The organism is Planococcus citreus (genome assembly GCF_003664125.1).
GTDB classification, from domain to species: Bacteria; Bacillota; Bacilli; order Bacillales_A; family Planococcaceae; genus Planococcus; species Planococcus citreus.
This window is the reverse complement of record NZ_RCCP01000001.1, coordinates 459,713-517,383: the sequence shown is the minus strand read 5'-3', so window position 1 is coordinate 517,383 and position 57,671 is coordinate 459,713. Positions and strand designations below refer to the sequence as shown.

Sequence of the window (57,671 nt, the reverse complement as noted above, 5' to 3'; positions counted from 1 at the left end):
TTTTTTCAGCACTTCCAGCATAGGAACGCCCGCCGTTCCACTTGGTTCCCCGTCGTCATTCGCTTTTTGGATGGAATCGTGTTCACCGATGATGTAAGCTGAACAATTATGGGTAGCCTGGCGATGTTTGGATTTGATGGAATCGATGAAAGCGATCGCTTCCGACTCCGTTTCTGCCCTTGCTGCATGGCCGATAAAACGGGATTTGTTTATGAGTATTTCTGCATTGGCAGAAGAACCTACTGTTATGTAATTTTCTCGCATTTTTATTCCCCCTGTTGTAAAATGAAATCAGATAATTTGTAATGTATTCTTAATATGCTGTTGCGTATATAGTGATATACTTGTTAAAGCCCGTAAGGCGAAAGAAGCAAAGAGACGGATGGTTACAGTAAGTATAGCTAAGGCGGTTTTAGAATGGCAAAGAAAAACGATGGAACTTCATTAGATTCCATCTTTGACGAGCTGGTCGCAAAGATGGACCAGTCGAAACAGGATATTTTCGCCATTAGCGAAGAAAGTCGCCGCAGCTATGAAGAGATGAAGGACGAATTGGAGAATGTCAGGGCGAATATCAGCCGCATCATCGCGGAAGGTGACGCACTTGAAGAGCGGACCCGCTCGGCACGCCGGCGACTCGCAGAACTATCGGGTTCATTCGAATCTTTCACTGAAAGCCAGGTTCGTGAAGCTTTTGAGCTGGCCAACGAACTGCAAGTGCAATTATCCTTGAACCGCGCCGAGGAAAAAAAGTTTCGGCAAAAGCGGGACCGCCTGCAGCGCAAGCTTCAGAAGTTACTTCAGACGATCGAGCGTGCAGAGCGGCTAGTCAATCAAATCAATGTGGCCACCAATTATTTAGCGTCGGATCTGGAAGATTTCGGGGACGCGGTCGACAAGTCGAAGAGCAAGCAGGATTACAGCTTAAGGATTATCGAAGCCCAGGAAGAAGAGCGCAAGAGGCTATCGCGTGAAATCCACGACGGACCAGCCCAGATGATGGCGAACGTCCTGCTGCGTTCCGATCTGATTGAAAAAACCTACCGCGAAAAAGGTGCGGATAAGGCCTTCAAGGAAATTTCTTCGTTAAAGGATATGGTAAGGCAAGCGCTTACGGAAGTCAGGCGCATCATCTATGACTTGCGACCAATGGCGCTTGATGATCTCGGGCTGGTCCCGACATTGAAAAAATATCTGGAGACGATTGAAGAATACAATCGCGGTGTCCGGCTGTCTTTCCATTCCAATGGTAACGAGGTACGGCTCCCGAATAATTTTGAAACTTCTATTTTCCGGCTCGTGCAAGAAGCGGTCTCGAATGCGATTCGCCACGGCAAATCGACAGATATCGAAGTCAAGATGGAATGGCTCACTGAACAGGTGTCCATCATCATCAAAGACAATGGTTCCGGCTTTGACCAGGAAATCGTCAAAGACCAGTCATTCGGCTTGACCGGCATGAGGGAACGGATCGAATTGATCGGCGGGGAATTCTTCATCAACTCCACGCTCGGCGAAGGAACGGTGTTAATGTTTCATATCCCGCTGAAGGCGGGTATGTAAGATATGGTATTTTGAGGAGGACGACATAATGACAAAAATTATTATTATTGATGACCACCAATTGTTCCGGGAGGGCGTTAAGCGCATCTTGGACTTCGAAGAATCGTTTGAAGTAGTCGCAGAAGGCGGCGACGGCGAGGAAGTCATCAAGCTGTACGAAGAGCATCAGCCGGATGTTGTGTTGATGGATATCAACATGCCGCAAAAAAACGGCGTCGAAGCAACGGGAGAACTAATTGAGAGATTCCCGGACGCCAAAGTCATTATGCTGTCCATTCACGATGATGAATCGTATGTGACGCATGCCCTTAAAACAGGCGCGCTCGGCTATATGCTGAAAGAAATGGACGCGGACGCCATCATCCAGGCGATCAAAGTGGTCGCAAAAGGCGGCTCTTACCTGCATCCGAAAGTGACCCGTAATTTGGTGATGGAATTCCGCCGTTTGAGCGAACGTGAAAACAAAGGTTCTTTCCATCAAACAGAGATCCGTCGCCCTTACCATTTACTGACAAAACGCGAAAGCGAAGTTTTGCAGTTATTGACGGACGGACAGAGCAACCGCGTAATCGGTGAAACTTTGTTCATCTCAGAAAAAACAGTCAAAAACCACGTCTCGAGCATCCTGCAAAAAATGCAGGTCAATGACCGTACTCAGGCTGTCGTTACAGCCATTAAAAACGGTTGGGTAGAAGTACGTTAAAAAAACATTTGGCGGCAGCGGGTTCCGATGCCGAAAATTAAAAAAAGCGCTGGAAGCAAAAGCTTCCGGCGCTTTTTTACATGCGTCCGATACAGAACTGATAGATCGATGCAGTGACCAGACAGTCCCCGAGCGCATCGTGTGCATTGTGTTCGAGCTCGAGATAGGCGGATAGTGTCGTCAATTTATGATTCGGCGTTTCGGTGATGAATTTACGTGCCAGCCTGACCGTATCGATGACTTGATAAGGCGGCACCGGCGTGATGTGCTCAAGCGCATAGAGAAATCCCATATCAAATGGTGCGTTGTGGGCGACAATCGGCAAATCGCCGATAAAGTCAATCAGTTGGGGAGCGATTTCCTCGATGACTGGCGCATCTTGGACGTCTCCGTTGCGGATGCCGGTGATGCGGGTGATCGTGCTGGAAATCGGCCGTTCCGGATTGATCAGCATGTACATCGTATCTTGTTGTTGATGCCCGATATATTTAACGGCACCGATTTGGATGATCTTATCATCGCCGGCACGCAAGCCAGTCGTTTCAAAATCCAGCACGATATAGTCGTTTGCCGGTTCCATCGTCAAATTGTATTTTTTCGCTCGTGCAGCGGTTCTTTTTTTCGGATACGTACGTGTGTCACGCATCTTTTGGTTGAGCAAGCGCTCTGCTTCCCATTTTTCCAAATGATCGTCTCCTTTCGGTTTCTTTCCATTGTACATGACAGCGGAAGGAATTGTCCTGTCGCGTATTGACACTGTTTCTTCATTGTATTCCGCGCGAGGCTATGGCAAAATGAGCGCAGGAGGAATGCATCATGAAAAAATGGATAGTTGCAACTGGGCTCATATTGGCGCTCGCAGGTTGTTCAGACGAAAACGATTCGTCGGTCAATAGCAATACTGCAGAAGACGGCAATGCCACCAATGAAAATAATGCGGTTGAACACGGCATCACAGACCAAGAAGTAGGGTTTACATTGGACGATGAGGGAGACGTCATCGCTGCGGATGTTCCAGAAGCTGAAAAGCAGGAACTCCTTGGCGCGTATGAGGAATACATCGCGGCTTTTAATGCGGAAGACATGGACCGCTATATGGCGACCATCGCGGAAAATCCCGATGGCTTTGATCGTGAAGAAGACCAGCAGGCATTGAGCGAAGCCTTCGAAAACTACGACACAACATATACGACGAGCGACGAAACAATCGTCAAATACGAAGAGGACCGGGCTGAAGTGTTTGCCACCATCGATGTGGAAATGAATGAAGCCGGCACAGAACAAGGGATGCAGCAATCCGGGCGCCAAGTGGTCGTTTTCAAGAAAGAGCAAGGCGACTGGAAAGTGACGAGCCTGCATTTCATCGGAAATCAATAATGGAAAACTAAACGAAAGGCTTTTCCTGGCAGGCAAATGGATGCTTGTAGCCGGAAAAGCTTTTTTGGATTCGCGCCAGTTTAAAAATAGTGAAAACAGACCGTCCAATGGATCGGATTTTTTGTCTATTGGCAGGCAAGTTTTGGTAAGATAGCAGTGGAGGCTGATTGAAAATGAAAACAGCAATTGTAACAGACAGCACAGCGTATATTCCGCAGCAGCAAGCAAATGATAAAGGCATACATGTGGTGCCTTTGCAGATTACATTCGGCAATGAGTCCTATGCGGAAACCGAATTGGATACTGTGGAATTTTACGAAAAAGCGCGTGAAGAGCTCCCGAAAACCTCTCAGCCGCCAGTCGGTGAGTTCATTTCATTATACGAGCAACTTTCAGGGCAACATGAGGAAGTCATAGCCATTCACCTGTCCAGCGGCATCAGCGGAACAATGGCTGGGTCGAAGCAGGCGGGAGAGATGACCGAAGGCGTGGATGTCCACGTGTTCGATTCTGAAATCGCTTGTGCCGTTCAAGGGTTCTATGCGCTAAAAGCAGCGGAACTGGCGGAGCAAGGCATGGATGCCAAAGGGATTTTGGCAGAACTTGAGGAAATGAAAAAAACGCTGCGTGCTTATTTCATGGTGGAAGACCTTCGCCATTTGCAACGCGGCGGGCGTTTATCAGGGGCCCAGGCTTTGGTCGGCAGCATGCTTCAGATCAAACCGTTGCTGCATTTCCAGGACAAGCTGATCGTCCCGTATGAAAAGATCCGCACACGAAAAAAGGCGATGAATCGCATTGCGGAAGAATTGAAAAAAGACTGCGGCAAAGAACCGCTTCAAGCGACGGTCATCCACGCCAACCGGCTCGAAGAAGCGGAAAAATGGAAAGCGGAGCTTGAACTGGCCTGCCCGGATGTGGAATTCACGATTTCTCATTTCGGCCCGGTCATCGGCACGCATTTAGGAGAAGGCGCAATGGGCCTTGGCTGGGCAAAGAAATGACCGGCCAAGGCCTTTTGGCTATAAAAAAAGGAGGAAATCCATGCAAGCAATCGAAGCATTTTTAACAGGGAGGATATGGATAAAGCCATTCATTCCGTTCCCAAAAGAAGTCATACAGGAAGCAATCGAGAAAGGCAGCGCACGCGTAGTTAGCGGTATATCGGCTGACGGCCAGTGTGCAAGATGCCTTGAGACGTCGCCCGATTATGTGATTCCATTCCAATGCGCAACGTGCGGCGAAGTTTGCCGCTATTGCCGGACATGCATCAAGATGGGGCGTATCAGCAGTTGCACGGAATTGGTTTTATGGACATCTCCCGCACTTCCAAAATCAGCCCCACGTGCCTTTGGCTGGGCCGGCAGCCTGACGCCCCAGCAGGCAAACGCATCGCAAGCCATCTCCGACAGCATCCGAAAGCAAGAAGATCACCTCTTGTATGCCGTATGCGGTGCCGGCAAAACAGAAATTCTATTTTCCCCGATCCACGAAGCGCTACAAAAAGGATTGCGCATTTGTGTGGCTGCACCGCGCACCGACGTCATCCTCGAATTGTCCCCCAGATTCAAGCAGGCATTCCCGGATGCCAACGTCCATACACTCTACGGCGATAGCCCTGAACAAGCGGGGTACGGCGAAATCATCCTGGCCACCACCCACCAATTGTATCGATTTCAGGAAGCCTTTGATTTACTATTCGTCGATGAAGCGGATGCTTTTCCATATTCGCTTGACCCATCACTTGAACGGGCCGTGAAAAAAGCCGCCAAGCCGTCCGCTCCCGTCGTCTACATTTCTGCCACTCCATCCAAAACTCTCCGAAAACAGATTGCCGGACACTCCACCATATTCAGGCGTTACCATGGCGCGCCACTGCCAGTTCCCACTTACCGATCGATGTGGAATTATGAACGCCATATCCAAAAAGGCAAAATCCCTGCTCCGTTAAAAGATTGGATAGAAGACAAGCTGCAGAAAAAACAGCCGTTCCTTTTATTCTTTCCATCTATTCAATTGATTGAGCAAGCAAGCCCGTTGCTGCACAAAATCGATTGCGCAATCGCTGCAGTCCATTCGAAAGATCCACAGCGCAAAGAAAAAGTGATGCAGTTGAGGGATGGTGGCTTATCAGGCCTTGCCACATCCACTATATTAGAACGCGGCATCACCATCCCCCATTTGCAAGTCGCCGTCATCGGGGCCGACCACTGTGTATTCGACCGGGCAGCGCTCATCCAAATTGCCGGGAGGGTCGGGCGAAGCGCGGAAGACCCTACTGGGGACGTCATCTTTTTCCACAATGGCATCACCAGGCAAATGGATGCGGCCAGGGAAGAGATTCTCTTCTATAACAAGTTGGGAAAAGCATGAACTGCTGTTTATGCGATCAAGTATTGCGCTTTGCCCCTTCGTGGCGCGGCATTTTCCTCTATGAACCTCCGGAATTGCTCTGCCAGCCGTGCCGGAATGAGTTTTCAAAAATTACCGGACAAGGCTGTAAATATTGCGGCAAAGAGGGCGAAGCTGTTTGCCGTGATTGCCATTACTGGGAAGAGCATGGCTACCGGGGCCTTATCCACTCAGGAAAAAGCCTTTACCGCTACAACGATGCCATGAAAGACTGGTTCCACCAATACAAGTTTTTAAAAGATGTCTTATTGGCACAAGTGTTTGCGAAGGATTTAAGGGAAGCCTTGGCGAACGAGCGAGCGCTAATCGTGCCGATTCCGCTGAATGCCGAGAAGCTGCGCGAACGAAGCTTTTCACAAGTGGACGAATTGCTATTGGCGGCGGGGATTCCGTACAGTCATCTGCTGGAAAAATGCGGTGAAACTTTGGGGGAGAAAACCCGCGAGGAACGGATGGCGACAAAGCAATTGTTTCGATTGAACGAGAGAGTGGTCCCGAAACAACTGGTGCTGGTGGATGATCTCTATACCACAGGCACAACGATGCGACAGGCAGCAAAAACTTTGCAGGAAGCGGGCGCAGAGTCGATCCGCATACTCACGTTGATTCGCGCGTAATTGAACAGTCAATTGACTCTTAGGCAATAAAAAAGCAGCTGCATAGCAGCCGCCTGTATTAATGTTCGTAAATCATTTTGCGTGTCATGCCGCCATCAATCGTCAAACATTCGCCGGTAATGAAAGAATTATCAGGATTCGACAAGAATAAGCACGCTCTAGCGATATCGTCTGTGGTACCGACACGCCCGCTCCAATGCTGCTCATGGTCGACTTTACGCAGTTCATCCTTATCGCCGGTATGTATCCAGCCAGGGGCAATCGAGTTAACGCGGATGCCTTTTGTATGAAGGCTTGCTGCGAGTGAATGGCTGAGCGCAAAAATCCCGCCTTTGGATGCAGAGTAGCTTTCCGTCCCTTGTTCTGACATGAACGCTCTCGTTGATGACATATTGACGATTGACCGGATGTCTTCATCCATATAACGGGCAGCTTCGCGGCTGCAGATAAAGACGCTCTTCAAATTCGTATTGAGCACGCGGTCCCAATCTTCTTCCGTCAATTCCCAAAGCGGCGTGAATTCCGAAATTCCGGCGTTGTTGATCAGCACATGGATGCTGCCATGGGATTTGTGGATGTCGGAGAAGACGCGTTCAACTTCCGAAAAACTTCCTACATCGCAGCGGCGGTATTCCACTCCGTCGATTTCGACTTTTTCAATATCCAGGCCGATGACGTTCGCGCCTTCTCTTTGGAAATAGTGTGCTACAGTTTTCCCGATGCCTTGTGCGGCACCAGTCACTACAATCGTTTTATTTGTAAACATGGGCTTCATCTCCTTGTCATATAGTTTACCTTTTTACTATAGTGCTGAAACTTTTTACGTTTCAAGAAGGATTCCGGAGGGAACAACTAGAAATAGATAGATAGCAAAACAGAAGGAGGAGTTCACATGCTGCAATTCAACATCAGAGGCGAGAATATTGAGGTAACTCCCGCAATACGCGAACACATCGAGAAGAAGGTAGAGAAAATCGAACGCTACTTCACCGATGGAGCGAATGCAACAGCGATGGTCAACTTGAAAACGTATAACCATAGCCAAACAAAAGTGGAAGTTACAATTCCGATGAAAAACTTAACATTACGTGCAGAAGAACGGCACGATGACCTCTATGCAGCGATCGATTTGATCGTTTCAAAACTGGAACGTCAAATCCGCAAGTATAAAACGAAAGTCAATCGTAAATTCCGTGACCGCGAAGGAATGGGCCTTGCGTTTGCACAAGCCGAAAGCGAAGCACAAAACAACGGTGCTGCGGAATCGGATGATGAAGAAGACTTGAAAATCGTCCGCACAAAACAATTCGATTTGAAACCGATGGACGAGGAAGAAGCGGTTCTTCAGATGAATATGCTCGGGCATAGTTTCTTCGTCTTCACAGACGCTGAATCAAATGGCACGAACATCGTCTACAAACGTAAAGACGGTTCATACGGATTGATTGAAACAACTTCATAATAGTGGAAGCCTCCTGTAACGGGAGGCTTTTGTTATGCAGTTATTTACATATACGTGTCTTGTTTTTTCTTGATTGTAGATGTATCAGCAATCGGTTCTTTTTGACATAAATTTGCGCATGGGTGAAAAATGCATTGTTTGCACGCTTTATAGTGCAGTGTTAAAATGAATGGTGAGATTTTTTTTTTGAAAATGCTGCATATGATTAAGATAAACCCAAAGAATGAAAATATGAGCAATCGCGGTTTCTATGCTGTCTTCAGCCGGAATCGCCATGCAGGGAGCGGTTAAACATGCTTGGAGTATTGAATAAAGTATTTGACCCGAACAAACGGGATTTAAAACGATTGGAAAAAGTGTCAGATCAGGTGGAAGCGCTGGCCGATGAGTATACGGCTAAGACAGACGAAGCCTTAAAAGCAAAAACAGTCGAATTCACAGCGCGTTTCGAACAAGGCGAGTCACTCGACGACATGCTGCCTGAGGCATTCGCGACAGTGCGCGAGGCATCGAAGCGCGTACTGGGAATGTATCCATTCCGTGTCCAGATCATGGGGGCCGCATCGCTTCATCAAGGGAATATTTCCGAGATGAAGACCGGTGAAGGTAAAACTTTGACTTCGACGATGGCCGTCTATTTGAATGCCATCACGAAAAAAGGCGTCCATGTCGTGACCGTCAACGAATACTTGGCGAGCCGCGATGCGGAAGAAATGGGCCAACTTTATAACTGGCTCGGTTTGACGGTCGGACTCAACGTCAACAGCCTGACAAAAGAACAAAAACGTGAAGCTTATCAAGCGGACATTACGTACAGCACAAATAATGAGCTTGGCTTTGATTATTTGCGCGATAATATGGTGCTATATAAAGAAGACATGGTCCAGCGCCCGCTTCATTTTGCCGTCATCGATGAAGTCGATTCAATCTTGATCGATGAAGCGCGGACGCCATTGATCATTTCAGGGCAAGCGGCGAAGTCTGCACAGCTTTATATGCAGGCAAACGCGTTCGGCCGCCTGCTGCAGAAAGATACGGATTACGCTTATGATGAAACAACAAAAGGTGTCGTGTTGACGGAAGAAGGTATTGAAAAAGTCGAGAAAGCCTTCAGCATCGATAATTTATTCGATTTGACCCACGTGCGTCTGAATCACGCGATCAACCAATCGCTAAAAGCGCATGTGACGATGCAAAAAGACGTCGACTATGTCGTCCAGGACGGCGAAGTGGTCATTGTTGACCAATTCACTGGCCGCCTCATGAAAGGCCGCCGCTATTCGGACGGTCTCCACCAGGCGATTGAAGCAAAAGAAGGCCTCGAAGTCCAAAACGAATCGATGACGATGGCGACAATCACGTTCCAGAACTACTTCCGCAAATATGAGAAATTGTCAGGTATGACCGGTACGGCAAAAACGGAAGAAGAAGAGTTCCGCAATATCTACAATATGAATGTCATCTCCATTCCGACGAATAAACCGATCATCCGTGATGACCGTGTCGATTTGATTTATGCGACAACGGAAGGCAAGTACAAAGCGGTTTCCGAGGACATTATTGAGCGCCATAAAAAAGGGCAGCCGGTTCTTGTCGGTACCGTTGCGATTGAAACGTCCGAAATCATTTCCGCGTATTTGACCAAAAAAGGCATCAAGCATTCGGTCTTGAATGCGAAAAACCACGCACATGAAGCTGAAATCATCCTAGATGCCGGCCAAAAAGGCGCCGTCACGATTGCCACGAATATGGCAGGGCGCGGAACGGATATCAAATTGGGTGAAGGCGTCATCGAAGCGGGCGGCCTCGCGGTCATCGGTACGGAACGCCACGAATCCCGCCGCATCGATAACCAGCTGCGCGGCCGTTCCGGACGCCAGGGAGATCCCGGCGTGACGCAATTCTATCTATCGCTTGAAGATGATTTGATGCGCCGCTTCGGTTCGGACTCCATGCGCAATATGATGGGCAAACTGGGTATGGACGACTCCCAGCCGCTGCAATCACGCATGGTGACGCGTTCTGTCGAATCCGCACAAAAACGGGTGGAAGGCAATAACTTCGATGCACGGAAACGTCTTTTGCAGTACGATGATGTGTTGCGCGAGCAGCGTGAAATCATCTATAAAGAGCGGATGGAAGTGCTCGAGACGGACAATATGCGTGAACTTGTCGACAATATGATCGATAGTTCGATCGGCCGTATGGTTGCAAGCTATACAACAGCTGAAAAGCCTGAAGAATGGCACTTGAAGTCCTTAACGGAAGTGATTTCCGCCAATCTCTTGCCGGAAGATACCATCACCGAACAAGATCTAGAAGGCAAGACGCAAGAACAGATTATCGAATTTATCCGCGAGAAAGTAACAGCGCATTATGACGAAAAAGAAGTCGAAATGACACCTACCCGCATGCGCGAATTCGAGAAAGTAGTTCTCCTGCGTTCGATCGATACGAAGTGGATCGACCACATCGATGCGATGGACCAGTTGAGACAAGGGATTCACTTGCGTGCATATGGCCAGAATGACCCGCTTCGTGAATACCAGAACGAAGGCTTTGCCATGTTCGAAGCGATGATCGAGGCGATTGAAGATGACGTGGCGAAATACGCCATGAAAGCGGAAATCAAGAACAATCTCGAGCGTGAAGAAGTGGCAAAAGGCCAAGCCGTCAACCCGAAAGAAGGCGGGGATGCACCACGCAAGAGAAAAGAGCCGGCACGCCGCGAGATGGAAGTCGGGCGCAATGATTTGTGCCCATGCGGCAGCGGCAAGAAATTCAAGAACTGCCACGGGGCAGCTTCGTAAACGATTGTTTATGGCCGAAGAGCAAAAGCTCTTCGGCATTATTATGAGGAGGAACTTTATATGATGGAATTAGCGGATATTCGCAACGAGCTTGACAAAACAGCCGAAAAACTGGCGGACTTCAGGGGGTCTCTTTGACTTAGAAAACAAAGAGGCACGTATACAGGAATTGGACGAGCGAATGATCGACCCGAATTTCTGGAATAACCAAGAAGAAGCGCAAGTGGTCATTTCCGAAGTGAATGCATTGAAAGATACAGTCAATCGTTACCGCAAGTTCGAGGAAGAGCAAGAGAATATGGAAATGACGCTTGAACTGTTGCGTGAAGAACCGGATGAGGAACTTCACGAAGAAGTAAGCGGGGAACTGAAGCAGTTTCTTAAAGACTTGAACGCGTTCGAGTTGGAGCTTCTATTAAGTGAAGAATACGATAAAAACAATGCCATATTAGAATTACACCCTGGTGCTGGTGGAACAGAATCCCAGGATTGGTGCTCGATGCTGCTGCGCATGTATACGCGCTGGGCTGAGAAACGCGGATTCAAAGTGGAAACTTTGGATTACCTGGCAGGGGATGAAGCCGGCGTCAAATCAGTGACGCTCGGCATTAAAGGGCATAATGCTTACGGCTATTTGAAAGCTGAAAAAGGCGTTCATCGCTTGGTTCGCATTTCGCCGTTTGATTCTTCGGGACGCCGCCACACATCATTTGTATCGTGTGAAGTGATGCCGGAGTTCACGGGCGAAATCGAAATCGATATCCGCACCGAAGATCTGAAAGTCGATACCTACCGTGCAAGTGGTGCGGGTGGACAGCACATCAATACGACAGACTCCGCTGTCCGGATCACCCACTTGCCAACCGGTGCTGTAGTGACTTGCCAACAAGAACGTTCACAGATCAAAAACCGCGAAAAAGCGATGCAAATGCTAAAAGCGAAGCTCTACGCATTGAAAATCGAAGAGCAGGAGCAAGAATTGCTGGAAATCCGCGGTGAGCAAAAAGAAATCGGCTGGGGCAGCCAAATCCGCTCTTACGTTTTCCACCCGTATTCCATGGTCAAAGACCACCGGACGAACTACGAAACAGGGAATTTGCAGGCTGTCATGGATGGTGACTTGGACGGATTTATCCATGCCATGCTGCGTTCAAAAATGCAATAAGCTGAAAAATCCATCTCCAATCATCGTAAATACGACTCCCAAAAGCTATTGCTCAATAGAGCGGTGGCGTTTGGGGGTTTTTTTACGCGTGAAAAGGCAATAGAAGAACAAGAAGCTTATATTTGCCAAGGAGGTTTTGGATATGATGACCCATCAATTATTGGTCTTGCTGATCATTGGCTATATCGTCTATACAATCGACATTAAAAAGAACTTTTTCCCCGTTCCCGTCGTATTGGTGGCGATCGGCTTAGGGCTTTCATTTATTCCGTATTTTGATGAATTCAATATTTCGAAGGACATCATCTTCAATGTTTTCTTGCCGGCAATGTTGTTTACCTCTGCTTATCAGTTTCCTTTGAAGCAGTTAAAACAAAACATCGGCATCATCGTCAGTTTGAGCACGATTGGGCTAATGCTCACAGTTGCTCTGCTCGGCTTGTCCATCTATTTCGCAGGCGGGATATTTACCAGCTTGACCCTCACGGCGGCTTTCTTGCTAGCGGCGATCCTGACGCCGACCGATCCGGTATCGGTGACCGCTATTTTGAAAGAAAGCAGCGGTGCAGAACAGATTGCCGATGTGGTCGAAGGGGAGTCGATGATCAACGACGGGACAAGCATCGTCTTTTTCACGATTTTCCTGACGATGTATCAAACTGGAAACGGGTTTTCATTGGGCAAATTTGTCTCGGAGTTGCTGCTCGTTTCGATTGGCGGTGTCCTTCTCGGAATCGCGGTCGGCTGGCTGATGAGCAAGACGATCCGCTTCACCCAGGATAAAAAATACCAAGTCATGTTAAGCGTGATCGGAGCTTACGGCGCTTTTTATATTGGCGAAGCCATCGGGGTATCGGGTGTGCTCGCGACAGTGGCAGCCGGCATATTCGTCGCTTATGAAATGGGCAGGGACATTAAGGAAGATACGCTCCCTCAGTCATTGGACGGTTTCTGGGATATCGTCACCCCGATTCTATTGGCAGTGTTATTTTTACTGATCGGCATACGCGGTGCAGAGTATCTGGCTTTTTCAGGCTGGTGGTTTGCAATCGTCATTTTCCTTCTGACAGTCGTTGTTCGGTTCATGGTAATTGCACTGTTTATTTACGGTGTTCCTAAATGGAGAAAAGAATTCAAGAACGATTTATCCACAATTACTTTGACAGCATGGTCTGGTATCAAGGGGGCGATGTCTGTAGCCTTGTTATTATGGTTGGAAGAAGCGGCTTCTGGAAAAGATCAGATTCTAATTGCACTGGCTTTTGCAGCGATTCTTTTATCACTTGTCATTCAAAGCATTGGCATTTACCCGCTATCAAAAGTATTAAAAAAACTTCAATAGAAGAAGAGTTGCAAAAATGTCGGAGTTTGCCGTTAGAATACAGCTAGCAGTTCTGTTGAGGAAGGGCTATTGCTTTATCCAGATGAAGTTCACAAAAAACGGGGGGTCTGCTATACTCTGACAGGGTTCAAGTGAATATAGAAGGAAGAGGAATAACAGCTTATGGGCAAACGAAATATACGAAAATCAAAAGATCCACATCCGGTTTTGACGAGCGTGATGGATTATATCTCCGTCTTGGCAGGAGCGGCGATTGTCGCCATTTCATTCAACGTGTTTCTATTACCGAATGAAGTGGCCTCAGGCGGAGTCAGCGGCATCAGTACGATTCTATTTGGCTTGTTTGAATGGAAACCGGCATTCGTCCAATGGGCATTCAATATTCCATTGTTCATCTCGGGCGTCATTTTGCTCGGGAAAAATTTCGGCATCAAGACGGCAGTCGGCACGGTGTTTTTGCCGCTAGTCGTTTTCATGACTGAAGATTGGGAAGCTTGGACGAGAGATCCACTGCTAGGCTCTTTGTTTGGCGGCATCATGGTCGGTCTCGGGCTGGGAATCGTGTTCCGTGGGAAAGCATCGACTGGCGGAACCGATCTTGCCGCGCAGATCATCACCAAATACACCGGCCTGACTCTCGGCACAAGCGTCGCGATCATCGACGGTATGATCGTATTGGCAGCTGCCATCGTTTTTGACATCGAAAAGGGATTGTATGCATTGATCGGATTGTACCTGACAACCAAAACCATCGATTTGGTGCAGGTCGGTTTCAGCCGCTCGAAGATGGTATACATCATTACGAACAAGCAAGTGGAGATCCGGGATGCTATTTACGATGAAGTCGATAGAGGCGTAACGGAATTGACAGCGACCGGTGGCTACTCCGGAAATGAAAAGCCGATTTTGATGGTCGTGATACCGCAGACAGAATTTACAAGGTTGAAACAATTGGTTAAACTGATTGACCCGCAAGCCTTCGTAATTGTTTCCGACGCTTCCGAAGTGCTCGGGGAAGGTTTCAAACGTGCCTAAATTTGGTATACTCCTATAGAAGGTAAAAATAGCAAGACAAAGAGGAGGATTTCCATGAAAAAGCAATTGATGACCGTATTGTTCGGTTCAGTTCTCGTACTTGGCGCATGTGGCGGCGGTGAAGAAACATCTCCTGAAGAGCCAGCTGATACAGGCGGCGATACAGAAACTGAAACAACGACAGTGGATGCAGAAGCAGTCATTCAGCAAAACTGTATTTCATGCCACGGTGAAAACTTAGAGGGCCAAGGCAACTTCCCAGCATTGAATGATGTAGGATCGCGCTTGTCACAAGAAGAAATCCTATCAGTCATTGAAAATGGCCAAGGTGCAATGCCTCCGAACATCATCGAGGGCGAAGAAGCACAAGCCGTAGCAGAATATCTTGCGAACCAACAATAAACCGGCATTTTGCCCGGTTTATTTTTTTTGCCATAAAACAAGGCATTATTATAGATATATGGTAAAAATAAGGTAATTAATGATGAACTAAGACCTTATATTATTAAAATTTCAGATAATTCTTTGTATCGAGACTGAGTCTGAATTGAAATGTAACTGTAACAAAAAAGGGGTTTAGGAGTGTTATAATAACCGTGCTGCAAAATTTGCTATGTACTTGGGAAATAAAATTTGGCGAAATGCCAAATGATATAGGTGGTTTATTTAATGATACAAATGAAGAATGTCTACAAAAAATATCCGAACGGCATTGTGGCACTCAACGGGTTGAATGTTGAGATTGCCCAGGGCGAATTTGTATACATCGTCGGCCCGAGCGGAGCTGGTAAATCCACGTTCATCAAAATGATGTACCGTGAAGAACGCCCGTCTTCAGGGCAAATGCTTGTCGACGGAAAAGATATCGCAAAATTGAAGAACCGGAAAGTGCCATTTCTACGGCGCGACATCGGCGTCGTGTTCCAGGATTTCAAACTATTGCCACGCCTGAACGTCTATGAAAATGTTGCGTTTGCACTCGAGGTCATCGAGGAGAAACCACAAATCATCAAAGAGCGTGTCATGGAAGTGCTGGACATGGTCGGGCTAAAGCACAAAGCGAAGATGTTTCCGCGTGAATTGTCCGGAGGCGAACAGCAACGCGTTTCAATCGCCCGTTCGATTGTCAATACGCCGAAAATCATGATCGCTGATGAGCCGACGGGTAACCTTGACCCGGATACGTCTTGGGACATCATGAATCTTTTCGAACAGATCAACTCGACAGGGACCACCATCATCATGGCAACCCATAACCGTGAGATCGTCAACAAGTTAAGACATCGCGTCATCGCTATTGAAGGCGGGCTGATTGTCCGAGACGCAGCCGGAGGTGATTACGGCTATGAAGATTAGAACATTTGGCCGCCATATCAAAGAAAGCCTCAAGAGCCTTGGCAGAAACGGCTGGATGACGTTTGCATCTGTCAGCGCCGTTACCGTAACTTTGCTGCTTGTTGGCGTGTTCGTCATGATCATGATGAACCTCAATAAAGTCGCTGATGACCTGGAAAACGATGTCGAAATCAAAGTGTTCGTGTCACTGGATGCGGAAGAAGAGGAAATTGCAGAGCTTGAAGAAGAGATATCCGGGCTTGATGGCGTTGAATCAGCCGACTTTTCAACGAAAGAAGAAGAGTTGACGGATCTTGTGCTCGACTTTGGTGAAGAGCTTAGCCTATTCGAGCAAAGCAATCCATTGTTTGACGTTTTCTATGTAAAAGCGACAGAACCTCAGCAGACAGAAACAGTAGCAACAGAAATTGCTGCCCTTGAATATATCGAAGACGTGGAATATGGGGAAGGGAAAATTGAGAAGCTTTTCAATTTCCTTAACGCAGGGCGCAATGTCGGCCTGATCCTTATTCTTGCTTTATTGTTTACGGCGATGTTCTTGATTTCAAATACGATCCGCATCACAATCGTGGCGCGCCGCACCGAAATCGAGATTATGAAGCTCGTCGGGGCGACCAATTGGTTTGTCCGTGTTCCGTTCATTTTGGAAGGCATGTGGCTTGGGATTCTCGGTTCCATTATACCGATCGGCCTCGTTGTACTTCTTTACCAGAAGATTACGGAATTTGCACAACCGCGGCTCAGCGGGGAACTCTTCCAACTACTTGAGTTTTCACCTTTCATCTACCAAGTGAGCGCGTTGATCTTGGCGATGGGTGTCTTTATCGGGATTTGGGGAAGTTTTATGTCCATTCGCAAGTTCTTACGTGTATAATCAATCAAAGGCCTATGGTCGCATCTTAACCATAGGCCTAAAGCTTACATAAATTAGGAAATAAAATACAGACATAGAAAAAGAACGTAAATCCAAGGGGGAAACGAACTTGAATTCGAAGTCTAAATGGATGTTGTCCGGCGTTTCATCAATTCTCGCATTGTCTTTGCTAATGCCTACTGCACACGCAAACACTAGCAAGCTTGATGAATTGGAACAGGAGCAACAGCAAGTCCAAAAAGAACAGCAGAAATTGGAAAAAGAACGCAAAGAATTGGAAGAAAAAGAAGAAGACCTGAGCTCAGGCATCGAGAAGAAAGAAGGCGAGATCGAGAAAACGTCTTCGAAGCTTGACCGCATCGTTTCGGAAATCCAGCAATTGGATAAGAAAATGCAGGAAACACAGTCTAAAATCGATACAGTACAAGCTGAAATCGACCAAACCAAAGAAGAAATCGATGAATTAAAAGAAGCGATCAAAGAACTCGAACGTAAAATTGACGAACGCACTGAACTATTGAAAGAACGTGCGCGCGCCATCCAGTTGAGCGGTGGGTCTGTCGATTACATAGATGTTCTACTTGGCGCCAATAGCTTTATCGATTTTATCGACCGTTTTTCGGCAGTCAACACTTTGATCGAAGCTGACCGTGAAATCATGCGTGAACAAGCAGCCGACAAAAAAGAATTGGCTGCAAAAAAAGAAGCGGTTGAAACGATTCTTGCCAATCAAGAAGAGCGCCGCGCTGAACTGGTTTCTTTGAAAGCATCATTGGATAGCCAGAAAAAAGAACAAGCTGGATTGAAAAAGCAAATGGAAGCAGAACAGAAACGTTTAGCTTCAGAGAAAAACAATTTGGAAGCACAGCATGAAGAGGCGCTTGAAGTCAGCGCTGCAGTCGAGAAGCAGATTATGGGACAGCAAGCTCGCATGGCGAAACTGGCTCAGCAAGAAGAAGCTGAACGTACGCGTATTGCAGAAGCTGAACGGAAAGCGGCAGCTGAAAAAGCCGCTGCAGAAAAGGCCGCAGCTGAGCGTGCAGCAGCAGAGAAAGCAGCAGCTGAACGGGCAGCAGCCGAAAAAGCGGCAGCTGAAAAAGCAGCAGCCGAAAAAGCAGCAACTAAATCTTCATCAGCAAGTGCCAGCACCGCAAGCCCGGCACCAGCACCAACTCCAACGCCAGCACCGGCTCCGGCGCCAGTCGTCAAACCGTCAGCAAACTTCGTGATGCCGGCATCAGGGCGCCATACATCAGGATTCGGCGGACGTGATATCGGAGACGGCGCGGAAACGCATCTTGGCTACGATATTGCCAATAGCCCAGGCACGCCGGTTGTTGCTTCAGCTGCTGGATATGTATCATTTGCAGGGTCAATGGGCGGTTACGGGAATGTCATCATCATCAACCATTCGATTAACGGGCAACCATATGCGACAGCATATGCACACTTAAGTTCGATTGGCGTATCGGTCGGCCAAAAAGTCGGCCAACGCCAGTTTATCGGCGGAATGGGCAATACCGGACGTTCGACAGGGCCACACTTACATTTTGAAATCCACGTGGGATCTTGGAATGGTTCGCGTAGCAACGCTGTGAACCCAGCCAATTATCTTTCTTATTAATCCAAAAAGCCGCCAAAGCCATTCTTTCCGCTTCATGACTAGTGAAGTTTCGGAAAGGGGCTTGGCGGTTTTTTTATGGACACAATTTGTTGCGGAACAATTCCGGCGAATTTACTGGCTACGGACAGTTCGTTTATCGTATGATGGTAACGGAATGGAGTGAAAAGAATGTCGAAAAAAGTGATCGGGCTTCTGATAGCAGCCATTTTGGTCATTATTCTAGCGGTATGGGCTGTCTTTGATAGCCAAAAAGAAGACCGCGCACTGAATAAAATGGCCCTTGGCAGCACGGTCGATTTTTTGCCGACCGATGAAGGGCTGGCAAAAGGCGAACTCGCTCCCGACTTCGAATTGACGACTTTGAAAGGCGAGGAAATGCGCTTGTCGGATTACCGGGGCAAAGCGGTCATCCTTAATTTTTGGGCGACATGGTGCCCGCCTTGCCGAGCAGAAATGCCGCATATGCAAACTTTCTATGAGAACCAACAGGATAAAGATGTCGAAGTGGTAGCTGTCAATTTGACGACAGAAGACCGCGGCATGACGGAAATTAAAAACTTTGTTGAAGAGTTCGGCTTGAGCTTTCCGATTCCGATGGATGTGGATGGAGATATTGGCGCGCTCTACCAAGCGTTTTCCATTCCGACTTCCTATATCATAGACAGAGAAGGCCGTATCTTGCATAAAATTGTCGGCCCGATGGATGAAGAAATGATGAATGGATTTATCGAAGAAATCAATGAGGGGGAATCACAATGACATCAATCGATACGAAATCTGTACACACAGCCGGCATGGAAGAGCGGACAATCCGCCCGAAAGTCATGCCAATCTACCAAACATCCGCCTTTTCTTTCTCTTCTTTAGAAGAGTTGGAAGGCTATTACGAAGGAAACGGAACTTATCTCTATACGCGGACAGCTAATCCGAACACGGATGCACTCGGCCAGACGGTCGCACAGCTAGAAGGTGCACCGAAAGGCGTTGCTGCCTCTTCCGGCATGTCAGCGATACTCGCAGGCATCCTGTCTGTTGCAGAAGCGGGAGACCATATCCTCGCCGCAGAGGATGTATACGGAGGAACTTTCCACTTGCTGAAGGAAGAATTGAGAAGGCTTGGCATTACGGTCCATTTCGCTGATTTCTCGGAAAGCGGAACGATTGAGCAGATTTTGGTCGATTTCCCGGAAGTGAAATTGATGGTGAGCGAATCGATTACCAATCCTTTTTTGCGGATCGAAGACATCGAAGGGCTCGTCCAATTGAAAAATCAATACGGCGTTAAAGTGATGATCGATAATACATTCGCGACGCCTTATACGTTTACACCTTATACACAAGGCGTGGATTTGGTCGTACATAGCGCCACCAAGTACCTTGGCGGGCATAGTGATGTCACATCAGGCGTATTGGTAGGCGATCCCGCTTTAATCGAAGAAGCCACAAAACGTGTCGTGAATCTCGGCATGAACTTAAGCCCTTTTGAAGCATGGCTAACGATACGCGGCATCAAGACCTTGGCGCTTCGTATGGAAAAGCAAAACGCCAATGCACAGGCGATTGCCGACTTCCTGCAAGACAAGGCACGGGTGTGGTATCCGGGGAAGGGCGCGATTGTTTCATTTGAACTTCCTGAAACTGCCGACGTCTCAGCCTTCTTTTCTTCACTCGGCTGGATCAAGATCGTTCCGACTTTGGCTGGTGTCGAAACGACCGTCTCTTATCCATTCGGCACGTCTCACCGTGCATTATCCGCAGAAGAAAAAGCGCGGATCGGTGTAACTGAGCGGGTTGTAAGGCTTTCCGCCGGAATCGAAGGCATTGAAGATATCCTTGGGCAGCTGCAGCAGGCGTTTAACTGATTGAAAAAGATGTAGGGCTATCCCTGCATCTTTGGTACAATGGAAGATAAGTTCATTTAGCTTAAGGATGGTGTCAGTGGAGTGTTAACGGATTTTTTGATGGCGATCGCCATGTTTTTTCTTAACCCTGTTTTTTATGTCGCATTATTTGCTGCGACGATGCTTGGATATTTTCGCGTTAAAAAAGAACGCCGCATTTTCCGCACGCGGATCGTGTATGGCGGAACAGAATTTAAACGCTTGCTGAAAGATGGCTGGTTGTATGCGTTAATCTTATCGGTCATCGTGGCTGCTGCCGGTTTGGCAGTGCCGATGGAATGGTTGATTGCACTCAGCATCGTGAGCATTATCGTCATGCTGACAGGTTTTTACCACCTGGCTTCTTTCGTCTATTTGGCGGGAGCGGCAGCGCTGGTCGTCTGGTTGTTCGAAGCCAATGATTGGGTGATCAATCTAGGGTTCGCCGAAATGACGGGCAGGGGGCTTTCGGACGGCTGGCTCATTTCAGTCGCGTTGATTGCAGGGCTTTTGCTATTCATTGAAAGCCGCATGGTCGAAAAGTCAGCTGCCGCTGCCGCTTCGCCGCGTTTGCATAAATCGGCTCGCGGATTGCGTGCCGCTGCCTATATTTCACGCCGCCTATGGCTGATACCGGCTGTTCTGGTCGTCCCTGGTGAAATGATTTCCGAATATGCACCGTACTGGCCACAGCTGCCGATCGGGGAAACGGCCTTTTCATTCATTTTGTTCCCGCTGGTATTTGGTTTCCAAGGGCGCAGCAAACGCACGCTGCCTGTTTATTTGTATCCAAAAATCGCGAAATCGGTCGCTTGGTCAGCTGTGTTGACGATCGTCCTTGCCTTATTCGGTTTTCTTTGGCAGCCGATGGCGATTATCGCGCTGGCCGCCGGAGCATTGTTCCGTTTGGGAATTAGCTTGTTTTATGCACAGAAAGAGCGCAGCGGGAATTACACCGTGACACCACAAGCGCAAGGCGTCATGATCATTGACGTTCTTCCGGGATCTCCGGCAGAGAAGATGGGGCTTGTGCGCGGGGAAATCATCCGCAAAGTAAACGGCACAACCGTAACGAATGAAACAGAACTATACGAAGCGATCCAGCTCAATGCAGCGCATTGCCGCCTGGAAGTAATCGATCATAACCTGGAAATGCGTTTGCGGCAGCATGTCGTCTTCCGCCATGACCATCACCGCCTGGGTCTCTTGATTGTCGAGTAAGGAGAGAAGAATATGGAGTCAATGGTGACTAAGTTTTTCCTATCGCTGTTTGTGCCCGGGCTTCTGGTTATCCTGTTTACGCGCGTGACGTTCAACCATTATGTCGGCCTCATATTGACCGTGGCATTGATTGCCGCGGCCGTTTATGCCGGCTTCACACATACGTGGCTATTGTTTATCGTCAACGCCGCTTCGTTAACAGCTGGTTTCTGGTATGCGAGCAATATGTATCATAAAAGAAAAAAAGCCGAAGCTCATGAAAATGAGTGACGGCTTTTTTTCTTATCCGAACCAAAGTCCATATACGGAGAGAATGGCAATGGTCCCGAGCACGACGAGGATAACGTTCGCCCCGGTAAACGCGATGGCAAATGCGGATGCGGCCCCGATCACGCCGAACCAGACGTTTTCCTGTATAAAGAACACAGCCGGGAAAATCAATGCGCCGAGCACGGCATAAGGAATATTTCGCAAAACATTCTGTACAGCTTCCGGTAATTCACGGCCTTCCAAAAAGGTTAACGGTATTGCGCGTGGAATATAAGTAACAACGGCCATTCCAAAAATCATCCACCAAAACCAAGCACCCATCAGGCGGCAACTCCTTTCCGTGAAATCAGTTCAATGATGATCGCTGAAGCAAGCGTCGACACCATGATCGCCCAGCCAGTGGACAGCCAGCCGGTGAAATAGAACAGTGAGTTGAAAAGTGCGGCGATCAACGCCAAGCTGACAACTTTCCGGTTGCCTTTCATGGACGGCACGAGCAAGCCGACGAACATCGCATACAGTGCGATCGACATGGACGCCTGCAGGAAGCCTGGGAGGCTGGCGCCGATCAAATGGCCGAGAGAAGTGAACACAACCCAGCTTCCGTAGGAAATAACGATGACGCCCGCGGCAAATGAGGTACGGATTTTGTCGCCCGGTTGAGTGGCTAGCACCGTAAACGTTTCATCGGTAATGCCGAATGCGTACAGTGCTTTTTTCCAGCGGGCATCCGGTTCCATCTTTTCATTCAATGCCGCTGTCATCAAAAAGTGGCGGATGTTGACGATGAACGTATTGACGACAATGAGCGCCGGGAGTACACCGGCTGTGATAAGGGAAAGTGATATGTACTGGGCAGCGCCGGCAAAGACGAAAATGCTCATGGCGGTCGCTTCGATGAGTGATAAACCTGTCGTTTTGGCCAGCAGCCCAAAAGTCAGCGCAACCGGGAAATAGCCGATGGCAATGCTGGCGCCGGCTTTCAGCCCTGAAGAGAATCCGTGTTCTTGCAATTTATTCCGCTCCTTTTGCCGCAAGTATTTCTCTTTTCCAAAACGGGAGAAAGAGTGTAAAGTAATTATAATAGCATAGCATATTTTCTCCTGTTTTTAGATTCATTATTGAAAAATCGCGCAATTTAAAAGGAATGAGCTTATGTCGGATTTTTTTACTATGGAAAACATTGTCGAGTTAACGCAATCTTACCGGGCATTCGGCCCACTCATCGGATTTTTGCTGCCGTTCCTTGAATCGTTTTTGCCGTTTTTGCCGCTCTTTGTCTTCGTCTTCGCCAATGCGACAGCCTATGGCCTATGGCTCGGTTTCCTTCTGTCATGGGGCGGGGCAGTCGCCGGTTCGTATACCGTATTCCTGCTGATCCGCAAGTTCGGGCAAGCGCGATTCATGAATTTCATGACGCGCCATGAGAAAGTCGAAAGGCTCATCCATTGGGTGGAGCGGAACGGCTTCGGCCCTTTGTTCTTGCTGCTGTGTTTCCCGTTTACGCCATCGGCATTGGTCAACTTGGTGGCCGGGCTATCGAATATCAGCCGCCATTATTACTTATTGACCTTGATGGCAGGCAAATTCGTCATGGTCTTGACGATTTCCTACGTCGGCTATGATATCCGCGCTTTGTTCACACAGCCGATCCGGACAGGTATCGTCATTGCTGTCATCGTGCTGCTTTATGTTATCGGGAAAATTTTGGAGAAGCGACTCAACAAAAAAGTGGAAGCCGACTTCAAAAGGGCGAAAGAAGAGCGCGAAAAAGAACGGCTATCTTAACAGGAAAGTCGTTCTTTTCGATTGTTTATTGTATAATAAGAACAAACGTTCTTATTGAAAAGGGGTGCATTACATGTCTTTACGAATTGTCTACGGGCGCGCCGGTACCGGAAAAACCCGTTTTGTCCAAGAAGAAATCGCCGATAGTTTGAAAGACCAAGCGGATGGGGATCCAATATTCCTTATCGTCCCCGATCAGATGTCTTTTTCTACGGAGTATCGTTTGTCCGCCGCATACGGCATGAACGGCATGATCCGTGCGCAGGCCGTGACTTTCAAGCGCCTTGCCTGGCGCGTGTTGCAAGAGGTCGGCGGGATCAGCCGCAAGGAAATCGACACATTCGGCTACCGCATGCTGATCCGCAGCCTGCTCGAAGAACATAAGGATGAGTTTCACTTATTCAGAAGAGCGGCAGGCAAACGGGGCTTCACCGACCAAATTGAGCAATTGATCAAAGAGTTTTCCCGTTATTGCATCGATTGCGATGAACTCGGCACCATCCGGTCATCTCTTGAAACAGCCGGAGCCCCGAGGACGCTGCAGGACAAGGCAGCAGATCTCGAACTCATCTTGCTGGAAATCGACCGCAGGCTAGGCAAAGTGTTCGTGGATTCCGAAGGCCATCTCGGATTATTGAGCGAGAAAATCCGCCATTCGGAAACAATCAAGCATTCGGCTATTTATATCGATGGGTTCGTTAGCTTTACAGCGCGCGAGTTCCAAATCATTGAAGAGTTATTGAAACATGCCAAATCGGTGACGATCGTCTTGCCGATGGATGACACAAGCAGTACGGAGGATGAACAGTCGTTATTCTACCAATCCGCCGTCACGGCAAGCCGGCTTACGGATCTTGCCGCATCGGAAGGAATCGGGCTGGAACCGGAAGTATACCTGCAAGAGCCAAAACGTTTCATGAACGAGGAACTTCTGCATATCGAACGCTTCATCGAAACCTTTCCTGCCCCGTCCATTGAAGGGCAAGGGGCTGTCGAATTGGTCGAAGCGTCCAACCGCCGCGCTGAAATCCATGAGCTTGCGCGGTCGATCCGGCAGCAAGTGATGGATGGTTGCCGCTATAACGATATTGCGGTGCTGTACCGCCAGCCGGAAGTGTACGACGAATTGATCAACACTATTTTTCCTCAATACGAAATCCCTTATTTCATCAGCCAAAAAAAGTCAATGCTTCATCATCCATTAATCGAATTCAGCCGCTCCGCACTCGAAGCGGTCATCGGCAATTATGCGTATGAACCAATTTTCCGGGCGTTGAAGACGGATTTGTTCTTTCCTGAAGGCAATGTCAGCAAATGGCGGGAGCGAGGGGACCAATTGGAAAATTTCGTCCTTGCCAATGGCATCTACGGAGACCGCTGGTTTGATGACAAGCGCTGGATCTATAAAAAATACCGCGGGCTCGAATTTCATTCAGGCATCCAGACAGACGAAGAATTGGCGCTCCAGATGGAATTGCAAACCGTCCGGGATGTGGTGCGCGACCCGCTTGAGCGCTTGAAAACACGTCTCGGCGATTGCGTCACAGGCCGCGAATTTGCTACAGCGCTGTTTCAGTTCATCGAAGAGCTCGATGTCTATTCGAAAATCCAGCTGCTGAAAGACCGCGAAGAAGCCGATCATCAATTGCTTGCTGCGACGGAGCACGAGCAGGCGTGGAATCAATGGGTCGGCGTGCTCGATCAATTCGTCCTGATGTTCGGGGACAAAGAACTGGACCTCCAAAGCGCGGCACGGATTCTCGATGAAGGCTTCGAAACTCTGGAGTTTTCCCGCATACCGCCGTCGCTCGATCAAGTGACCATCGCCAAAATGGACCTGGCACGCCTAATGGATATCCGGTCGGTCTTCATCATCGGCGCAAACGACGGCGTCTTGCCGCAGCGCATCGAACACGAAGGGCTCTTGACAGATGCAGAGCGCGAGTGGTTCCAAAAAATTGGCATCGAACTCGCGCCAAGCTCCCGTATGCGTTTGATGGATGAAACTTATATGGCCTATCGCTCGTTCTCTTCCGCTTCCGATCGGCTGAGCGTCTCTTACCCGATTGCGGACGAAGAAGGAAAAGCCTTATTGCCTTCTTTATATATCAGGAAAATCGCCGATTTGCTTCAGTTGGAGCCTAAATTGGCAGCGATCGGCCCGGAAGAGCTGCATGAGCCGGATGCATTGGAATACATTAGCCATCCGCGTGCAACGCTTTCGCATCTGGCTGCCCAAATCAGGAGCGGCGAGCTCACGGGACAATGGCAGGCTGTGCTCGATTACTACCGGGAAGACCCGTTATGGTCGTCAATTATCAATCAAATCTTCAAGCCTTTGAGCCATGGGAAAGCTGAAAAGCTATCGGAAGAAATCGCTGAATCGCTTTACGGTGCACCGATCGCCTCGAGCGTATCCCGTATCGAGACGTATCATAGCTGCCAATTTGCCCATTATGCAGCTTATGGCTTGAAACTCGAAGAACGTAGCCAATACCGTTTGGCTGCACCGGCAATGGGAGATTTATTCCATGCCGCAATCAAATGGATTTCCGATGAAGTGATGCAACTCGGCGTTTCCTGGTCGTCGCTAAGCAAAGAACAATGCGCGGATCTCGCGAAGCGGGCGATCGAACAATTATCGCCTTATTTCGTCAACCAGATCCTGTTGAGTTCGCATCGCTATCGGTATATCCAATACAAGCTTGAAGGCATCATCCGCCAGACGGCTTTCATGCTGAGCAAACATGCGCAAGTTTCCGGCTTTGTGCCGGTTGCGCTTGAAGTAGGATTCGGGACGAAAGAAGCGATTCCGCCGCTCGACATTGCGCTTGATCGCGGGCGCAAGATGAATGTCAGGGGCCGCATTGACCGCATCGATTCAACTGATATCGGCGGCAAGCCGTATTTGCGGGTCGTCGATTATAAATCATCCAAGCAAGGCCTGGATTTGGGCGAAGTTTACCACGGGTTGGCACTTCAAACTTTCACTTATTTGGATGTGGCGCTGACCCATTCGAAGCGCTGGCTTGGGGAGCAGGCGGAGCCGGCAGGGGTGCTGTATTTCCATATGCACAACCCGATGTTGAAAATGACGAAATTACTGACCGCTGAAGAACTGGAAGAAGAACTTGCGAAGTCATTTAAGATGAACGGTTTGGTTGTTGAAGATCCGGAAGTCATACAAGCGATGGACGATCAGATCGATGGCTATTCGAATGTCATTCCAGTGCGGCTCAATAAAAACGGCTCGGTCTCGAAGGGTTCATCGAAAACAGTCGAAAAAGACGATATGGAAACGATCCGCAAATTTGTCCGAAAAAAACACCAAGGGGCGGGGAATGGCATTCTTGACGGCAATACAGCCGTTTCGCCATACCGCTTGAAAGATGACACGCCTTGCCAATTCTGTAATTTCCGTGCGGTGTGCCAATTCGACCCGAGTGATCCCGAACAAAGCTACCGCAAATTGCCGGTGTTGAGCTCTGACCAGGCAGTGGAGAAAATACGCAAGGAGTTGAGCGCTGATGATACCGGAAAAACCGAATGATGCTACATGGACCGATGAACAATGGCAGGCGATATGGGCAAAGGGACAGGATATGCTCGTATCGGCTGCGGCAGGTTCCGGGAAAACGGCTGTCCTGATCAACCGGATGATCGAAAAAGTGCTCGATGAACAAGATCCGATATCCGTCGATGAGCTTTTGGTCGTCACCTTCACGAACGCATCGGCAGCGGAAATGCGCCACCGCATGTCAGCGGCGCTTGAGCAGGCGGTCACGGAACAGCCAGAATCTGTTCATTTAAAAAAGCAGCTGCGGCTGATCAATAAAGCACAGATTTCGACTTTGCATTCGTTCTGCCTGCAAGTCGTGAAGCAATACGCCTATCTGCTGGAAATTGACCCTGGCTTCCGCATTGCGGGAGATACGGAAGCGGCCTTGCTTCGTGATGATGTCATGGAAGCGGTGCTTGAATCCGCATACGAAGGCGAAGGGCGCGAGAAGGTTTACAGGCTCGCAGACAGTTTTACTTCTGACCGCAGCGACCAAGCAATGGAGATCCTGCTGGGCAAACTATACGATTATTCGCGTGTGCATCCTGAACCGGAAGCTTGGCTTGAACAATTGCCAACGTTATACGATGTACCGGAACACGCCACGATCGACGGCCTGCCGTTCATGGAAGACTTGAAAATGACGATACGTCATAGTTTCGAAGCAGCGCTTAATTTACTTGATGAAGGTTGGGAGATAGCCACCCGTCCGGACGGCCCTGCCGTATTGGAAGAGAATTTCCGGATGGATGCTACGCTGATCCGCGCCGCAATCGACGCACTGGATGAATCTTGGGCATCGCTTCATGCTTATGCCCGGAACATTAAATGGGAGCGCTTGGCGTCTGTGAAAAAGGATTCCTGCGACCCGCAGTTGGCGGAAGAAGCGAAAGCACGGAGAAATGAAGCGAAAAAACTGTTCAATGATGTAAAAGAGGGGTATTTCACCCGCGCCCCTGAGCGCCTGCTTGCGGAAATGCGCGAAATGGCACCGCTTATGCGGACATTGGTCGATTTGACGAAGCGTTTTGCGGAAGAATACAAGGCTCTTAAAATCGATCGCGGTTTGGTCGATTTCTCGGATTTGGAGCATTACGCGCTGGAAATCCTGAGCGATGGGGGAGAACCTTCTGCGATCGCTCAGGATTACCGCACACGCTTCAAAGAAGTTTTGGTTGATGAATACCAAGATACGAATATGCTGCAGGAAACGATACTCAGCCTTGTGAAGTCCGGATCGGAACAAGATGGCAATTTATTCATGGTAGGCGATGTTAAACAGTCCATCTACCGTTTCCGTTTGGCGGAGCCGATGTTGTTCTTGGGCAAGTATTCCCGCTTTAGCAGGGAAGCGGACGAGACGGGCCTGCGAATCGATTTGAACGCCAATTTCAGGAGCCGCAAAGAAGTGCTCGATGGCACCAATTACATCTTTTCGCAAATTATGGGCGAGCGCGTCGGTGAAATCAGTTACGATGAAGATGCGGCATTGAAGCCGAAAGCGCCCTATCCAGAAGAAGATGTGCCGATTCACTTGACGCTTATCCATGAACCGGAAACAGAAGAAGGGGAAGAAATAACTGTCGATATGGACAAGTCGCAATGGGAAGCACGCTGGATTGCGCAAAAGATCCGCCATATGATGGATGCGGGAACGCTCGTGCACGATCCATGGAACGGAAAAGAGCGCCCGCTTGAATACCGCGACATTGTCGTTTTGATGCGTTCGATGACTTGGTCGGGTGACTTTTCCGACGAATTCAAAATGGCTGGCGTCCCTCTTTACGCAGAGTTGAGCGGGGGGTATTTCGATGCTCTTGAAGTGATGATAATGCTCAATACATTGCGCGTCATCGATAACCCGTACCAGGATATTCCGCTTGCCGCCGTGTTGCGCGCGCCGTTTTTCGGCCTACAGGAAAATGAGTTGGCAGCGATCCGTCTTGCCGATGCAAAAGGAACTTTTTATGATGCATTGAAAGCGTTTATCCGCATCGGCACAATGGATGAAGCGACTCGTATTAAGCTGGCCCGTTTCACGAACAGCCTCCGTATTTGGCGGGATTTGGCGCGCAGGGGCTCGTTGTCGGAGTTGATTTGGAAAGTCTACCTGGATACGAATTACTACGAAATGGCGGGTGCCATGTCGAACGGCAAGCAGCGCCAAGCGAATCTGCGCGCCCTTCATGACCGTGCGCTCGAATACGAAAAAACCGCTTTTCGCGGATTGTTCCGGTTCCTGCGCTTTATTGACCGCATGCGGGAGCGCGGGGATGATCTTGGGACGGCAAAATCATTGAGCGAAAAGGAAAATGTCGTACGGCTCATGACCGTCCATAAATCGAAAGGCTTGGAATTTCCGGTCGTCTTTTTCGCTGGGACAGGAAGGCCGTTCAATGAAATGGATTTCCACAAACCGTATTTATTCGACCAGCAATATGGCCTAGCGGTCAAGGCCGTCAATCCCGATACACGCATCGAATACACTTCATTGCCTTATCTTGCCGTTAAAGAGATGAAACAATTGCAGATGAAGGCTGAAGAAATGCGGGTGTTGTATGTGGCCATGACCCGTGCGAAAGAAAAGCTCTACTTGACCGCTTCGGTAAAAGACATTGACCGTTTACTCGAGAAGTGGAAAACTTCCTCGGGCGATGTGCTGTTGCCTGATTTTAAACGTTCGCGTGCAAAATCCTATTTGGATTGGATCGGCCCCGCTGTGTCTAGGCATCCCGATGCCGAAGAGCTGCATGTAGGCGGTGAAGTGCTCGATCATCATTCGCGCTTCCACATCGACATTGTCGAGACCGCTTCCTTGGAAGAGCCGCAGCCTTTGCTCGAAGCGCAACAAGACCGGCCGGAAGCCGAAGCGGATGCCGCATTGATCCACAGCCGATTCGACTTCGCTTATCCCCATCAGGCAGCTGTCGAAAAACGTTCCAAGCAATCGGTGACGGAAATGAAGAGGCTGCAGTTATTGCAGCGTTCGGATGAGCCGGAATCATTCATCCAGAATTATCAGCCGAAAGCGCAAAAGAAAGCACCGCATCGCCCGGATTTCCTGATGGATCGCAAACTGTCAGCTGCAGATATCGGTACGGCAGTCCACACCGTCATGCAGCATTTGCCGCTTGAGCGGCAGATGGATGTGGAGGAGATCCGGCAATTTCTCGACGAGTTGACAGGACGTGAAATTCTTACGAAGGAAGAAGCGCAGGCTGTCAAAGCTGAGCAAGTTGAAGCGTTTTTCCACAGTACGATTGCACAGCGCCTGATGAACGCCGAGGATGTCAGACGGGAAGTCCCTTTTACGTATGCACGCGCTGATGAAGATGGCGACCATCAAATCGTCCAAGGGATCGTCGATTGCCTGTTCAAGGAAGACGGGGAATGGATCTTGCTCGATTATAAAACCGACCAAACGCGCGGTATGGGCAATGTCCAATCGGCCATGAAAGAGCGCTACTCGATCCAATTATCAGTGTACCAAGAAGCGGTGGAAGCGATTTTGCGCATTGCGATAAAACAGCGTGTCTTGTATTTGTTCTCTACAAATGAAGAAGTGGAAGTCTAGGAGGATTATGTTGAAATTACAGCCGATCTCTTTACGTGAACGGGTGGACGCCATCGATTTGATGAGGGGATTTTCGTTATTCGGAATCCTGCTCATCAATATGCTGGCCTTCCACACGCCTTTAAGTTATATCGATCCGTATAAATGGTTCAGCGGAAATATGGATCAAACCATTTTCACCGGCTTGGACATTTTCGTTCAGGCAAGTTTTTATCCGTTATTCTCGATGCTGTTCGGCTATGGGCTGATGATGCAATTTTTGCGCGCCCAAGATTATGGGCAGCCGTTTATGCCAGTTGCCGTCAAGCGTCTATTGATTTTGCTGGCATTCGGGATCGTCCATGCCTTTTTAATCTGGTATGGGGATATTTTGATCACTTATGCGCTCATGGGCTTATTATTGATCGGGATGCTGCGGCTTCCGCCCGCTTGGCTTCTTGGACTTGGGGTATTGCTTTATACGCTGCCGCATCTGATGTTTACCGTCATCATGTTTTTGGCGGTCACGGTCGACCCGAATATTTACATCGGGTATCAGGAAGCTGAACAATCGGTAGCTGCCTATCAATCAGGCAATTTCGCTGAAATATTCAGCCGGCGTTTAACGGATTGGTATTATGTCAATAATCCATTTAGCTTTATCATCTTTACCGTCACCATTCTGCCACTCATGATGATCGGGGCGGCAGCGGCGAAATGGCGGATGATCGAACAAGTAGCTGCCAAGAAAAAAGTTTGGCTCGTGCTTGCTGCAGGCTCGCTTATGGCAGGGCTGCTGTTGAAATCGACTCCGTACCTCTTCGATAAGAATTATGCCTATCAGTATGTCCAAGAGATGTTCGGCGGGCCGCTTGTTTCGATCGGTTATGCCGGAATCATTGCCCTATTGTCGCTGAATCTGAATTTCATGAAGGCTTTATCACCGCTAATCAAAGCGGGCAGGATGTCGATGACGATCTACATCACGCAATCGATCATCGCAACGACCATCTTCTATTCCTTTGGCCTGGGCTTATACGGCCAAGTGGATCTGTTGACGGGGACTTTGATCGCTGTCGGTATATTCGTTGTCCAATTGATCTTTGCGGAACTGTGGTTCAGTAAATTCAAACGGGGGCCGATCGAAATGATCTGGCGGCGCTGGACGTACGGAAATAATTTTGAAAAAAGCAACAATTCAAAACGCTGAATGTGTATAATGAATGCAATCACAGAAAAGGAGTGTTTGACGAATGAAACTTCTATCGTTTCGCTTTCAAGGAGAAGAACGTTTTGGACCAAAGGTAAAAAAAGAAGAAGCCGTGTGGGATGTCCTCGCCATCCAGGAGCAGCTGGAAGTACTGCCGGAATTTCCGGAAAAGCTGATTGATGGAGTGTCGCAAGGAATGGAGTTTGTGGAACAGATCCGCAAATTGACGGAGGCGGCTGTCCAATCGGAAACCCCTGAGCAATTCAAACACTCTTTTTCGGAAATCGAATGGCAGGCGCCTGTCCCGAGACCTCCGAAAAACTTTATCTGCATCGGGAAGAACTACGCTGATCATGCAGAAGAAATGGGCGGGCAGGCACCAACGGATATGGTCGTTTTCACGAAAGCGCCGAATACGGTCGCTGCTGATGAAGAAACAGTCCCTGTGCATGCAGATATCACCGATTCGTATGACTACGAAGGTGAACTAGCTGTCGTTATCGGCAAAGCAGGACATAAAATCCCGAAACAGCTGGCTTACGATCATGTATTCGGGTATACTATCGCGCTCGACTTGACAGCGCGCGATCTTCAGGAAAAACACCAGCAATATTTCCTTGGGAAAAGCTTGCCAGGCTCTTGCCCGATGGGACCATATTTGGTAACTAAGGATGAGATCCCGCAATCTCAGAACCTGTCCCTTGTGACGAAAGTGAACGACGAAGTACGCCAAAATGGCAATACGGAAAACATGATCCGCCGTGTGGATGAGTTAATCGCAGAGATTTCCAAATCGGTGGCACTTGAACCGGGCGATGTCATCTTGACCGGAACCCCGGCTGGCGTCGGCAAAGGATTCAATCCGCCGAAGTTCTTGAAAGCGGGCGATACGATCAAAGTTTCCATCCAGTCAATCGGCACACTCGTCACACATTTGTCATAAGGAACAATCACTTCCAATTGTCCTGCATGTGGTAAACTTGAGGGGACTATATTAAATGAGGTGAGCTTTTGGGATTTTTAACTGATACAACACATCTACACATTACCATGTGGGTAGTAGGCATCGTGCTTTTCCTCGTGGCTGCATTTATGCACCGCGACAGCAAGGGGCGCAAAATCGTCCACATGATCACGAGACTGATCTACGTTTTGATCATCATTACCGGGCTGACATTGTTCATTGAGCATTCGTCATACGATGCCATGCTTTACGGCTTGAAATTCCTATTCGGGCTATTGACCATCGGCATGATGGAAATGGTGCTTGTGCGTGGCAAGAAACAAAAGCCTGTAACCTTGTTCTGGGCATTGTTTGCAGTATTCTTGCTCGTGACTTTGTTCCTCGGCTTCAAATTGCCGCTCGGCTTTAACTTCTTAGCTTAAAACGGCCGTTCCATCAAATAGAAAGCTGCACGTTCCTTGTTGGTTTTTACTGACAAGAGACGTGCAGTTTTTTTGTATTGTCATCGAAATAGGAAAAATCGGGCCATTCCTCATAGGGATTTCACAGTTTGGACGAAACTAGACATAAACAGCCGCGCTTTCACCAAGATGACATGGCGGCAAACAAGTGAGTTTGATAAAATAGACCGGGTGAGCATCATCTTGGCCTCATTGAAGGAGGAGTACGGAATTGAAGAGAAAAACTATGATTTGGGCGTTGGCAGCAGCATTGCTATTGCCGTCAACATCTATGGTGGCAGCTGAAGAAACCCGCACAATCGAAGACGAAAGCATCTACGACGTGCTCGTAGACCGCTATTTCAATAAACAGATCCAAAACGATTATGAAGTGGATTCCACCGACCCGGCATCGTTCAGCGGCGGTGATTTCTCAGGGATGGAAAGCGAACTAGCGCACGTCCGGGATATGGGCTTTACGGTGCTGTCAGTTGGGCCAGTCTTCCAGACCGCAAGCTACGATGGGCGGCAAGTGCTGGACTACAGCCAGTTGGAACGCCATTTCGGGACGGCGGAAGAATTCCAGTCGCTCGTCGACGAAGTGCATGAAGGGGACATGAAAGTCATTGTCGATTTGCCGACGCAAGAAGTGAGCGTGGATCATATGTGGGCAGAGGAAAATCCTGATTGGTTTACTGAAAACGGTGACCAGACGCTCTCGCTCGATACAGGTAATGAAGAAGTCCAACAAGCCTTGATCGAAATGTTCAGCGATTTCCGTGATACATACGGGATAGACGGAGTCCGCCTGCAGGATTCAGAGGAACTGGACCCGGCATTCGTCGAAAACTTCTCCACAGCCATGAAGCAGCAAGAAGGGTTTTACGTGCTGGCAGATGCAGAAATGGAGAACCAGGCTGGATTTGATGCGGTCGTGCAAGAAGGGGTAGAACAGACGCTTCGCGACAGCTATCGCAATTTTGACCAATCTTTGGCCGATATCCCTGAATTAATGCAGCAAGCAGAAGGCAAATTGATCCGTGTCGATTCACTCGACGGTTCACGCTTTACATCGGACATTGTTGAGTCAAGAGGCTACCCGCCGACACGCTGGCGCATGCTATTTGCGCAATTATTGACGATGCCGGGCATTCCGGTCGTCCAATATGGCTCTGAAACAGCGATGAACGGCGAAGCGTTGCCGGAATCGCACCAAATTTTGGACATGGCGGTCGAAAAGGAATTGATCGACTACATCACCAATCTAAATTCATTGCGCAATTCATCTGAAGCATTGCGTACAGGTGAATTGGAACTGCTTCATGAAGAAGAGGGCTGGATGGTGTATAAGCGTTCAAATGAAGAAGAGTCGTGGGTCATTGCCATTAATAACTCTTCTGAAACGAAAAGTTTGAGTTTGGCGCCAGAGGTCGTTGGTGAAGAAATGGAACTTCGAGGGCTGTTCGAAAGCGATATCGTCCGTCCAGATGAAGACGGGCAGTACCGCCTCACCTTGGACCGCGAATTGGTAGAAACCTACCATATTACTGAAAAACGAGGGCTGAATACGGCGTATATCGTTACGCTTGGGCTAATGTACTTGATTTTCATGGGCTTTTTATGGATTGTCTGGAAAAAGGGCAAGCAGCGGAAAGCTGATGAAGCAGCAAACAAAATAAATAATTAAAAAGCTGTGAACAGGTAACAACCTGTTCACAGCTTTTTTGCGTGAAAAAAGCGCCCGTTTCCAGGCGCTTTCAATGAAAAGTCAGTCGAATGCTTTATAGCCAATCATGTTGACAGGGTCTTTTGGCGAAGAGAATGGGGGAGCATAGCACAGTTCGAGCGCCTGCAAATCATCGACGGTCAATCCTCCATAAATCGCGGTCGCTATTACATCGATGCGCTTATCGACTCCTTTGCCTCCGACACATTGTGCACCCAAAATCTGTCTGGTTTCAGGGTTATAATGGACTTTTAAGGTCAGTTTTTCGTGATCCGGGTAATAGCCCGCGTTCGAGTTTCCGGTATGGCTGACCGTTTTGGCGGTAAGCCCTTTTTCTTTGATTGCTGTTTCTGTCAGTCCAGTCATCGCCGCATCCAAGCTGAAAACTTTCAATGCGGAAGTGCCGAGCAGCCCTTTTTTCGCAATCGGGTTGCCGGTAATATGCTGCGCGACGAGAAAAGCCTGGCGGTGCGCAGGCCAAGCGAGCGGGACGCGTTTTGGGTCTCCTGTAATAAAATCGAAATTCTCCGACGCGTCTCCAATGGCGTAGATTGATTCATCGTCGGTCTGCATGAAGTCATTGGTCCGGATTCCTCCGGTTTCACCAATGCTAAGTCCGGCGGTTTCAGCGAGTTCGGTATTCGGTTTCAAGCCGATGCTCATGATGACAAAATCGGTTTCCAGACTTTTTCCATTGGATAAATGGACGTTTCGATCATCAATCTTTTCGATGACGGTTTCGGTATGGACTTGTACGCCATTTTTCTCCAGTTCCGCATGCAGGAGCTGCGACAGGTCCTCATCCAAAATCGATAGGATGGCGCTCGACTTATGGACGATATCGACTTCCAGGCCGAGATGCTTAAGGTTCTCCGCCATTTCAAGCCCGATGAACCCGGCCCCTGAAACGACGCAATGGGAAGGCTTCTCGCTTTGGATATAGGAATGGATGGCTTGCATATCACCGTAGCTGCGCAGCGTAAATAAATGGCTCTTCTGTAAGCCTTCAATATCCGGCATGATGGCGCTGCCGCCCGGAGACAAAATCAATGCGTCATAGGAATCGTGGAATTCATCGCCAGTCTTTAAGTTGCGGACGCGAATTTTTTTCTCCGGCCGGAGAATTTCCACGACTTCGTGTTCGAGCTTGACATCGATATTGCGTTTTTGCTGGAACTGTTCCGGGTCGGCCATCAGGATCGAAGTCTCATCTTCAATGACCTCGCCAATTACATACGGCGTTCCGCAAGCAGCATAGGACATTGTCGAATCCCTGTCGTATACCGTGATGCTCATTTCCTTATCATAGAAACGGAGTTGGCCCGCTGCAGTTGCACCGCCGCCTACCGCGCCGACTATAATCACTTTTTTCATCAATAGTCCACTCCTCAATCGGTTTTATTAAAGAAGAACAAGGCGAGCGTGCCAGGTCCTGTATGGGCGCCGATCACGGAACCGACCATGTGGATTTCGATTTCTTTCGGGTTGTAGGCAGTTTCGATTTCGCCTTTCAACGCGTTGGCAAACTCCAGGTCATCGGCATGGCTGATGGCCATCACTTGCTGGTCCAAATTGCTGCCGCGTTCTTTCATCAGTTCGATCATCCGCTTGATGACTTTTTTACGGCCGCGCAATTTTTCGATCGGAACGAGTTTGCCGTCTTCGACATGAAGCAAAGGCTTAATATTCAATAAGCCGCCGACGAATGCACTGCCTTTTGAAATACGGCCGCCTTTCGCCATGTAATCCAGATCTTCAACCGTGAACAGGCTTTCGAGATGATCGGCCTTGAAACGCACTTTTTGGATGATCGCATCGTGGTTTTCACCGGCATTGCGCAATTTCACGGCTTCTTTAACGAGCAGCCCGTAGCCGAGTGAAGCCGCTTTGGAATCGACGATCGTTAAGTCCAAATCCGGGTATTCTTCGCGCACTTGATCTGCCACCATGACGGCTGTGGCATAGGTACCGGACAATTCCGAGGAAAAGGCGATGTAGAATCCAGCTTCTTTGTCTTTTGCCAATTGTTCGAATGCCTTGAGCATTTCTTCCGGAGACGCTTGAGATGTTTTCGGATGGACGCCGGAGCGGATGGCATCATAGACTTTCATGGAATCGATGGTCCGGATGTCTTCGTACTCAGCGTCTCCGATATGGACGCGCAAAGGGAACAGGACGACCTGTTCCTGTTCAAAAAAAGCTTTCGGTAAATCAGATGCGCTATCTGCAAATAATCTCATGGATCTTCCTCCTTTAGAGTTTCAGTTTCAAACGGTCCATCAGCAATTCAGCGATGCCGTCTTCGTTATTGGTCAAGGTGATTTCGTTGGCGATGTTCTTCAACGGTGCAATGGCATTGCCCATCGCAACCCCAACTCCTGCAAAGTCCAGCATTTCCAGATCGTTGTCTTCATCACCGAATGCGATGATATGCTCTTTCGCGATGCCCAGTGATTTTGAGACGCGATCGATACCGACAGCTTTGTTCATGCCCGAGCGGACAATTTCAATGACGTGCCAAGGTGCGCCCCAGCGGCGATGGTCAATGACTTCCGCATGCACTTCCGATAGGTGGTCGTGAATGGCATGGACTTTTTCGTATGGTGCATGGATGAGCATCGACGTCGGATCGGTTTTTAAATAATTGCGCAAATCCCCCGTCGTGATGCTTGGGTCACCAAAACTGAAGATATCCATCAGTTTCTCATCGTGGTGGTGGACATAGACATCATCCAATACTTCCGCGACGATGTTGTGGAAATCGAAATCGTGCATCGATTCGACGACTTCGTGTACGACATCCAAGCCGATCGGCGTATGGTGCAGCCCCCAGCGTTCGTTGTTCGGGTGATGGACAAAAGCTCCATTGAAATTGACAATCGGCGTGTTGAGGCCGAGTTCGCGGTAATAGATTTCACTTGCGCGGTATGGACGCCCCGTAGCGATCATGACCTGGTGGCCTGCTTGCTGGGCTTGATTCAAAATGGACTTGGTTTTAGGTGAAATGACTTTTTGGTCGGTCAATAATGTTCCGTCCAAGTCGAGTACGATTAAATGTTGTTTCATATGAAAATCCGGCTCCCTTCTATCTACCTTCAGTTTAGCGATAATAGAGGCTATCCGTCAAAAAAACCTGACGGCAATGCCGGAATTTGCGGGAACAAAGAAAAATTGGTAGGATTTAGGGTGAGGAGTGAAGCGCATGAAAGTAGCAAATGAATTATGGGGAAATATCCCGATCTTACATATAACACCTGAAGGGCACGCGGGCGGTCCATTGCCGACGGTCATTTTTCTGCATGGGCATACGAGTGCCAAAGAACATAATTTGCATTATGCCTGGCAATGGGCAAAAAAAGGAGTCCGTGTCATCTTGCCGGATGCGCTGCTTCACGGAGAGCGGGATCAATCGCTTGATGAGGTCCAGATCAGCCTGCGCTTTTGGGAAATCGTTTTAACGTCTATCGAAGAACTCGGATTTTTACACGAAGAATTGCACAAGCGCCAGCTGATTAGCGGAGAACCGGCTGTCGGGGGCACGTCGATGGGCGGCATCACGACGCTCGGTGCTTTGACGGCACATCCGTGGATCAAAGCGGCAGCCGTCATGATGGGATCCGGCAATTACGTGGAGCTTGCGAAAGCCCAAATGCGCCAATACGAGTCGCGCGGTTTTGACTTGCCGCTCACCGATGAGGAACGCGAAGGCATGCTTCAGGCCCTGTCCCGTTTTGATATCAGTTTGAACCGCCAATCCTTTGGCGGACGCCCAGTCTTTTTCTGGCATGGCGTAAAAGACCCGACCGTTCCTTTCGAACCGACCAACCGGCTTTTCCATGCATTGCAGCAGGATTATGCCGCCTATCCTGAACGGCTGGCATTCATGAAAGAAACAGAAGCTGCGCACGCGGTCAGCCGCAAAGGGATGCTGTCTGCAACAGCTTGGATTGCCGACCGATTAAAGGAATAAGCAAGTCGATTTCATTTCACTGTGATGTTTGGTAAGATAAGCAGTAACAGGAAAAGGAGGGATTCCGAATGGATCAAGAAACAAAAGATTATCTATTAGGCGCACTCGAAAATGTCATCGACCCTGAACTAGGTGTTGATATCGTCAATTTGGGCCTTGTATATGATGTAGAATTATCCGAAGATGGTTTCTGCGTGGTCACGATGACACTCACTTCTATGGGATGCCCAATGGGGCCGCAAATCGTCCAGATGGTTAAAACATCCTTGTATGAATTGCCGGAAGTGGAAGAAGTCGATGTAAAAATCGTCTGGCAGCCTGTCTGGAGTAAAGACCATATGTCGCGCTACGCAAAAATGGCGCTCGGCGTTCGATAAGAGAAATAGCAGAAAGCCGCAGGGAAGAAATTCCTTGCGGCTTTTTTTGATGAGCATTTCCGTTGCAAAAGGGACACGGCAATCATATAATTTAATTAGTCAAAGATGGTCAAATTAATCAGAGGAGCGTGATTTGATTGGTTCAATTCCAAAATCCAAACGAAGAGCAAAAGTCGCCATTGGAACAGTTCGGCCGCAATTTGGTTGAACAAGCACAGTCAGGAAAGATGGATCCGGTCATCGGGCGCGATCAGGAAATCCGCAATGTCATCCGGATTCTTTCCAGAAAGACAAAGAATAATCCGGTATTGATCGGTGAACCAGGCGTCGGGAAAACCGCAATTGTCGAAGGACTGGCACAGCGCATTGTCCGCAACGATGTGCCGGAAGGCTTGAAGGACCGTGTCATTTATGAACTCGATATGAGTGCACTGATTGCAGGCGCAAAATACCGTGGGGAATTCGAGGAACGGCTAAAAAGCGTATTGAAGCAAGTGAAAGACAGTGAAGGGCAGATCATCCTGTTTATCGACGAGATCCACACCATCGTCGGCGCCGGTAAAACGGAAGGCGCGATGGACGCCGGAAATATGCTCAAACCGATGCTTGCGCGCGGAGAGCTGTACTGCATCGGAGCCACCACTCTGGATGAATACCGCATGCACATCGAGAAAGATGCGGCACTTGAGCGCCGCTTCCAGCAGGTGATGGTGCGCGAGCCTTCTGTTGAAGATGCGGTATCGATTCTCCGTGGATTGAAAGAGCGTTTCGAACTCCACCACGGCGTGCGCATCCATGACCGGGCGATTGTTGCAGCTGCTACAATGTCGGACCGGTACATCACGGAGCGTTTCCTTCCGGACAAGGCAATCGACTTGATCGATGAAGCGTGTGCAATGATCCGGACGGAGATCGATTCCATGCCGCAAGAGCTCGATGAAGTAACGCGGCGCCTCATGCAGCTAGAGATTGAAGAGCAGGCGCTTCGGAAAGAAAAAGACGAAGCGAGCAAAACACGCCTCGCTGCGCTGCGCGAAGAGATTGAAGAGCTGAAGTCGTCTTCTGAAGGCATGCAGCAGCAATGGAACGAAGAAAAGCAATCGCTTCAGAAAATCCAGGCCAAGCGCGAACAATTGGATCAATACCGCCGCCAATTGGAAGATGCGGAAAACAAATATGATTTAAATACCGCGGCGATGTTGCGCCACGGAAAAATTCCAGAGCTTGAAAAAGAACTGAGCGCGATGGAAGTTGAACTTGCCGGAGACGGCGGGGAGCGGTTGCTGCGCGAAGAAGTGACCGAAGAGGAAATTGCGGGTATTGTCGCTCGCTGGACGGGTATTCCCGTAACGAAACTGGTCGAAGGCGAGCGCGAAAAGCTATTGCGCCTTGGGGATACGTTGAAAGAGCGAGTCATCGGACAGGACCGAGCCGTCGAACTGGTGACAGAAGCCGTATGGCGTGCACGTGCCGGCATCAAGGATGAACAAAAGCCGATCGGCTCGTTCATTTTCCTCGGGCCAACCGGTGTCGGGAAAACGGAGCTTGCGAAATCGTTGGCAGCAAACTTATTCGATTCAGAAGACCATTTCATCCGCATCGACATGTCCGAATACATGGAAAAGCACAGCGTATCGCGTCTTGTCGGGGCGCCTCCTGGATATATCGGTTATGAAGAAGGCGGCCAATTGACAGAAGCGGTCCGCCGCAATCCGTATTCCGTAGTGCTGCTCGATGAAATCGAGAAAGCCCATCCGGATGTCGCGAACATCCTTTTGCAGATCCTAGACGACGGGCGTATCACCGACAGCCAAGGGCGGCTTGTGAACTTCTCCAATACCGTCGTCATCATGACATCGAATATCGGTTCCCAACATATCAGCGCAAGCAGTGACGAACACGATACAGAAGACATCGTCATGATGGAACTGCGCAAGCATTTCCGGCCGGAACTGTTGAACCGCATTGACGATATCGTCATTTTCCATTCCTTGTCGAATGAGCATTTCTATGGCATCGCCAAGAAAATGATCGGCGAATTGGCCGCTCGGATGAAACAACAGCAAATTTCCTTGGAAGTCGAGGATTCGGTCATCGATTATATCATTGAAGCAGGAACGGACCCGGTCTTTGGGGCGCGCCCGCTGAAACGCTTTATCCAGCGTGAAATCGAGACTCGAATCGCTAAGGAATTGATTAAAGGAGAGGTCACTCCAGGTTCGACATTGAAGGTATCGATGGACGCCAATAAACAATTGCTTATCACTGTATAAGTAAAGCCGCATTTCAATGAAATGCGGCTTTTTTCTATCTAAACCGTCCGATTCGAGCAAATAAAAAAACGGAAGCCGTCGCGGCTTCCGTTTTTATCGTGATTAATATTCTTTCGCTGCTTCTTTCGGGATGATGGCATCCATCACGATGACCAATACAGTGACTGCCACTGCCATGATGATACCCATCATAAAGTTGAATGGCACGTTTTGCACCGCACTTACGACATAATTCAACATTGAAATAATAAGGACAGACCAGAAAAGTGTTCCAATATATTGCATCTGTTTTCACCTCTATATATAGAATAACTAGCTTTATCATAGCATAAGGAAGCCTTTTCAGAAAGAAAGTTTCGTGCGTTTCGAAAGTTTTTGTCAGAAATATGTCGGCAACTTGAAATCAATAGCAAAAGGGCGTATCATTAACACCAGGTACTAATAATTGATGTTAATCGAAAAGAGGGACATAGATATGAATGCTGGAATCATCGGTACCGGCAGATGCCTGCCGGAAGATAAATTGACCAACTTTGATTTAGAGCAGCGCATGGACACCTCGGATGAATGGATCCGGACCATGACCGGGATTGAAGAACGCCGGATTGCAAACGATGAACAAGATACATCGGATATGGCACGGGTCGCGGCGCAAAAGGCGATTGCCGATGCCGGCATCGATCCAGCGGACATCGGATTGATACTGGTAGCGACAGTTACGCCAGACCGTCCGTTTCCATCTGTCGCGTGCGATATCCAACAACAGATCGGTGCCGTGAATGCGGCCGCTATGGATATCTCTGCAGCCTGTGCTGGATTCATGTACGGTGTCATTACGGCGAAACAATTTATCGAGTCGGATACGTATCGCTACGTCCTAGTAGTTGGTGTTGAGAAGCTCTCGAAAATCACCAATTGGGAAGATCGCAATACAGCTGTCCTATTCGGTGACGGAGCCGGCGCTGCCGTAATCGGCAAAGTGTCGGAAGGCCGCGGGATCTTATCGTTCGAGCTCGGAGCGGACGGCTCAGGCGGGGAACATTTGTATCAAGACAAGCATTTGGTGATGAATGGCCGTGAAGTGTTCAAATTTGCGGTGCGCCAAATGGGCGAGTCCGCCATAAACGTCATTGAAAAAGCAGGTTTGGATAAAGAGGATGTCGATTTTCTCATACCGCATCAAGCGAACATCCGGATCATGGAATCGTCACGGGCACGTCTTGACTTGCCGGTAGAGAAAATGTCGAAGACTATACAAAAATACGGAAACACTTCAGCAGCGTCGATTCCGATTTCCCTTGTAGAAGATTTAGAGGAAGGCCGGATTAAAGACGATGATGTCGTCGTCATGGTCGGCTTCGGGGGCGGTTTGACTTGGGGCGCAATTGCTATGAAGTGGGGGAAATAATCGGATATGCGAAAGGAAGTAAAAGAAATGGAAAATCGTCGTGTAGTCATTACAGGTATCGGTGCCGTAACACCGCTTGGAAATAGCGCAGAATCAACGTGGGAAGCGGTGAAGGCAGGGCGTTCAGGCGTCGGCCCGTTGACACGCATCGATGCGGATCAGTATCCGGCGAAAGTTGCCGCTGAATTGAAGGATTTCTCGATCGAAGAATATATCGAACGCAAAGAAGCACGCAAGATGGACCGCTTCACCCATTACGCACTCGCATCATCCATCATGGCAATGAAAGATGCAGCGCTTGAGTTGGATGAAAAGACAGCACTTCGTACAGGCGTCTGGATCGGATCAGGAATCGGCGGGATGGAGACGATTGAAAACCAGATGGACGTATTGAATTCCCGCGGCGTTCGCCGTATCAGCCCATTCTTCGTGCCCATGATCATTCCAGATATGGCCTCTGGACAGGTGTCGATCCACTTCGGCGCAAAAGCGATCAACTCCTGTTCGGTGACAGCTTGTGCATCCGGCACGAACTCGATCGGCGATGCCTTTAAAGTCATCCAGCGCGGCGATGCCGATGTCATGATATCAGGTGGCGCGGAAGCTCCAATCACTCGTCTTTCTGTTGCAGGATTTACGGCCAATACCGCATTGACAACAAATGATGATGCATCGACCGCATCACGGCCATTCGATAAAAACCGTGACGGCTTTGTCATTGGTGAGGGCGCCGGGATTGTCATCCTGGAAGAATACGAACACGCGAAAGCACGCGGCGCAAAAATCTACGCAGAACTCGTCGGCTATGGTTCGACTGGTGACGCGCACCATATTACAGCTCCAGCACCAGGTGGAGAAGGGGCAGCGCGCGCCATGCAGCAAGCGCTCAATGATGCAGGCATTGAAAAGACGGATGTCGGCTATATCAATGCCCATGGAACGAGCACGCCGTATAACGATTTGTTCGAAACGATGGCTGTCAAAACAGTGTTCGGCGACCATGCGTATAAACTTGGCATGAGCTCAACGAAATCGATGACTGGCCATTTGCTCGGTGCAGCTGGCGGTATTGAAGCGATTTTTACGGCGCTGGCTTTGAAAGAAGGCGTCATGCCACCGACGATCAACTACGAAACACCAGATGAGGAATTGGATTTGGATTACGTAGCAAATGAAGCTCGAGCTGCAGAATTCGACTATGCAATGAGCAATTCGCTCGGATTTGGCGGACATAACGCTTCGCTCGTATTGAAAAAAGTTTAAAGCTTATTGAAAAGCTCCCGATGCCGGGAGCTTTTTTATTATCCATTTCTTATAATGGTAAAAAATATGCACGTCTTGAATAAGATGGAGAATGCTTTTATAGCAAGGATTGGAGGAGAGAAATGATTATCTATTTTGGTAATCATTGCTTAAAATACAAAAATTATATTGCGCATGTAATACTTTTGTGATATGCTTAAAACTAGTTAGAATTGACAGAAAAAAAAGAATTTTGAGGTGTTTTCATGACGTATGGATCTAAAGAGGCTGCACCGCTCTTGCGGGTCAAAAACCTCCAAACGGGTTTCAAAATAGATGGGGATTATTATAACGCAGTCGAGAATGTGAGTTTCGATGTCCTTCCGAAGCAAATTGTCGGAGTGGTGGGCGAATCAGGCTGTGGCAAAAGTGTCATGTCGTTGTCCATTATGCAACTGCTTCCAAACGGCATCGGAAAGATTCGCGGCGGCGAGATTGAATTCGAAGGACAGGGCATTTCCACGTTTTCGGATAAGCAGATGAACAGCATTCGCGGAAAAGACATCTCGATGATTTTCCAGGAACCTATGACTTCGCTCAATCCGGTTTTCACCATCGGCTATCAAATAGAAGAAGTGATCTTAAACCATGAGAACCTGACGAAAAAAGAAGCACGGCTGCGGTCGGTCGCTTTATTGAAGCAAGTGGGAATTCCGCGTGCCGAACAAATCGTCACGGAGTATCCTCACCAATTGTCCGGTGGAATGCGCCAGCGGGTCATGATTGCGATGGCCATTGCCTGCCAGCCGAAACTGTTGATCGCCGATGAACCGACGACAGCTTTGGATGTAACAGTTCAAGCGCAAATTCTCGAATTGTTGAAAGGCATACAAGAAGCGAATGATATGTCGATCATCCTCATTACGCATGACTTAGGAGTTGTGGCCGAAATTTGCGACGAAGTACTGGTCATGTATGCGGGCAAAATCGTAGAGCGTGCATTTGTCGAAGATTTGTTCCGTGATCCAAAACATCCATATACCGAATTATTAATGAAAGCGATCCCGAAAATGGACGAAGATGTCGAAGAGCTCGCGACGATTGAAGGACTGGTGCCGTCCGTCATCAATATGCCTCAAGTTGGCTGCCGCTTTGCAAACCGCTGCCCGAAGGCGATGGCGGAATGTTTGACGGTGACGCCGAAGCTTGCGGAAGTGGCCGATCGCCATGAAGCTGCGTGCCTATTATATGAAGAAAGCTGGCCCACGGACGGAAAAAGAGAACGAGAAGGAGTCGCCGCATTATGACCACTAGAGATTTCATCCAGGACCGTATCGATTATTTAGATAAGCGTGAAAACCTCCTCGAAATTCGCAATCTTAAAAAATACTACCCGGTAACCGGCGGCTTTTTTAAGCGGACGATTGGCAATGTCAAAGCGGTCGATGATGTGTCGTTCGCTATCCGAAAAGGCGAAACACTTGGTTTGGTCGGCGAATCGGGCTGTGGCAAATCAACTGCGGGACGGACCATCTTGAGGCTCATGAAACCGACAGGAGGCGAGATCCTCTTTGAAGGGAAAGACATTACCCGATTATCGGGATCCAAATTGCAAAAAGCGCGACGTGATTTTCAAATGGTATTCCAAGATCCGTACGCATCACTGAATCCGACGCAGATGGTCGGCGATATCATTGCTGAGCCGATCCTGAATTATGAAAAGCGCAATAAAAAAGAGTTGGAGCAGGAAATCAAAACACTTCTGAAACGAGTTGGCTTGCCTGAAGAGGCTTATTATAAATACGCCCATGAATTTTCCGGTGGCCAAAGACAGCGCATCGGAATCGCCCGTGCGCTGGCACTGCACCCCAAGCTGATTGTAGCGGATGAACCGGTATCCGCACTCGATGTCTCCGTGCAATCGCAGGTGTTGAACTTGTTGAAAGAACTGCAAATCGAATTCGATCTGACTTATCTCTTTATTGCACACGACTTGAGTGTCGTAAAGCATATGAGCGATCGAATCGGAGTGATGTATTTGGGCAACCTCGTAGAGCTTGCTTCAAATAAAGATTTATACAAAGAACCGCTGCATCCTTACACGCAAGCGCTCATTTCTGCAATTCCGGAACCGAATCCGGCAAAGCGCAAAGAGCGGATTGTCTTAAAAGGGGATGTGCCGAGCCCGCAAAACCCGCCTGCCGGCTGCCCGTTCCATACGCGCTGCCCAATGGCGATGGAAATCTGCTCACAAGAGAAACCAGCGTTGGCAGAAGTAAGGCCAGGCCATCAAGTCGCGTGCCATTTGTATTGATCAAAAAATTTTTTTAGGGGGAAAAGAGATGAAGAAAAAATCCTTACTCTGGCTCTTCGCGCTCGTACTAATTGTTTCCGCATTCCTAGCGGCGTGCGGTGGAGGCAGCGATGATGCCAGCGAGTCAGGCTCAGAAGGCGAAGGCTCTTCTGAAGGTGCCGCAGACGGCGAACCACAAAAAGGCGGGACGCTCGTATACGGCCTTGACGCTCCACCGGAAGGTTTATACTCTTCCGCATTTTACGGCATTGCCACTGATTTTGAAGTCATCGAACTATTCGATGAAGCATTGATTAACTATAACGAAAACCTAGAACCTGAACCAAACGTCGCTTCTTGGGAAACTGAAGACAATAAAGTTTTCAACTTCACTTTTGAAGAAGGCGTGAAATGGCATAACGGAGAAGAATTGACTGTCAACGACTGGGTATTTGCACTTGAAACAATTGCAGATCCTGATTATGACGGCCCCCGCTACACAAACGTGCAAACAATCGAAGGCGCTGAAGCTTATCGCAACGGCGATGCAGATTCCATCTCAGGAATCGAAGTGGTGAGCGACTATGAAATCAACATCACTTTCGATGAAGCACGCGTAAACAACCTGACGAACCTCTGGGCATACCCAATGCCTGAATCCGTTCTTGGCGATGTGCCGGTTGCAGAAATGTCAGCATCGGAATGGGTGCGTTCGACTCCAATCGGAATCGGGCCATTCAAAGTCGACAAAATCGTTCCTGGAGAATCTGTTGAATTCTCGAAATTCGATGAGTACTGGAACGGCGATGTTAACTTGGATAAAATTGTCTTGCGCGTTATCGACAACTCATCAGTTGTTGGCGCTTTGCAGAACAATGACATCGATATGATTTCCCTTCAGCCGGTATCCGGCCCTGAAGTAGAACCTCTAGAAAATGTCGAAATCGTTACTTACCCTGGTTTGACTTATTATTATGTAGGATTCAAGCTCGGTAAATTCGATAACGAATCCCAAACGATCACAGAAGAACTTCCGAAATACCAAAGTAAAGAGCTTCGACAGGCCATGATGTATGCGTTGAACCGCCAGGAATGGGTGGATGCATTCTTCTTCGGCTATGCAGATGTTGTCAACAAGCCAGTACCGTCTTCTCACTGGAATGCGGCAGATGATAGCGAATTGATTCAATACGAATACGATCCAGAAAAATCGAAACAGATGCTGGATGAAGCAGGATACGTTGATACGAACGATGACGGATTCCGTGAAGATCCAAATGGCGACGAGTTTGTCGTGAAATTCTCGCATTATGCAACAGGCAACCCGACTTTCGAATCCCGTGCACAAGCAATCGCCCAGTATTTCGAAGCGGTCGGACTGCGTTCTGAAGTGGAGATGGTCGAAGTCAACCTATACTACGATATGGTCGAAAAAGATGATGCTTCTATTGAAACATTCTTCGGCGGCTGGGGCACGGGAACTGACCCGGATCCATCTGGACTATGGAAAGCAGACCAGCTTTGGAACTACCCGCGCTATAACAATCCTGAAGCAGACCAATTGCTAGACGATGCACTGGATATCGAAATCGTCGGCACTGACCAGGAAAAACGCAAAGAATTGTATGTAGAATGGCAGAAGATCGTCAACGAAGACCTCCCGATGCTCTACATCGCGGAACTTGAAGAAATCATGGCACTTAATAACCGTGTCGGTGGAGTTGAATATGACGTATCCGGTCAAAACAGCCCTGCTGAATGGTTCGTAACAGAATAAAATCAGCAACAAACCTTCAACGATGGGCGGTCCGCCCATCGTTGAATCTTTATATGAAGCTCTTATGCACGGTAAGGGCTGTTTCAAAAAACAATCCTTACCGTGCACGAGAGCACAGCCGAGAACCTATCAGACAAGGAGAGTACCTATGCTTAAATATTCGATTAGACGATTGCTTGGAATGATACCGATGCTGATCTTGATTTCCATCGTTGTCTTCAGCCTCGCCAAACTGATGCCCGGCGATTCACTCAGCGGGGAAATCGATCCGCTCAATACCAACCCGGAGTACATAGCGGAAATGCGCGAAAAACTCGGCTATAACGATCCGTTGCCAATCCAGTATTTTAACTGGATCACTGGATTCATCCAAGGGGATTTCGGAAAATCCACACGCTTTAAAATCCCTGTATTCGATTTGATCATGGAAAAAGTGCCGAATACTTTATTGTTGGGTGTTACGGCACTCATCATCACTTACATCATGGCGTTTATCATGGGTATGTATTCAGGCAGGCGGCCTTATACTTTAGGTGATAACGCCATTGCAGGGTTCAACTACGTCATGCTGGCAATTCCATCTTTTGTCGCTGCCGTTTTCGCAATTTATATTTTTGCATTCCAGTTGAACTGGTTCCCGTTTGCGGGCTCAGTCGATATTTTGACAGAACAGGGAAGCTTTGAATACTATGTAAGCCGCATGCACCATGTGTTGCTGCCGGCGATTGTTCTCGGGGCAATGAGCACGGCGAGCTACACGCAATTTTTACGCAATGACATCATCGAGAATTCCCGCAAAGACTTTGTCCGGACAGCGCGCGCGAAGGGTACGCCGATGAAGAAAATCTATAATGTACATATCCTGCGCAATTCGATCATTCCGTTGGTCACTTTTCTCGGCTTTGATTTTGCCGCGTTGATTGGTGGAGCCATCATCACAGAGACGATTTTCACTTATCCGGGCATCGGCCAGCTGTTCTTGGAATCCGTGACGAGCCGGGACTATCCAACATTGATGGCCTTGACCATGCTTTTGTCGTTCCTTACATTGTTTGGTAATTTATTGGCAGATATTCTATACGGCGTCGTGGACCCACGAATTCGCCTGGATTGAGGAGGAAGCAGTAAAATGGCATCATCAACTACCATTACCCAACAGAAGAAGCCGGAAAGAAGCTTGTCTCCTTGGCAGATTGCCAGAAGGAAATTCGTGCGCAATAAATTGGCGATGATCAGTTCCTTTTTTATCGTACTGGTCACTTTAATGTCGTTATCGGCACCATTTATCGCACCGGTGTTGTCGCCGCTGCCGGATATTTCAAAAGTCAATATCAGCGCGATGAATATCGAGCCGAACGGCGAACACCTTCTCGGAACGGATAAAAGCGGGCGCGATGTCTTGACGCGTTTGTTCTACGGGGGCCGAATTTCGCTATTGGTCGGTTTTAGTGCAACGCTCATTGTCATTACTTTAGGAACAGTGGTCGGCGCGCTTGCCGGATTTTTCGGCGGCTTTATCGACAGCATCTTGATGCGCTTCACGGATTTCGTATTGAATTTCCCGTTCCTTGTCTTCGTCATCGTTTTGAACACGATCCTCTATGGCATCGTGGATGGCTTATGGGTCTTGATCATGGTCATCGGTGCGCTCAGCTGGGGGGGCGTCGCCCGCTTGGTGCGCAGCAAAGTGTTGGCAGAAAAAGAGAATGAGTATATCCTGGCCGCTTTATCGATCGGCTGTTCCCCGTTCAAAGTCATCACGAAACATCTGTTGCCCAATGTCATCTCGACCATCATCGTGCAAGGGACCTTAATTTTTGCGACGATGATTGTCATCGAATCGGCACTTAGCTATTTAGGCTTTGGCGTCCCGCAAGCGACACCGAGCTGGGGCAATATGCTGTCTTCTGCCAACGAGCCGGATGTCCTGCAAGGCAAGCCATGGATCTGGATGCCTCCAGCCATCATTATTACCTTGACGATCCTGTCGATCAACTTTATCGGGGAAGGGTTGAAGGATGCGTTGAATCCGAAATCGTTGCGTTAATTTAAACAAAACAAAAAGGATGAACAAGTGGCATACCACTTCGTTCATCCTTTTTATTTTGAGAGAGGGAAGTGCCTCAGCGTTTCCGTTTGCGTCCTAGGCCCATCGCGTTCTCCATTTTCTTCAATGTTTTATTGGCGATGAAATTAGCTTTTTCTGCGCCTTCATCGAGGATCGTATCAAGCTCTTCGGAGTCGAGCAATTTATAGTAGCGCTCTTGGATCGGTGCCAGGTGGTCCGTGATCGCTTTGGCAACACCCGCTTTAAAATCACCATAGCCGCCGCCTTCGTATTTAGCGACCAGTTCGTCGATGGAGGCTCCTGTTAAGGCCGCTTCGATCGATAAGAGGTTGGATACGCCAGGCTTGTTTTCGGGATCGTATTTGACGATTCCTTCTGAGTCGGTGACGGCGCTTTTCACTTTCTTTTCGATGGTTTTCAAATCATCCAACAATGTGATGATTGATTTTTTGTTTGAATCGGACTTGCTCATCTTTTTCGTCGGATCCTGCAAGGACATGACGCGCGCACCGTGTTTCGGTATCCGGATGTCCGGTATCGTGAAGATGTCATTGTATTTTCTATTGAACCGCTCTGCCAAGTCGCGTGTCAATTCGATATGCTGTTTCTGATCGTCGCCGACAGGGACGATGTCCGTTTGGTACAAAAGAATGTCAGCAGCCATTAAAGGCGGGTATGTCAGGAGTCCGGCAGAGATGGAAGCGGCCTTGGCCGATTTGTCTTTGAACTGTGTCATGCGTTCGAGCTCACCAATGGTCGAGACGCATTGCAGCATCCAGCCGGCCTGTGCGTGCGCCGGCACTTCCGATTGGATGAACAGCGTAACTTTTTCCGGATCGATGCCGACAGCAAGGTATAGCGCGGCAAGCGATTTTATATTCTTTCTTAATTCAAGCCGGTCCTGTGGCATGGTGATGGCATGTTGGTCGACGATGCAGAAGATACAATCATATTCTTCCTGCAGTTCAGTAAACTGCTTGAACGCTCCGATATAATTGCCAAGTGTAACCGTACCGGTTGGCTGTACGCCTGAAAAAATTTTCTTCAATGCAATTCCTCCTCTAATGGGTAAACTAAAAATGGATACAAAAAAGCACATCTCCGTCCCTGGAACTAAAGGGACGAATGATGTGCGGTTCCGCGGTACCACCCTGGTTGCCGCAGCAGCGGCCTCTTATCTCCTTAACGTGGAGAACTCGAAAGCGGCTACTTGTTTCGCCGCTTTAGCTCGAAAGTCCATTCAATACAGTCTTCTGCTTGTTCACACCAACCACAAGCTCTCTTATTATAGAAGAAACTGCATTTACTACTCTTTGTCAACGCTCATTTTGTATTGAATTTATTATAATACAAAAGAGATTGGCGCTGCAATACGCAATTCTACGATTGATAGAACGCCAAAGAAATAGCCATGGCAACCAAAGTCGCCCCGCCCACGATCAAGAGTGGGGAACTTGAGAATGCCAACACTTCCGATGGGAGGCGCATCTCGTCGTCCTCGAGCGTGGACTTGCTTTTGAACACCTTGCGCATGCTCATCGTAAATACGTCGAAAACCCCTGTCCGGACGACGAATACCCAGGCACCGAAAAATACAAGGATGCCCCCGTAGATAAAGGAGTTATTGATATATGACAGCAGTGAAAACGGTTCGCTTCGCACAAGCATCGTCAGTACGATGACCAATTGCACAGCGGCAATTCCGATGATTATTTTTTTCATTATGGCACCCCTATTCGTTCTTATTGTAGAAGAAATAACAAAAAAAATCAAAAAATTATTCGAAATTCATCTGATAAGAAAACGCTTACATGACGCGCTTTTCAGCCTATTAGTGATATTGTGAACAGCATGATTAATGGTGAAAGTGTAAAATATTCCAAAAAAAACGCTGTACAACAAAAAATATTTATGTATAATTAATCATGTACCAATTTTTCAGAAAATTTAAGGGGGCAAAATCAGTGAAAAACAGCAAGATTTTATGGCTACTTGGCCTGGTTTTGGTACTTAGTGCTTTCCTAGCTGCTTGCGGCGGCGGAGACGACACTGATACTGGGACAGAAAACACAGACACAGAAGGTACAGAAGGCGCAGAAGGCAACGGCGGCGAGCCTGACTCTGTACAAGAACTAAACTTGGTCGAAGGAGCAGAAATTCCGTCAATGGATTCTTCGATTGCTGAGGATGCAGTAGCATTCAACATCCTTAACAACGTAAACGAAGGTTTGTTCCGCTTGAACCAAGAAAACATTGCTGAACCTGCACTTGCTGATGGCGAGCCTGAGATCAGTGAAGATGGCTTGACGTATACTTTCAAACTACGTGATGCTAACTGGTCGGACGGTACACCGATCACAGCTAACGATTTCGTCTATGCTTGGCAGCGCGCGATTGATCCAGCCACCGGTTCACCTTACGGACCATACATGATGGCAGGAACAATTAAAAACGCTACAGAAGTATCTGAAGGGGACATGGAAGTCTCTGAACTAGGAATCACAGCTGAAGACGACAAGACTCTTGTCGTAGAACTTGAGCGCCCGACTCCTTACTTCATGTCATTGATGGCTTTCGGTACATTCTACCCATTGAACGAAGAATTCGTAACTGAGCAAGGCGATAACTACGCTTCTAACTCTGAAACAATCCTATACAACGGACCGTTCACTCTTACTAACTGGGATGGCACTGGCCTGACTTGGACAATGGAGAAAAACGCTGAGTACTGGGATGCTGAAACTGTTCAACTTGAAACAATCAATGTTGACGTTGTAAAAGAAACTTCTACGCAAGTTAACCTTTACCAATCTGGTGAAAAAGACCGTGTCGGACTTTCTGGCGAATTCGCAATGCAATATGCTGAAGACCCAGAAGTGGTGAAAGAACTTGAACCAACTTTGTTCTACTTGAAATTTAACCAAGAACGTAATGGCGAAGAAACTCCACTTGCTAACGAAAACATCCGTAAAGCGATTGCTACTGGCTTCAACAAGCAAGACCTTGTAGATGTAGTTCTAGCAAACGGATCACTTCCAGCTAACTACCTTGTACCAACTGATTTCTCCTTCAACGAAGCTGGCGAAGATTTCCGTGATATCAACGGAGACATGCTGCCATTCAACGCTGAAGAAGCGAAAACTTATTGGGAAAAAGGCCTAGAGGAAATCGGCGAAACAGAAGTGACTATGGAACTTCTCGGCGGCGACTCTGAGCTTGCAGGTAAAATGGATGCTTACTTGAAAGAGCAACTTGAAACAAACCTTGAAGGTTTGACAGTTAACTTGAAAGCTGTACCATTCGGCGTACGCCTTGAGCTTGATGAAGCACAAGACTACGATATCCAAAACTCTGGATGGGGCCCTGACTACCAGGATCCAATGACATTCATCGACCTATTCGTAACTGGCTCTTCTCACAACTTGATGTCTTACTCTAGTGAAGAGTTCGATAACTTGGTTGAGCAAGCTAAAGGCGAATTGGCACAGGATGCTGAAGGACGCTGGGAAGCAATGGCTCAAGCTGAAAAAATCTTGATTGAAGAAGACGCTGCTATCGCACCGATCTATCAGCGCGGTATCATGTCCCTTCAAAAGCCATATGTTAACAACATCATCAAACACCCATTCGGTGGAGATTACAGCTACAAATGGGCTTACATTTCCGGTAAGGAATAAGAATTCCCAACTGAATGTACTTTAGGAAAACATAATAGAAAGAGAGTATATCAAGGGATTGATATACTCTCTTTTCTACTGTAGATAAATTCACCGAAAATTAACGGTATTCTGCTTAATCAGAAAAATACAAGTGTCGATTGATGCTTGATATAATAGAGCGATTTTATTTTGGAGGTGCACCATGGCACGCTATATTGGAAAAAGATTAATTTATATGTTCATCACCTTAGCGCTTATTGCCACGTTTACATTTTTCTTGATGAAAATATTACCAGGTTCCCCAATTGCTTCCGCAGATAAGCTATCTCCTGAACAACGGGCAGTCGTAGAGGCACGGTACGGACTGGACCAACCCCTTCCTGTTCAATATTTCGATTATATGTTTGGTTTGCTACAAGGTGATTTGGGTATTTCGATTAACCAATTCAAAGGCGCAAACGTAACGGATGTTATTTTAAGCCGCATGGGGCCGTCAGCCCAGATCGGATTCCAAGGAATGCTCCTCGGAACTGTTCTTGGAATCCTATTCGGGATGGTCGCGGCGCTCAGGCAAAATACATGGGTGGATTATGGCAGTACGATTGTTGCAATCATCGGTATATCCATTCCATCGTTTGTTTTTGCATCCATGCTACAATATTGGCTCGGTTTAAAATGGGACCTGTTCCCAGTGGCGCTGTGGAAAGATGGATTCATGTCCAGCGTATTGCCATCAATAGCATTGGCGATGTTCCCACTGGCAACGGCTGCACGGTTTATTCGTACAGAAATGATCGAAGTTCTTGGATCTGACTACATCACGTTAGCAAAAGCTAAAGGGGCCAGCGGGTCTGAAATCGCTTTCAAACACGCATTCCGAAATGCTTTAATTCCACTGATTACGGTTCTTGGGCCGATGGCAGTCAGCATTTTGACAGGTTCACTCGTAGTCGAGCAGATTTTTGCGATTCCTGGAATCGGTGAGCAATTCGTAAAATCAATCATGGTCAATGACTTCTCAATTATCATGGGTACAACCATTTTCTTCTCTGTATTCTTAATTGTCGTCATTTTGGTTGTGGATATTTTGTACGGCGTCATCGATCCTCGTATTCGTCTTTCAGGAGGTAAGAGTTAATGACACAGAATTATGAAAAGCTTCCTCAAGATGCATTCACTCGCATCCCTAGAGATACACAAGAGGCAGAAAAAATCTCCAAACCAAGTGTCAGCTTTTGGCAGGATGCTTGGCGCAGCCTGAAGAAAAACAAAGGAGCAATCATCAGTTTGATTCTCTTTGGCTTGATTGTTCTCATGTCCTTTATCGGACCAATGATCAGCCCTTACGAACCAAATGACCAGACCATTACACATGCCAACTTGCCGCCGAAAATGCCTGTTATCGAAAACCTTGGTATCATGGATGGTGTTGGTACATTAGGCGGCCGTGAAGTCGATTTGTATGAAATGAAAAATGTCGAACAGAATTATTGGTTCGGGACGGATGGCCTCGGCCGTGATATGTTCTCTCGTGTATGGAAAGGAACTCAAGTATCCTTGTTTATCGCCTTCGTGGCAGCAGCAATCGATATGTTGATCGGTGTCATTTATGGCGGGATCTCTGGTTACTTCGGAGGCCGTGTGGATGATGTCATGCAGCGTATTGTTGAGATTTTGACAGGTATTCCAAACCTGGTCGTCGTTATCCTCTTTATCCTTATCATGGACCCGGGGATACTCGCGATCATCATCGCCTTGACGATTACCGGTTGGACCGGAATGTCGCGGGTGGTGCGTGGTCAGGTTCTTAAATATAAGAGCCAGGAATTCGTCCTCGCAGCCCGCACGCTTGGCGCAAGCGATACCCGCATCATCTGGAAGCATTTGATGCCGAACGTTCTTGGCGTCATCATCATCAACACGATGTTCACGATCCCAGGCGCGATTTTCTTCGAAGCATTCTTGAGCTTTATCGGGCTCGGGCTTCAAGCTCCGGATGCGTCTCTTGGGACATTGATCAATGATGGGTATAAACTGATCCAGTATCAGCCGCATATTCTTTTGTTCCCGGCTGTCGTGTTGAGTTTGATCATGATCGCATTTAACCTAATCGGTGACGGCTTGCGCGATGCGCTCGATCCGAAGATGAAAGATTAAGGAGGAAAGCCTTAGATGGAAAAAATACTTCAAGTAAAAGACCTCGAACTTTCCTTCCACACATTTGGTGGCGAAGTAAAGGCAATCCGAGGCGTCAACTTTGATCTATATAAAGGTGAAACATTGGCAATCGTAGGTGAATCCGGTTCCGGTAAATCCGTTACAACCAAATCGATCATGCGTTTATTGCCCGAAGCAACTTCAGAATTCAAAAACGGTGAAATCCTTTTCGGCGGGCGTGACTTGACGAAATTGAGCGATAAGGAAATGCAGAAAATCCGCGGAAAAGACATCTCGATGATTTTCCAGGATCCTATGACATCGCTCAACCCGACGATGCCGATTGGCCGCCAGATTACAGAGCCGATTTTGAAGCACCAAAAAATCAGCAAAGACGAAGCGAAAAAAGTCGCGATCGACTTGTTGCGTTTAGTAGGCATGCCAAAACCCGAGCTTCGCATGAAACAATATCCTCACCAATTCTCAGGTGGACAGCGCCAGCGTATCGTTATTGCCATTGCGCTAGCGTGCAACCCGCAGATCTTGATCGCTGATGAGCCGACAACTGCTCTCGATGTGACGATCCAAGCGCAAATCCTGGAATTGATGAAAGACTTGCAGAAGAAAATCGATACGTCGATTATTTTCATCACCCATGACCTTGGGGTAGTGGCAAACGTGGCAGATCGCGTAGCAGTCATGTACGGAGGGAAAATCGTAGAAATCGGCACAGTCGATGAGATTTTCTACAACCCGCAGCATCCATACACATGGGGCCTTCTCAGTTCAATGCCTTCAATGGATGCAGAAGATGCAAAACTGTATGCGATTCCTGGCACGCCGCCGGATCTTCTCGATCCACCAAAAGGCGATGCATTCGCGCTGCGCAGTGAATACGCCATGAAGATCGATATGGAACAGCCGCCTCCGTTCTTTAAAGTCAGCGATACGCACATGGCGGCCACATGGCTTCTTCATCCTGAAGCGCCAGCAGTTGAACCGCCTGAAATGGTTATCGAACGGATGAAAAAGTTCCCTGGAAGCCGTTATTATGAAGGGAGCGCGAACTAATGGCTGAAAAATTGGTTGAAATCAAGAACCTCAAACAACATTTCAATGCCGGAAAAGCAAACGAAGTAAAAGCAGTCGATGGCATTTCTTTCGATATTTATAAAGGGGAAACGCTTGGCCTTGTAGGCGAGTCAGGTTGCGGAAAATCCACAACTGGCCGCTCGATCATTCGTTTGTACGATGCGACAGATGGCCAAGTTCTTTATGAAGGTGAAAGTGTGCACGGCAAGAAAAACAAGAAAGACCTAAAGAAATTCAACCGTAAAATGCAGATGATTTTCCAGGATCCTTATGCTTCCTTGAACCAACGGATGAAAGTCATGGATATCATCGCTGAAGGCATCGATATCCACGGTTTGGCAAAAGACGCCAACGACCGCAAGAAAATGGTCTATGACCTATTGGAAACGGTCGGCTTGAATAAA

General features: G+C 48.2%; 52 protein-coding genes and 1 other annotated feature (2 of these 53 running past the window's edge). Of the genes, 41 read left to right on the top strand and 11 right to left on the bottom strand.

Features of this window, described 5'->3' with window-relative positions; all coding sequences use genetic code 11:
• Positions 1-264, bottom strand: partial view of a YigZ family protein gene (locus DFR62_RS02665; protein ID WP_121297906.1) — the beginning only. 372 nt of this gene lie to the left of the window's left edge; 264 of the gene's 636 nt are visible here — the first part of the coding sequence; the start codon lies at positions 262-264; the stop codon falls past the left edge of the window.
• A gap of 153 nt (positions 265-417) precedes the next feature.
• Between DFR62_RS02665 and DFR62_RS02660 the strand changes: the two genes are divergently transcribed.
• On the top strand, positions 418-1,563 hold the full coding sequence (locus DFR62_RS02660) for a sensor histidine kinase (protein ID WP_121297905.1): 1,146 nt from the start codon (positions 418-420) through the stop codon (positions 1,561-1,563).
• A gap of 28 nt (positions 1,564-1,591) precedes the next feature.
• Positions 1,592-2,266, top strand: a complete 675-nt coding sequence (locus tag DFR62_RS02655; protein ID WP_058383351.1) for a response regulator transcription factor — start codon at positions 1,592-1,594, stop codon at positions 2,264-2,266.
• Between the two features lie 76 nt (positions 2,267-2,342).
• Here the strand turns inward: DFR62_RS02655 and DFR62_RS02650 are convergent, their stop codons facing one another.
• Positions 2,343-2,951, bottom strand: a complete 609-nt coding sequence (locus DFR62_RS02650; protein WP_121297904.1) for a 3'-5' exonuclease — start codon at positions 2,949-2,951, stop codon at positions 2,343-2,345.
• A 131-nt stretch (positions 2,952-3,082) separates the two neighbouring features.
• Between DFR62_RS02650 and DFR62_RS02645 the strand changes: the two genes are divergently transcribed.
• From DFR62_RS02645 to DFR62_RS17485, 4 genes are all read left to right on the top strand, one after another.
• Positions 3,083-3,643, top strand: a complete 561-nt coding sequence (locus DFR62_RS02645; RefSeq protein ID WP_121297903.1) for a DUF4440 domain-containing protein — start codon at positions 3,083-3,085, stop codon at positions 3,641-3,643.
• Between the two features lie 173 nt (positions 3,644-3,816).
• Positions 3,817-4,647, top strand: a complete 831-nt coding sequence (locus tag DFR62_RS02640; protein ID WP_121297902.1) for a DegV family protein — start codon at positions 3,817-3,819, stop codon at positions 4,645-4,647.
• Between the two features lie 40 nt (positions 4,648-4,687).
• Entirely contained in the window at positions 4,688-6,016 is a 1,329-nt protein-coding gene (locus tag DFR62_RS02635; protein WP_121297901.1) for an ATP-dependent helicase ComFA, read from the top strand.
• A complete protein-coding gene (locus tag DFR62_RS17485) occupies positions 6,013-6,672 on the top strand; it encodes a ComF family protein (protein WP_121297900.1) in 660 nt (219 codons plus the stop codon). The genes DFR62_RS02635 and DFR62_RS17485 overlap by 4 nt, the downstream gene beginning before the upstream one ends.
• 58 nt (positions 6,673-6,730) lie before the next feature.
• On the opposite strand, the gene DFR62_RS02625 is transcribed toward DFR62_RS17485, so the two are convergent.
• Entirely contained in the window at positions 6,731-7,438 is a 708-nt protein-coding gene (locus tag DFR62_RS02625) for an SDR family NAD(P)-dependent oxidoreductase (protein WP_121297899.1), read from the bottom strand.
• 126 nt (positions 7,439-7,564) lie between these two features.
• Between DFR62_RS02625 and hpf the strand changes: the two genes are divergently transcribed.
• The 13 genes from hpf to DFR62_RS02560 all read left to right on the top strand — a co-directional run bounded on the left by hpf (position 7,565) and on the right by DFR62_RS02560 (position 21,711).
• Entirely contained in the window at positions 7,565-8,134 is a 570-nt protein-coding gene (hpf, locus tag DFR62_RS02620; protein WP_121297898.1) for a ribosome hibernation-promoting factor, HPF/YfiA family, read from the top strand.
• Between the two features lie 293 nt (positions 8,135-8,427).
• Positions 8,428-10,944, top strand: coding sequence for a preprotein translocase subunit SecA (gene secA / locus DFR62_RS02615; RefSeq protein WP_121297897.1), 2,517 nt, complete (start codon positions 8,428-8,430; stop codon positions 10,942-10,944).
• Positions 10,945-11,007: 63 nt separating this feature from the next.
• A protein-coding gene (gene prfB / locus DFR62_RS02610) for a peptide chain release factor 2 (RefSeq protein ID WP_121299458.1) occupies positions 11,008-12,109 on the top strand; the annotation gives its coding sequence in 2 pieces (ribosomal slippage) (positions 11,008-11,079 and positions 11,081-12,109; 1,101 coding nt in all).
• A gap of 142 nt (positions 12,110-12,251) precedes the next feature.
• Positions 12,252-13,451, top strand: coding sequence for a cation:proton antiporter (locus DFR62_RS02605; RefSeq protein ID WP_121297896.1), 1,200 nt, complete (start codon positions 12,252-12,254; stop codon positions 13,449-13,451).
• A gap of 219 nt (positions 13,452-13,670) precedes the next feature.
• Positions 13,671-14,486: a YitT family protein gene (locus tag DFR62_RS02600; RefSeq protein WP_407951589.1), complete on the top strand. Its 816-nt coding sequence runs from the start codon at positions 13,671-13,673 to the stop codon at positions 14,484-14,486.
• 54 nt (positions 14,487-14,540) lie between these two features.
• Positions 14,541-14,888 (top strand): cytochrome c551, encoded by a 348-nt coding sequence (gene cccB, locus DFR62_RS02595; RefSeq protein WP_058383362.1) that lies wholly within the window; start codon positions 14,541-14,543, stop codon positions 14,886-14,888.
• 267 nt (positions 14,889-15,155) lie between these two features.
• Positions 15,156-15,842, top strand: coding sequence for a cell division ATP-binding protein FtsE (gene ftsE / locus DFR62_RS02590; RefSeq protein ID WP_121297895.1), 687 nt, complete (start codon positions 15,156-15,158; stop codon positions 15,840-15,842).
• Entirely contained in the window at positions 15,832-16,716 is an 885-nt protein-coding gene (ftsX, locus tag DFR62_RS02585; RefSeq protein ID WP_121297894.1) for a permease-like cell division protein FtsX, read from the top strand. Before ftsE ends, ftsX begins: the two co-directional genes overlap by 11 nt.
• 109 nt (positions 16,717-16,825) lie before the next feature.
• Positions 16,826-18,340, top strand: a complete 1,515-nt coding sequence (locus DFR62_RS02580; RefSeq protein WP_121297893.1) for a murein hydrolase activator EnvC family protein — start codon at positions 16,826-16,828, stop codon at positions 18,338-18,340.
• Positions 18,341-18,508: 168 nt separating this feature from the next.
• Positions 18,509-19,099, top strand: coding sequence for a redoxin domain-containing protein (locus tag DFR62_RS02575; protein ID WP_121297892.1), 591 nt, complete (start codon positions 18,509-18,511; stop codon positions 19,097-19,099).
• Positions 19,096-20,202 (top strand): trans-sulfuration enzyme family protein, encoded by a 1,107-nt coding sequence (locus DFR62_RS02570; protein ID WP_121297891.1) that lies wholly within the window; start codon positions 19,096-19,098, stop codon positions 20,200-20,202. The genes DFR62_RS02575 and DFR62_RS02570 overlap by 4 nt, the downstream gene beginning before the upstream one ends.
• An 81-nt stretch (positions 20,203-20,283) precedes the next feature.
• Positions 20,284-21,441: a PDZ domain-containing protein gene (locus DFR62_RS02565; RefSeq protein ID WP_241663183.1), complete on the top strand. Its 1,158-nt coding sequence runs from the start codon at positions 20,284-20,286 to the stop codon at positions 21,439-21,441.
• A gap of 12 nt (positions 21,442-21,453) precedes the next feature.
• Positions 21,454-21,711: a CsbA family protein gene (locus DFR62_RS02560; RefSeq protein ID WP_121297890.1), complete on the top strand. Its 258-nt coding sequence runs from the start codon at positions 21,454-21,456 to the stop codon at positions 21,709-21,711.
• A 12-nt stretch (positions 21,712-21,723) separates the two neighbouring features.
• On the opposite strand, the gene DFR62_RS02555 is transcribed toward DFR62_RS02560, so the two are convergent.
• On the bottom strand, positions 21,724-22,032 hold the full coding sequence (locus DFR62_RS02555) for an AzlD domain-containing protein (protein ID WP_121297889.1): 309 nt from the start codon (positions 22,030-22,032) through the stop codon (positions 21,724-21,726).
• On the bottom strand, positions 22,032-22,724 hold the full coding sequence (locus DFR62_RS02550) for an AzlC family ABC transporter permease (protein WP_121297888.1): 693 nt from the start codon (positions 22,722-22,724) through the stop codon (positions 22,032-22,034). Before DFR62_RS02550 ends, DFR62_RS02555 begins: the two co-directional genes overlap by 1 nt.
• 160 nt (positions 22,725-22,884) lie before the next feature.
• Between DFR62_RS02550 and DFR62_RS02545 the strand changes: the two genes are divergently transcribed.
• The 7 genes from DFR62_RS02545 (at position 22,885) to DFR62_RS02515 (ending at position 34,912) form a co-directional block, all read left to right on the top strand.
• Entirely contained in the window at positions 22,885-23,499 is a 615-nt protein-coding gene (locus tag DFR62_RS02545; protein ID WP_121299454.1) for a TVP38/TMEM64 family protein, read from the top strand.
• Positions 23,500-23,572: 73 nt separating this feature from the next.
• Positions 23,573-27,049: a helicase-exonuclease AddAB subunit AddB gene (gene addB / locus DFR62_RS02540; RefSeq protein WP_121297887.1), complete on the top strand. Its 3,477-nt coding sequence runs from the start codon at positions 23,573-23,575 to the stop codon at positions 27,047-27,049.
• Positions 27,027-30,632, top strand: coding sequence for a helicase-exonuclease AddAB subunit AddA (gene addA / locus DFR62_RS02535; protein ID WP_121297886.1), 3,606 nt, complete (start codon positions 27,027-27,029; stop codon positions 30,630-30,632). The genes addB and addA overlap by 23 nt, the downstream gene beginning before the upstream one ends.
• A gap of 7 nt (positions 30,633-30,639) precedes the next feature.
• Positions 30,640-31,821 carry a DUF418 domain-containing protein gene (locus DFR62_RS02530; RefSeq protein WP_241663132.1) on the top strand — a complete coding sequence of 394 codons (1,182 nt, stop codon included), beginning with the start codon at positions 30,640-30,642 and terminating at the stop codon, positions 31,819-31,821.
• A 43-nt stretch (positions 31,822-31,864) separates the two neighbouring features.
• Positions 31,865-32,764 carry a fumarylacetoacetate hydrolase family protein gene (locus DFR62_RS02525; RefSeq protein ID WP_121297885.1) on the top strand — a complete coding sequence of 300 codons (900 nt, stop codon included), beginning with the start codon at positions 31,865-31,867 and terminating at the stop codon, positions 32,762-32,764.
• 68 nt (positions 32,765-32,832) lie between these two features.
• On the top strand, positions 32,833-33,207 hold the full coding sequence (locus DFR62_RS02520) for a YisL family protein (RefSeq protein WP_121297884.1): 375 nt from the start codon (positions 32,833-32,835) through the stop codon (positions 33,205-33,207).
• A gap of 250 nt (positions 33,208-33,457) precedes the next feature.
• Positions 33,458-34,912, top strand: a complete 1,455-nt coding sequence (locus DFR62_RS02515) for an alpha-amylase family glycosyl hydrolase (RefSeq protein WP_241663133.1) — start codon at positions 33,458-33,460, stop codon at positions 34,910-34,912.
• 81 nt (positions 34,913-34,993) lie between these two features.
• On the opposite strand, the gene DFR62_RS02510 is transcribed toward DFR62_RS02515, so the two are convergent.
• The 3 genes from DFR62_RS02510 to DFR62_RS02500 are packed head-to-tail and all read right to left on the bottom strand — an operon-like array spanning position 34,994 to position 38,017.
• Positions 34,994-36,325, bottom strand: coding sequence for a CoA-disulfide reductase (locus tag DFR62_RS02510; protein WP_121297882.1), 1,332 nt, complete (start codon positions 36,323-36,325; stop codon positions 34,994-34,996).
• A 14-nt stretch (positions 36,326-36,339) separates the two neighbouring features.
• Positions 36,340-37,191, bottom strand: a complete 852-nt coding sequence (locus DFR62_RS02505) for a DegV family protein (protein ID WP_121297881.1) — start codon at positions 37,189-37,191, stop codon at positions 36,340-36,342.
• Between the two features lie 13 nt (positions 37,192-37,204).
• Complete coding sequence (locus DFR62_RS02500; RefSeq protein WP_121297880.1) at positions 37,205-38,017, bottom strand: Cof-type HAD-IIB family hydrolase; 813 nt, start codon at positions 38,015-38,017, stop codon at positions 37,205-37,207.
• A 136-nt stretch (positions 38,018-38,153) separates the two neighbouring features.
• On the opposite strand from DFR62_RS02500, the gene DFR62_RS02495 reads away from it, so the two are divergent.
• The 3 genes from DFR62_RS02495 (at position 38,154) to DFR62_RS02485 (ending at position 41,571) form a co-directional block, all read left to right on the top strand.
• Positions 38,154-38,921: an alpha/beta fold hydrolase gene (locus DFR62_RS02495; RefSeq protein WP_121297879.1), complete on the top strand. Its 768-nt coding sequence runs from the start codon at positions 38,154-38,156 to the stop codon at positions 38,919-38,921.
• A gap of 68 nt (positions 38,922-38,989) precedes the next feature.
• The gene (locus tag DFR62_RS02490; RefSeq protein WP_058383381.1) at positions 38,990-39,298 is read left to right on the top strand and encodes a metal-sulfur cluster assembly factor; all 309 of its coding nucleotides are present in this window, start codon (positions 38,990-38,992) and stop codon (positions 39,296-39,298) included.
• A gap of 137 nt (positions 39,299-39,435) precedes the next feature.
• A complete protein-coding gene (locus DFR62_RS02485; protein ID WP_121297878.1) occupies positions 39,436-41,571 on the top strand; it encodes an ATP-dependent Clp protease ATP-binding subunit in 2,136 nt (711 codons plus the stop codon).
• A gap of 102 nt (positions 41,572-41,673) precedes the next feature.
• Here the strand turns inward: DFR62_RS02485 and DFR62_RS02480 are convergent, their stop codons facing one another.
• Positions 41,674-41,856 carry a YjzD family protein gene (locus DFR62_RS02480; RefSeq protein ID WP_121297877.1) on the bottom strand — a complete coding sequence of 61 codons (183 nt, stop codon included), beginning with the start codon at positions 41,854-41,856 and terminating at the stop codon, positions 41,674-41,676.
• 190 nt (positions 41,857-42,046) lie between these two features.
• On the opposite strand from DFR62_RS02480, the gene DFR62_RS02475 reads away from it, so the two are divergent.
• The 7 genes from DFR62_RS02475 to opp4C all read left to right on the top strand — a co-directional run bounded on the left by DFR62_RS02475 (position 42,047) and on the right by opp4C (position 50,338).
• Positions 42,047-42,979 (top strand): beta-ketoacyl-ACP synthase III, encoded by a 933-nt coding sequence (locus DFR62_RS02475; protein ID WP_121297876.1) that lies wholly within the window; start codon positions 42,047-42,049, stop codon positions 42,977-42,979.
• A gap of 27 nt (positions 42,980-43,006) precedes the next feature.
• Positions 43,007-44,242 (top strand): beta-ketoacyl-ACP synthase II, encoded by a 1,236-nt coding sequence (fabF, locus tag DFR62_RS02470; protein ID WP_121297875.1) that lies wholly within the window; start codon positions 43,007-43,009, stop codon positions 44,240-44,242.
• A gap of 245 nt (positions 44,243-44,487) precedes the next feature.
• Positions 44,488-45,528, top strand: a complete 1,041-nt coding sequence (locus DFR62_RS02465; RefSeq protein WP_121297874.1) for an ABC transporter ATP-binding protein — start codon at positions 44,488-44,490, stop codon at positions 45,526-45,528.
• Positions 45,525-46,535, top strand: a complete 1,011-nt coding sequence (locus tag DFR62_RS02460) for an ABC transporter ATP-binding protein (protein WP_121297873.1) — start codon at positions 45,525-45,527, stop codon at positions 46,533-46,535. The genes DFR62_RS02465 and DFR62_RS02460 overlap by 4 nt, the downstream gene beginning before the upstream one ends.
• Positions 46,536-46,563: 28 nt before the next feature.
• Positions 46,564-48,291 (top strand): oligopeptide ABC transporter substrate-binding protein, encoded by a 1,728-nt coding sequence (gene opp4A, locus DFR62_RS02455; RefSeq protein WP_121297872.1) that lies wholly within the window; start codon positions 46,564-46,566, stop codon positions 48,289-48,291.
• A gap of 148 nt (positions 48,292-48,439) precedes the next feature.
• Complete coding sequence (gene opp4B / locus DFR62_RS02450) at positions 48,440-49,405, top strand: oligopeptide ABC transporter permease (protein WP_121297871.1); 966 nt, start codon at positions 48,440-48,442, stop codon at positions 49,403-49,405.
• A 15-nt stretch (positions 49,406-49,420) separates the two neighbouring features.
• Positions 49,421-50,338, top strand: a complete 918-nt coding sequence (opp4C, locus tag DFR62_RS02445; protein WP_121297870.1) for an oligopeptide ABC transporter permease — start codon at positions 49,421-49,423, stop codon at positions 50,336-50,338.
• Positions 50,339-50,414: 76 nt separating this feature from the next.
• On the opposite strand, the gene trpS is transcribed toward opp4C, so the two are convergent.
• Entirely contained in the window at positions 50,415-51,407 is a 993-nt protein-coding gene (gene trpS / locus DFR62_RS02440) for a tryptophan--tRNA ligase (RefSeq protein ID WP_121297869.1), read from the bottom strand.
• A 66-nt stretch (positions 51,408-51,473) separates the two neighbouring features.
• Positions 51,474-51,688 (bottom strand) — a binding site (T-box leader).
• A gap of 51 nt (positions 51,689-51,739) precedes the next feature.
• Positions 51,740-52,081 carry a DUF3899 domain-containing protein gene (locus DFR62_RS02435; protein WP_121297868.1) on the bottom strand — a complete coding sequence of 114 codons (342 nt, stop codon included), beginning with the start codon at positions 52,079-52,081 and terminating at the stop codon, positions 51,740-51,742.
• 242 nt (positions 52,082-52,323) lie between these two features.
• Between DFR62_RS02435 and DFR62_RS02430 the strand changes: the two genes are divergently transcribed.
• From DFR62_RS02430 to DFR62_RS02410, 5 genes are all read left to right on the top strand, one after another.
• Complete coding sequence (locus DFR62_RS02430; protein ID WP_121297867.1) at positions 52,324-54,036, top strand: peptide ABC transporter substrate-binding protein; 1,713 nt, start codon at positions 52,324-52,326, stop codon at positions 54,034-54,036.
• Positions 54,037-54,220: 184 nt separating this feature from the next.
• Positions 54,221-55,156: an oligopeptide ABC transporter permease gene (gene opp3b / locus DFR62_RS02425; RefSeq protein WP_121297866.1), complete on the top strand. Its 936-nt coding sequence runs from the start codon at positions 54,221-54,223 to the stop codon at positions 55,154-55,156.
• On the top strand, positions 55,156-56,175 hold the full coding sequence (gene opp3C, locus DFR62_RS02420) for an oligopeptide ABC transporter permease (RefSeq protein ID WP_121297865.1): 1,020 nt from the start codon (positions 55,156-55,158) through the stop codon (positions 56,173-56,175). The genes opp3b and opp3C overlap by 1 nt, the downstream gene beginning before the upstream one ends.
• 15 nt (positions 56,176-56,190) lie before the next feature.
• Positions 56,191-57,246 (top strand): ABC transporter ATP-binding protein, encoded by a 1,056-nt coding sequence (locus DFR62_RS02415; RefSeq protein WP_121297864.1) that lies wholly within the window; start codon positions 56,191-56,193, stop codon positions 57,244-57,246.
• Positions 57,246-57,671 carry the 5' portion of an ABC transporter ATP-binding protein gene (locus DFR62_RS02410; RefSeq protein ID WP_121297863.1) on the top strand. It continues 516 nt past the right edge of the window, so the window shows 426 of its 942 coding nt (coding positions 1-426); it begins with the start codon at positions 57,246-57,248; its stop codon lies beyond the right edge, outside the window. Before DFR62_RS02415 ends, DFR62_RS02410 begins: the two co-directional genes overlap by 1 nt.

Coding starts and splice junctions, on each gene's coding strand:
- DFR62_RS02545 (WP_121299454.1), top strand. CDS start 22,885: ATGGAAAACATTGTCGAGTTAACGCAATCTTACCGGGCATTCGGCCCA.
- ftsE (WP_121297895.1), top strand. CDS start 15,156: ATGATACAAATGAAGAATGTCTACAAAAAATATCCGAACGGCATTGTG.
- DFR62_RS02640 (WP_121297902.1), top strand. CDS start 3,817: ATGAAAACAGCAATTGTAACAGACAGCACAGCGTATATTCCGCAGCAG.
- DFR62_RS02560 (WP_121297890.1), top strand. CDS start 21,454: ATGGAGTCAATGGTGACTAAGTTTTTCCTATCGCTGTTTGTGCCCGGG.
- DFR62_RS02575 (WP_121297892.1), top strand. CDS start 18,509: ATGTCGAAAAAAGTGATCGGGCTTCTGATAGCAGCCATTTTGGTCATT.
- secA (WP_121297897.1), top strand. CDS start 8,428: ATGCTTGGAGTATTGAATAAAGTATTTGACCCGAACAAACGGGATTTA.
- DFR62_RS17485 (WP_121297900.1), top strand. CDS start 6,013: ATGAACTGCTGTTTATGCGATCAAGTATTGCGCTTTGCCCCTTCGTGG.
- opp3b (WP_121297866.1), top strand. CDS start 54,221: ATGGCACGCTATATTGGAAAAAGATTAATTTATATGTTCATCACCTTA.
- ftsX (WP_121297894.1), top strand. CDS start 15,832: ATGAAGATTAGAACATTTGGCCGCCATATCAAAGAAAGCCTCAAGAGC.
- DFR62_RS02525 (WP_121297885.1), top strand. CDS start 31,865: ATGAAACTTCTATCGTTTCGCTTTCAAGGAGAAGAACGTTTTGGACCA.
- opp4A (WP_121297872.1), top strand. CDS start 46,564: ATGAAGAAAAAATCCTTACTCTGGCTCTTCGCGCTCGTACTAATTGTT.
- DFR62_RS02660 (WP_121297905.1), top strand. CDS start 418: ATGGCAAAGAAAAACGATGGAACTTCATTAGATTCCATCTTTGACGAG.
- addA (WP_121297886.1), top strand. CDS start 27,027: ATGATACCGGAAAAACCGAATGATGCTACATGGACCGATGAACAATGG.
- DFR62_RS02495 (WP_121297879.1), top strand. CDS start 38,154: ATGAAAGTAGCAAATGAATTATGGGGAAATATCCCGATCTTACATATA.
- DFR62_RS02435 (WP_121297868.1), bottom strand. CDS start 52,081: ATGAAAAAAATAATCATCGGAATTGCCGCTGTGCAATTGGTCATCGTA.
- DFR62_RS02555 (WP_121297889.1), bottom strand. CDS start 22,032: ATGGGTGCTTGGTTTTGGTGGATGATTTTTGGAATGGCCGTTGTTACT.
- DFR62_RS02475 (WP_121297876.1), top strand. CDS start 42,047: ATGAATGCTGGAATCATCGGTACCGGCAGATGCCTGCCGGAAGATAAA.
- DFR62_RS02490 (WP_058383381.1), top strand. CDS start 38,990: ATGGATCAAGAAACAAAAGATTATCTATTAGGCGCACTCGAAAATGTC.
- DFR62_RS02505 (WP_121297881.1), bottom strand. CDS start 37,191: ATGAGATTATTTGCAGATAGCGCATCTGATTTACCGAAAGCTTTTTTT.
- DFR62_RS02635 (WP_121297901.1), top strand. CDS start 4,688: ATGCAAGCAATCGAAGCATTTTTAACAGGGAGGATATGGATAAAGCCA.
- opp4B (WP_121297871.1), top strand. CDS start 48,440: ATGCTTAAATATTCGATTAGACGATTGCTTGGAATGATACCGATGCTG.
- DFR62_RS02415 (WP_121297864.1), top strand. CDS start 56,191: ATGGAAAAAATACTTCAAGTAAAAGACCTCGAACTTTCCTTCCACACA.
- DFR62_RS02605 (WP_121297896.1), top strand. CDS start 12,252: ATGATGACCCATCAATTATTGGTCTTGCTGATCATTGGCTATATCGTC.
- opp4C (WP_121297870.1), top strand. CDS start 49,421: ATGGCATCATCAACTACCATTACCCAACAGAAGAAGCCGGAAAGAAGC.
- hpf (WP_121297898.1), top strand. CDS start 7,565: ATGCTGCAATTCAACATCAGAGGCGAGAATATTGAGGTAACTCCCGCA.
- addB (WP_121297887.1), top strand. CDS start 23,573: ATGTCTTTACGAATTGTCTACGGGCGCGCCGGTACCGGAAAAACCCGT.
- DFR62_RS02600 (WP_407951589.1), top strand. CDS start 13,671: ATGGATTATATCTCCGTCTTGGCAGGAGCGGCGATTGTCGCCATTTCA.
- opp3C (WP_121297865.1), top strand. CDS start 55,156: ATGACACAGAATTATGAAAAGCTTCCTCAAGATGCATTCACTCGCATC.
- DFR62_RS02570 (WP_121297891.1), top strand. CDS start 19,096: ATGACATCAATCGATACGAAATCTGTACACACAGCCGGCATGGAAGAG.
- DFR62_RS02625 (WP_121297899.1), bottom strand. CDS start 7,438: ATGTTTACAAATAAAACGATTGTAGTGACTGGTGCCGCACAAGGCATC.
- DFR62_RS02655 (WP_058383351.1), top strand. CDS start 1,592: ATGACAAAAATTATTATTATTGATGACCACCAATTGTTCCGGGAGGGC.
- cccB (WP_058383362.1), top strand. CDS start 14,541: ATGAAAAAGCAATTGATGACCGTATTGTTCGGTTCAGTTCTCGTACTT.
- DFR62_RS02480 (WP_121297877.1), bottom strand. CDS start 41,856: ATGCAATATATTGGAACACTTTTCTGGTCTGTCCTTATTATTTCAATG.
- DFR62_RS02510 (WP_121297882.1), bottom strand. CDS start 36,325: ATGAAAAAAGTGATTATAGTCGGCGCGGTAGGCGGCGGTGCAACTGCA.
- DFR62_RS02530 (WP_241663132.1), top strand. CDS start 30,640: ATGTTGAAATTACAGCCGATCTCTTTACGTGAACGGGTGGACGCCATC.
- DFR62_RS02460 (WP_121297873.1), top strand. CDS start 45,525: ATGACCACTAGAGATTTCATCCAGGACCGTATCGATTATTTAGATAAG.
- fabF (WP_121297875.1), top strand. CDS start 43,007: ATGGAAAATCGTCGTGTAGTCATTACAGGTATCGGTGCCGTAACACCG.
- DFR62_RS02645 (WP_121297903.1), top strand. CDS start 3,083: ATGAAAAAATGGATAGTTGCAACTGGGCTCATATTGGCGCTCGCAGGT.
- DFR62_RS02465 (WP_121297874.1), top strand. CDS start 44,488: ATGACGTATGGATCTAAAGAGGCTGCACCGCTCTTGCGGGTCAAAAAC.
- DFR62_RS02500 (WP_121297880.1), bottom strand. CDS start 38,017: ATGAAACAACATTTAATCGTACTCGACTTGGACGGAACATTATTGACC.